Origin of the sequence: Enterobacter sp. CC120223-11 (assembly GCF_900215375.1) — a bacterium.
In the GTDB taxonomy this organism is placed as follows: Bacteria; Pseudomonadota; Gammaproteobacteria; order Enterobacterales; family Enterobacteriaceae; genus Scandinavium.
Genome location: NZ_OBEF01000022.1, coordinates 1 through 56,779, shown reverse-complemented (window position 1 = coordinate 56,779; position 56,779 = coordinate 1). Strand labels below are relative to the sequence as shown.

Here is a 56,779-nt window from a genome sequence, read left to right as displayed (position 1 = left end):
CGGCGCGTATTCAGCCACCGCTTCGCTAACCTTCTGACAATGAAGAAAGAGTTTGCCGCCTCAGGATAATAGCCGCACGGTAGACTTCAGCGCTTTTATTCAGCCGCTTAAAATTATTTACTTCTGATATATAAAAATAGTGTTTAATTGTTATGGGTAATATATTTCAATTAATATTGATTAGCGTGATGACTGCACATTGTGGGTGGAAAAAGAACGTTCGCTATAATACAATTGTTTTCGCAGTATCATTTTTTAGCCAGCGGAAAGGAATTTAAATCATATATGTCTAATATGTTACACAAACTTAATAATATTCGCACACTGCGCGCGATGGCGCGAGAATTCTCCATTGACGTTCTTGAAGAGATGCTGGAAAAATTCAGGATCGTGACTGAAGAAAAACGCAGTGAAGAAGAGAGCCTGCGTGAAGGCATGGCTGAGAAGCAAAATAAAATCAACAGCCTGCTTGAGCTGATGAAAGCCGAAGGGATCTCTCCGGATGAGCTGCTGGGTGATTCGGCTGCATCTGCAAACGCAGCGAAAAAACGCGCAGCGCGCCCGGCAAAATATCGCTTCACCGATCTCAACGGTGAGCAAAAGTCCTGGACCGGCCAGGGCAGAATGCCAAAACCGATTGCTCAGGCTATTGCTGACGGTAAAACGCTCGACGATTTTCTGATTTAATGCATGAGGCGGTGAGGTTTCCCTCACCGTTTTTTCAGCACACGCCAAAATCACCTTCTTCATGATAAGGCGCAACATCTACCGCTTTCAGGGTATATTTTTGCCCTTGTTCATCACTCGCGGCTACGGTCACTATTTGATCGCCGTTAACGTCGATAATTTTCATTTTCGGGCCGCCCATAACCGGCTGCACCAGATCGCCTACGGAATACATGTTGCTCTCCTTTATTGAGGTCTGTCGCTATACCTTAGCGCACATTGCCGCAAAAGGTAAAAGAGGGTAAACGCGATGGGCGAAAATGGCGCTACGGGTAACAATGGCTACGCTTTAGAGATATTTCTCTTTTTATTTAATTGCATGGAGTTTGTATGGGTTTCTGGCGTGTTGTTTTTACCATTCTGATCCCACCGCTTGGCGTACTGCTGGGTAAAGGGTTCGGCTGGGCGTTTATCATCAATATTGTACTGACGCTGCTCGGCTATATTCCGGGGCTGATCCACGCATTTTGGGTGCAAACCAAAGACTGATAACAGAGAAAAGGGATCGCACTGGCGATCCCTTTTTTGTTAATACCCGACCTTAAATACCTGTCCGCTTTGTACCCCTTCCGCGCTGCGACGATAGGCCAGCGCCGCCCGTGCGGCTGGAACGCTTTCAAACCCTGGGAAAAACGGGCCGTAGGCTGCTTCTGATTCCGTGAGCATCGTCGGGCTGACCAGGTTGATTCTAATCCCACGCGGCAGTTCGCACGCCGCCGCTTTCACAAAACCGGCCAGCGCGGTATTCACGGCTGTCGCGTTCACTCCCTGCGCAATCGGCTCATCGGCAATAATGCCGCTGGTTAAGGTGATGGAGCCGCCGTCGTTGAGGATATGCTGGCCCTTTAACGCCAGGCGCACCTGACCGAGCAGTTTGTCCTGCAGGCCAACGGCAAAGTTTTCCGCAGTCATTTCTGCCAGCGGGCCAAAGAAGACGTTGCCCGTTGTGGCGATAATCGCATCGACTTTCCCGGTGCGGGCAAAGAGCGCGTCCACGCTGGCTTCATCGGTCAAATCCACCTGTAAATCGCCGTTATGACGACCCACGCGAATCAGTTCATGTCGGGCATCTTTTTCCAGTTCGGCCACTACCGCACGGCCCAGGGTACCGCTGGCACCCACGATCACAATTTTCATAGCAGGATCCTCATTTTGGTCTGAAGGCTATTCTTTACTAAATTATTTGTGCGATAAACTGGCCTTCGGTTCGAACATTATTAATCTGTGGTTAGCAATATGGATAAACTTCGCAGTATGGAGATTTTCGTGGCGGTGGCCGACAGCGGGAGTTTTACCGCGGCGTCGGCACGGCTGGAGATTTCTGCGGTGATGGTAGGGAAGTACATCAGCCAGCTGGAAAGCGCGCTGAACGTTCGCCTGCTGGATCGAACAACCCGCCGCCAGAGCCTGACCGACGCCGGACGCGTGTACGTGGAAGAGTGTCGCCGTGTGCTGGAGCAGGTGACGGCGGCTGAAGCCTCCGTCGAACGGCTGCGGGTGGCACCTTCTGGCACGCTGCGCATCAGCGCACCCACTTCCTTTGGCGCCTGCGTGGTGGCCCCGGCGCTGGCGACTTTTTTACAACGCTACCCGGACGTGCGGGCAGAACTCGATCTCAGCAACCGGGTGGTGAGCCTGGTGGAAGAGGGGTTCGACCTCGCCGTACGGATTGGTGATTTACGAGACGGTGACCTGGTGGCGAAACCGCTCTGTCAGTACAGGATGGTGATTTGTGCCTCGCCGGACTACCTCGCCCGCGCAGGCGTGCCGAAAACGCCGGAGGATTTGGCGGCGCATCGCTGCCTGTCGCACATGGTCTGGACTGCCCGCAACGAGTGGCATTTGGCGGGGCATGAGACAGAAAGCCCCTGGCGGCGCGACCCGGTGCTGGCCTGTAACGACGGTCTGGGGCTGAAAATGGCTGCGATTGCCGGAGCGGGGCTGCTGCTCCAGCCCGAAATTTTGCTCACCGATGAACTGCGTGACGGTCGTTTGATTCGGGTGCTGGATAACTGGCTCCCCGCGCCTCGCCCGGTCCATTTGCTGTATCGTCAGGATTTGCGGCCGCTGCCAAAGCTGAGCCACTTTATTGCTCATCTTCAGGAAGCTTGCCTGTAATATTACGTTGAGGGAAATCAGGACGGCCAGCGAAGCGTGAGGCCCCACTGGCAGAGGTTTACGCCCGAATGTCGGCGTATTCCGGGGTGGTATCAAACTCATGTTTGGCGAACGGGCAGAGCGGGATGATTTTGCGGTTTTCGCGGCGCATACGCTCCACCACTTTCGCTACCAGCTGCTTGCCAACGCCCTGGCCCTTGAGACTTTCGTCGACATCGGTGTGCTCGATGATAGTCAGATGCTCGCCGGTGGGCACGAAGACCACCTCGGCGACCCGGTTACCTTCGGCGTCATTAACGTAAAAACTGGTGTTACCTTCCAGAATTTCCATGGTTCCCTCGGCTTATTTAAGACGGTATTTCAGCGCCCCGCTCGGGCAGGTGTCGATCACGCGCTGGACGGTTTCTGTATCCACGTTGTCCGGCATGATCCAGGGTTTGCGCTTGAGGTTAAACAGCGCGCTGCTGCCCCGCACGCAGTTGCCAGAGTGCTGGCAAAGCCCGGTATTAAAATAGACGTCGATTTTTTCACCGCTGTAAAGGCGGTATCCCGCATCAAGTAATTCTTTATCCACGACAATGCCTCTGAATTTTTATAGTGACTGCAGAGGTAAGCATAGACCTGCGTCCGGGATGCGGAAAGGACGCAGATCAAGGCGTGGCTCAGACCAGCTTCATCAGCACGCTGAACGGGTTAAGGTTGCGCAGGAACTGCCAGACTTCGTGAAGGTCTATAACGCCCGCAAGCCCAAGCAGCGCAAGGGTAATGAGCACCGTGGCGGCGGTAATGACAATCATCAGGCGCACAATATTGCGCTGCATTTTTTCCTGCTGCCGGGCGCGACGTTCTTCTTTTTCAAACTCAACGATGGTCGCCACGGACTTTGGCTGAACGTAATAGAGGATACCTTCCTGGGCGAGGTCACCCGTGATGACCAGGGATTTCAGCAGCAGGCGCACCTTGCGGCGGAACTCTTCGTTGCGGATGTGCTTGTACCACAGCCTGCCGTACAGCATGTCGATCACTTCATCTATTGAGATGCCCGCATTCAGCCGCGAAGGGCGCTGCTGCACATACTCGTTCACCAGCAGGTTGAGCAGGGCGATACGGTCGCGGCTTTTGAGCTCCTTGCTGGCAAAGAAGGAGGAGACCAGCCTGCCTTTGCCACGAGCAATCAGCGTTTTGAGATAGGCCAGACGCGTAAAGCGGTTGAAGCTGAATGCGAGAATGCCGGAGAACGGGATCTGCCCGAAGCTGCGGTGATGAATGATTTCCGCCTGCATCTCATCAATTTCTGCCACCGTCATACGGCGTTCATCAACCCAGACTTTTTCGTCGTAGTCCCAGCGGGCAAGCGTCGCCGTACGGTGCTGATAGTTTCTTAGCTGATAGCGATTGCGATCGACATCAACCAGGTGCACTGAATAGTAGTTATAAGGATCACCGGCGCGGGCATCTTTTGCGACCAAAAGCGGCAGGTTTTTTTTCCAGTGCTTCTGGCGCAGAGCGGCTAATTTACTGTCTTGCATTGTGATTTCACCCGCACGGGGAAGAATTAATAAAAGAGTGTGGATTTTAGACAGCCGCGGCGCAAGCAACAAGACCGCGATTTGTTTAATTTTATTCTGTCGGGTGAGGAGATAGCGTTGAATAAGTTTTATGCGGTAAAGTGAGCCACCTTTGACGGCAGGCGGGTAAGGAAGCAGCCATGACAGCACGCATCGATTACCAGATTGAAAAATATCAGTTTACCGAAATCAATGAATCGCCAAGGCTCGCGCAGCAGTGGGCCGAAGTGTTGGACGAATGTCGGCAGGAAAAGGCCGGAAGCGAAGCGCGCCTTCGCCTGGCGCTGCTGAATGTGGACTACGTGACCAGCTTCGAACTGCCTTTTCGCTTGCAGCTTATCCGTGCGCCTCAACTGATCGACCGCCTGCGCGGGGAACTGCAGCTCAGCCGCAAAGCCGTGACCATTAGCGACAACCGCTACGGCTGCGTTTACAGCCTGAAAACGGATCTCAGCCAGATCCCCGATGAATTCCGCTACCGCTTCTCGAACCGCATTCGCCGCGTGACCTCAGGCGAGGCGACGAATACGCCGTATCAGGAGATCGCCAAACAGGTGAAAGCCCCGCGCCAGCGCCTGAAGCTAGCGCTGGAAAATGGCCTGCACGTGACAGCCCTTGATGGCCTGTTCTGGTTTGGCATGCAGCGCATTGCAGCGGACGTTTCCACCCTGAGAAAGTCCGGCATGAAGATTGCCACCGCCGAGGTGGATGCGTTTGATACGATCACCCATACCACGCGCCGGGTGCCGGTTTATCGGCGAGTGGAGTAAGTCATGGCGATGAGCATTAATCTACTTTGTTATGGCCTGCTTGTGCTCACCGTGGGAGCAAGTCTGTACGTGCAGCCTTCCGTCTTGGCCGCGCTGCTTGCCCTCAATATCCTCACTTTTCTTATCTACGGCGCAGACAAGCAGGCCGCCCGCCGGGAGTGGCGCCGCGTCCCGGAAATCACGCTGCTGATATTTGGCCTTATCGGCGGTTGGGTTGGCGCCCTGTTCGCCCAACAGCTGTTTCGCCATAAGACCCAGAAACAGCCGTTTAAAACCTGGTTTATGCTGAGCGTGGTGGTGAATGTGATTTTGGTGGTTGGGGTTGGGTACTGGCAAACCGCGTAATACACCGTTTCACTGTTATATGCGCCTCTAGTTTGATGGTTGGGGCGCTTTAATTTGTGCGATTTTTACGTTATTACGATAACACTTATTAATAGCGTGGAATGCGTGAGCTTTGTCTGCTTATTTATTATTTGAGAAGTTTCCTCAAGAATTATTCGTGAAAAAATTCAGGTTAAGGGTTATGAAGGAACTCTGTCTAATTGAAGAGATCTGTCATGATCCGAGATATGAACGATATAGATAAAGGTGGTTTGCGACGACTAACGCTCGGTGAGATTAATTTAGCTCGTACACTTTTTGCTTTTTCAATTCGCTACGGTGAAGTCTGGATCCATCGAGGAAGTTACCTGCCATTTAATTTGCAAAAAAATGATACCGCTATGACACCAAACGGTGAAATGTACTTTCAGGAAGGGGTATATCAGCCTGATTTCTCGCAACCTTCAAAGGGGCTGAAGCGCATTGATGGGCAGCATCTTTTCTTACATGAAATGATGCACGTCTGGCAGCGGCAGCATGGAATGTGGGTAAAGACACGTGGGATATTTTCATGGGCGGTTGATTACTCTTATGACCTGGACAAACCAGGTCTTTCTGAGTACGGGATGGAGCAGCAGGCAAGTATAGTTAGCGATTACTGGTTACTAAAATCATACGGATTTTATGGGCATAGTAATCTTTATAATCTGCGCAATTATGATCCTGGTGAACCAGGAGAACAGCTCATAGCGCGCTATGAAAAAGTGATGGGGAGTTTTCCTGGATGAAACGAATATTACTCATTTTTACGCTGACATTATTAACTGGCTGCCCGGGCGAAAACGGTGGGGTTGGTTCTTGGCGAAGTTACGCGATTATTAATGACTCTCTTTGCTTTTCTGTCGATGAAAAAGACACGTTGAGTCGCTACAGTGTGCATTCAATGCAGGGCGATAACTATAAAACCATTGCTGAAAAGGATTATGCTGTTCTGCATTATCCAGACAGCTGTGTCAGAGTGACTCTGACAAAGGGATATGTGTATGAAACTTCATACACGCTAAATGGGAAAAACTACCGTTATAATTTTTTCATTGATAACAACGACGAACTATTCAGCAATTCTGGAGGTGATTAATGTCATTACCTGCTCCTGCGCAGTCCGCAGAGCCAGTCGGAATACGCGTTTAATCACCAGGACGGTTCTGATGTTATTAGTGAAACATGTAATTATTTTTCAATGCCAAAATATTCATCAGGAAGCCAATATTTTTTTCTACATAAAAATATCTTAGGGAGTTCTCTAGATTGAAACGCTTTTTATTTATTAACTTTTTTGGCTTATTCCTTCAGGGATGCGGAGTGGGAGACCGGCTACCGCCGATTAAGCCAATTATAGTTGATCCTGATTTTATATGCTTTGCGACAGGTAAGAATGATGTGGTAAGCAGCTATATAATTTCTTCGACCATGAACGACAAATATAAGGTGTCATCGGTAAAAGAGCGAGTGGCTCTGCGTTATCCTGAAACATGTATAAAAATAACGCTGCCACGGGGTTATGTTTACAGCACCATGTATACGCTTAACAACAATTTCTATCGATACGCTTTCTTTATTGATAACAATGGGCACATATTCAGTGCTTACTGAGGTGATTAATGTCATTACCCGCTTATATGTACATCTATGATGAAAATGGGCAGCAGATTAAGGGGAGCTGTAAGGCTTTGGGGCGAGAGGGCGCAATTGAAATTATGAACAGCAGCTTCAGCATGCACCAGATCACTTGCTCAAGCACCGGCAAGTTAATGGGCGCTCGTCAGCATAACGGTTTCAAGCTGTACAAAGAGATTGATAAAACATCGCCCTTTTTCGCTGTGGCCCTGTGTCAGAGTCGTCGACTGCAAAAGGCTGTTATCCACTATTACGATATTGATGAGGCGGGAATCGAGTACGAGGTTTACCGTGTAACGCTCACCAGTATTGTCATCATGAGCCTGGACGCCGCTCATGCGTATATGCCTGGTTCGCATACGCCCGGAATGATGGAGAATATCGCTATCAGCTACGCCGGGATAGAGTGGTTTTATATTGCAGGGAATATCAAATACGACGACGACTGGAGCAGGCCGGTTGGCTACAACCGTCAGCCGGAACAGCAGCGGCAATAGAGTAAGTGAAGTGGCACACATACAGACCCGGGGCATTTAGCCCCGGTTTTAAATGGTCATGTACTCTGGCTGAGCGCCTGTCTCGGTAAACGACCATCAGGATCACCACTGTACCGCGTCGGCCAGATCACCGACGGATGCAGGCCAAGCGCATTAGCAATCATCCATTCCCCTTTCGGCCACGGGCGAGTTAGAGCATTTGCCAACGTGGAAGATGCCAGCCCCGCTTCTCGAGAAAGTCTTGCCATGCTCGTCCCGCGTTTGTGCAGCGCGGCGATGATGTCAGCTTTGTGCCAGTCTTCAGGTTTAATCATTATTGCTCCTTGTTTAACAGTGATTAATCACGCAACTCCTGAATATTGCTCTTTTATTGCTCGCATTTCAAGTATTGCTTGAATCTGTAAAGGGAGTCATGAAGATGGAGTCATTTCTCAGGAGGATAATCCCAGTACCTCAACAGGAACTGGATGCTGCCGTGATTGGTAAAAGACTGAAGATTGCAAGAGTGAGCGCAGATTTGAAACAGGCAGAACTTGGCGTTCGTGCGGGCCTCGATGAAGAATCCGCAAGCGCCCGCATTAGCTCATATGAGAAGGAAGTCCATTCTCCGGACTTCAAACTGGTCTGCAAGATCGCTGCGGTGCTTGATGTGCCAGAAGCGTACTTCTATGCAGTGGATGACGAACTGGCAGAGCTGATTTTGCAGTATCACCGTTATAAGAAGAAAAATCCTGGGAGTACTTTGATTATTAATCCTTAGGCAAGGTGTCTGCCTGGAGTGATGGCCTCGCACCTGTTTCGTAACTGAAGTTCAAAACGAGCTCCTGACTGCTATCGAATTTCGGTCAGACAGGGCTTCCCGATCCGACAGCCGCGCAAAATATTCGTCTGAACAATACCTGATTTTCAAGCGTCGTCAGGCGCAGTAGTTCCGCAAAAAATCTGCGTAAAAATCCCCGAAAAAACCTACAATTTCGCAAAAAATAGCCATGCATGCCTACGCTGCATGGCTTTGCATGCAAAATCCTGAATTTTTCGACCTCTGCCACCCCAGTACTGGCGCGGCCTTGAGTTGTCTGTGCAGCTGCATTAAAACCGACCCCAAATGCGGGCAGGCGTGGCGGGGATAGCATTGCGCGCCGATAGTGTTAAATCATTTTAATTTGTTGGTGCTAACAATAGATAACATGAGGCATCAGTTTGGGCCTCAGAAGCTTACACTGTTGCATTGAGTGTTCATAAGAAGGAGAGGCCGGAGTGGCTCAATGTTGAGTGAGATCAGGTTAACGAGAATGAACAATACTTGTTCATTTACTCTTCTTAAATTGCTATTCTAATTGCATGAAATTGTTGTAACTTTAAATTACCAGGCTTGAAATGGAGTTCCAAATGATTGCATCACTACTCACCAATGAATACGTAAGTGCCTTTGGATATATAGTTGGGGTGGTCTCTGGGTGCATAGCAATATACCAGACTATGCAAGTGACCAAGAAAAATAATGAGATACAACAGCTTAATGTTACGATAGGTGATCTCAATTCGCAGATTACAAATATCACAACCAATAGGAACAATATTAATCAAGGGGCGCGCTCCCAATATTTCCAAGATAATAATGGGCCTGTTAGTATTGACAATCGGGGGTAGTTATGGGCTCTGGTGTTAATTTTAATGATAATACTGGCCCTGTACATATAACTAACCAGCCACGAGTATTAAGAGCCAGTGTTATTGGAAAATTGATAGAAATTATTTCCAATCCAGTTGGTGGCGGGCAAAGTTTAAACAGAAGTGCATCAAATATTGACGTTAAAATCTCGTTCAATGATCTTAAAAGAAACAGATGGGTAGCTGAACTTTACAAAGAAGATGCTTTACTAGTTGATGAGTCCATTAAAACACTTGATAGTATAATTTTAAATGGTAGTGCCAAACTGAAAAGACAATTTAGAGGCTATTATAGCGCGGCGTTGGGGCTATATGGGCTCTATGAAAAACCATTTAATATTGAAGTTGTTAGGAAAAACTCAGATAATATTATAGATGATGTTATCAGAGCTGCTCAAGAAACGGTTAGTTCGTGCTCTAATTTAGATTCCGAGTTTTTACAAGAAGACATTGATAATGGCATTCGTATGATTGTGAGCTATTCAATTATCGAGTGCATAGTGCTGGAGAATCCAAATGATTACAATTGATTCGGATCCAAAAGCAAACCCTGTATATATTGGAAGTGTGGTACTTAGGCTTTTCCAAAGCAATGACTCAATGGTGATTGAAATTTCTCGACTGTATGATTTAGTAAATGCTGTCTTTGAATTATCGTTTGATCTTTTTCTTTACTCATTAGATTGGCTTTTCATAATCGGCGCAATTGAGTTAGATGGAAATGGTGGAGTAGTATATGCGGCTCAATAAACTTATTGTTTTAAAAAACAATGCTATTGTTCGGGAAGTGATGTTTAAAGACGGTTTAAACCTAATTGTAAATAAAAGAACATCAGGTAAAGATAGTGGCAATAGTGTAGGTAAATCCACGTTATCACGCGTTTTAGATTACTTGTTTATGTCTTCAGGTAATGATATCTATCATGATGCTGAATTTGGAAAGGATATACCTGAAATAGTATCATTAATCAATGGTAATATAATAAGGTTCACATTGGATTTTAATACGGTAGAAAATAAAAAAGCAAATGTTTCCCGAACAATATCTACTGATGAGAAAAGTTCAAAGTATTATTTAAGCGATATTGAGGTTGATAAGAAACAATATTATGAATTCATAGCTCAAGCAGTATTTGGGTTGGCTACAGATAAGCCATCTCTAAGAAATGTGTCGCATAAATTCATTAGAAACACGAATGAAAAAATGCAGAAAACTCTTAACTTTTTACATACTAATACAACTTCTGATGTCTACGATTTATTATACTTGTTTTTGTTTGGATTCAATGGGTTGCCGTTGATAAAGAAGAAGGGCGAATTTAATAAAGATATAAAAAAACAAAAAGCATATCTTGCCGCATACAGAAATCCTAACAGAGAGACAGTTTTATCAAAAATGATCAAGCCTCTAAAAAAGGAAATTGCAGAGGCAGAGAAAAATATTAAAAATTTTGATTTTAAAGATAGCCATGATGAAAGCCTAAAAAAGCTATCGGAAATACAACGGGTTATCAGTGACTATTCTTTGACTTATGCCTCTTTAAATATGCGAGTTAGGAATATTGAAGAATCAATCTTGTCTCTAAAAAATAATATCACGCAACTCGTAGAAGACGATTTAATAGGAATCTATAACTCAGCTGGTCTTTATTTCAAAGGCGAGCTTAAAAGATCTTATGAAGAAATGGTATTATTCCATAATGATGTAATTAAAAATAAAATTAATTTTTTAGAGTCGGAGTTGTTAAAGAAAAAAGAAGAGGTTGATGCTGCAAATGAAAAAATTAATGATTTTCATGAGCAAGAGTCATCTTTATTTAAAACAATCAAAGAGCCTGAAACGTTAAAATCTATAAATCAACTATTTAACAAACTAACTGAGTTACGTGAAAATCTGGCTAGCATAGAGACTAATCTCACGCGAATTAACGATACTAATGCCTTAATAAAATCGCTTGAAGATAGTAGGGATAAGTTACTTGAAGAGATCGAGTTGGCTGTTCAGGGTCTAGAGAGGAATATCGAGATTTTTAACGAGTTTTTTGGTGACCTTACAAAGGAAATTTATGGCGAGAGATATATCTTTGATCTTTCTTTCGATATTGATAAAGGAAAATGCAATTTTGATATTTCATGTGTCACGCCAAATAGTAACGGGGGTAAGAAGAAAGGCGAGATAACTGCATTTGATTTAGCATATATTAAATTTGTTGATAAAGTTAAATTGAAGAGACCAACTTTTGTAATTCATGATAGCATTGAAGATGTAGATGTGAATCAAATTAGAGATATATTTTTTGAAGCAAACAATATAAATGGTCAATATATTGTGTCAATCTTAAGTGATAAATTTTCAGAAGATGTTGATTTGAAAATGATGAAGGATAACTCGATCCTTGAGTTATCTTCGACAAACAAATTCTTTAAAGTATAGTTATTAAAGGTTTGTTAGATAAACAAACCTTCCCCACCATGCCATTAGCTCTAATATTTTACTCAGGTACGTTGAGCGGTTATAAGCTCTTCGTACTTTAGTTTTATCACTATGTGCTAGAGCGGCTTCGATAACATCAGCATTAAAGCCTCATTCATTTAAAGCTGTGCTTGCGTTAGAGCGCAGTCCATGTGCAACAAGCCTGCCTCCGTGACCAATCCGTTTTAAAGCAGCATTGACCGTCTAACTATCATCGATTGCTTCGGATCATTCCTGCTCGAAAAAATATGTTCATGTTGAGCACTGATTGGCTTCATGACTTCAAGAATTTCTAATTCCTGAGGAGGTAGAGGGACTATGTGCTCGCGCTTAGCCTTCATCCGGTCAGCTGGAATCGACCAGAGTTTTGCTTCGAGATCGATCTCTGTCCACCTAGTAGCGGAGGCCTCAGAGGGGCGGACAAGAGGCGGATTATCTCGGACAACGACAGGCACAAAAAAGCCCGCAGGGCAAACGCCGTGCGGGCTCTTAGGACTTCATCGGATGACTCTGGTAATCACCGATGGAGAATTTTGGTGGAGCTGGCGGGAGTTGAACCCGCGTCCGAAATTCCTACATCCTCGGTACTACATGCTTAGTCAGTCTTTACATTCGCCTGGCACCTGCGGATTGACACGCCACTACCAGACTAGCCTGATTAGTTTTAACGCTTCAACCCCAGGCAGGGCTTCCACGCGATCTCTTTTGGGTTTGACCTCTCTTTGATCCCCGTCTTAAGAGCGGAAGCTAGGGAGAGAGGGCTCAGAGCAGGTTATTAAGCTGCTAAAGCGTAGTTTTCGTCGTTTGCGACTATTTTTTTGCGGCTTTTAACGAGGCAAACCGCCCCTCGGCATGCACCTTGGGTTTCGCGAATCCCGTCGAATCCAGAATCAGCCCCAATGTGTTCCGGCCAGTATAACAGACCTGGCCGGGCAAATACCACCGCTGAAAGCAGCAGAAACGCTCACTTAACGCTCACGCAGTGCCTCTTTCGCACGGTTAAACGGTTTGATCAGATAGTCCATGATCGTTTTTTCACCGGTTTTGATGTCGACGCTGGCGACCATCCCCGGCGAGATGTTGAATTTATGTCCGCGCTTGTTCACAAGGAAGTCCTGATGCGTGCGGATAAACACCCGGTAATAGACGATTTCAGGCTTCGCTTTGTCCTGAATGGTGTCCGGCGAGATAGTTTCCACTTCCCCCTCAAGGCCGCCGTAAATCGCGTAGTCATAGGCGGTGATTTTCACCAGCGCCCGCTGGCCAGGGTGGATAAAAGCGATGTCACGCGGCGAGAGGCGCGCCTCAATCAGCAGATGATCGTCGAGGGGCACAATCTCCATCATTTCGCCGTTCGGGGGGATCACGCCGCCGATGGTGGTGACCTGAATGTTTTTGACGATGCCGCGCATCGGCGAGCGCACGGTCATGCGGGTGACGGAGTCCTCACGGCCTTTAATGATTGCCGAGAGCATGTCCACCTCGGCGTTAGCCTTCGAAAGTTCTTCGCGGGCCTGCACGTAATACTGCGAACGCAAATCGGTGATTTTCAGGCCGAGGTCGCTTTTTTCCCTTTGCAGACGCAGCACCTCCACGTGGCTCGCCGCACCGCTTTTTTGCAGCCTTTGGGTGATGGCGAGCTCTGTGTTGACGGAGTTCAGCGCATCCTGAATGTCGGCCTGCGAGTCGGTGAGCTGCGCGCGGCGGGACTTATACAGCCTCGTTTCGGAGGCAATCAGATCCGGCCATGCCTTGAGCGAGTCGGGAAACTTAAGCGGCAAATCGTTTACTTCGGCATTCAGCCGCACGCTGGAGGCCAGCGATGCGCGGTACTTGGCGGCGCTTTCCCCGACGTTGGATTCCGAACGGGTCGGATCGAGGCGCGCCACAACTTGCCCGGCCTCCACTTTGTCGCCCTCGTGTACGGTGAGTTCTGTGAGGATCCCGCCGTCGAGGGACTGCAAAACCTGCTCTCGGGAGCTTGGGATAACTTTCCCGGTGCCGTTGGAGACTTCATCCAATGTGCCAAACCATGCCCACACACCCAGCAGTAAAAAGAGGGCGGTGGAGAGCAGGACGATTTTACTGGCGCCGGAAAATTCGTTCTCCCGGCGAATGTCCAAATCGTCGATGGCGATATCATGCTGACTGGTTTTCATTGTTCCACCCCCGTCCGTTCGCCACGTTTTGCCCCGGGGCGCGGTTGCCGTTCATCGCCTGCGCTTTTGGGGCGTCCATTACCAGTTGTCCTTCCTTCAGCACCACCACGCGTTCGACCAGTTCCAGCACCGGCACACGGTGGGTCGCCACAATCAGCGTGCGGTTGCCAAGCCAGTTGCCCAGACGCTGAATAAATTCCCGCTCAGTGTGCTCATCGAGCGAAGCGCTCGGCTCGTCCAGCAGGACGATGTTCGGCGAACGCAACAGCATGCGCGCCAGCAGAATGGCCTGACGCTGCCCGCCGGAAAGGCCGTTGCCCCCTTCCATAATCGGATGATCCAGGCCTTTCGGCAGACGCTTCACAAAGCTGTCGGCCCCGCAAATCTCCAGCACTTCAAAGATGGCTTCATCATTGGCGTGAGGCGCGCCGAGCGTGAGGTTCTCGCGCAGGGTGCCGAAAAAGAGCCGCGCGTTCTGGCTGAGAAAACCGATGTTGCGGCGCAGGTCGGCCATGTCGATTTGCCCGATGCTGAGGTTATCGAGGCGCAAATCACCGTTAACCAACTCCACACCGCCTGCCAGCGCCTGGAGCATGGTGGATTTGCCCGCGCCGTTACGTCCGAGCAGCGCCACGCGTTCGCCGGGCAGAATTTCAAGGCGTGAGATGCGCAGCGGCACGCGCTGGTCTTCCGCGTGATAGCGGAAATGCGCGTTCTCAAAAACATAGTGGCCGTGGAAAATCTCCTGATGGACCAGCGTCTCATCGCGCTGGGTTTCCGTTGGCAACTGCATGATGCTGTCGAGGCCCGTTTTGGCGGCTTTCACCTGCTGCCAGCGGGCGAGCACGCCGCACAGCCCGGCCATTGGCGCAATCATGCGGGAGGCCAGCATGGAGGCGGCAACCACAGAACCGGTCGTCAAATCACCTTCGATGACTAATGGCGCACCGAAGAGGATCACCGCGGCGTACACCAGGCTCTGCACCGACATTCCCCAGCCAATCAGCCCCTGGGTGACTTTACGTGTGCGCAGGCCAGACTCGCCGGTTATGCGAATGTAGCTGTTCCACTGTTGCAGGAAGCGGTTCTCCGCCTGCATCAGCTTGATGTCCTCCAGCCCCTGCACGCTCTCAACCAGCACGGCGTTGCGCAGGGTCGATTCGTGCGCGGCCTGGTTTGCCAGCACCGCGAGTTTTTTCTGCAACAGCAGGCCCGGCAGTACCATCATGATCGCCGCCACCGGGGCAATCCATGAAAGCTGCGGCGCGATGATCCCCAGCACGATAACGAAAAGGAAGAAGAAGGGCAGATCGACCAGCGTCGAGAGCGTGGACGAGGTGATCATCTCGCGAACCTGTTCCAGTTCGCGCAGTTGTGAAATAAAGCTGCCGGTGGAGCGGGGCACGGCGCTGTTGCGCAGGCGCAGCGCGTGGCTGAACACCCGGTCGGAAATGCGCATGTCGGCGCGTTTGCCGAGCACGTCCATGATGTGCGTTCGCGCCTCGCGCAGCAGAAAGCCGAAGATCACCGAGAGCAGCACGCCCGTTGCCAGCACGTACAGCGTCGGGTAGGACTGCGCCGGGATCACACGGTCGTAAACCTGCATCGAAAAGACGATCCCGGCCAGCGACAGCACGTTCACCAGAAAAGCCGCAAACATCACCGGGATGTAGGGTTTCAGATCCTGAATCACCAGTTCCTTCAGCCAGTCCGGGCGGAAGCGGGACACATAAGTGTCGACCCGGCTGTCCTTCAGCGCCGAAAGCGGGCGCAGGGCGGCGACGTATTTCACCGATGACAGCAGCTCGCTGGCCATCACCCGGTTGCTCTCGCTGTCACCGTCAATCATAAACACGTCGACCGCATCGTCGCCGTTGAAGTGCTCAATCACCGCCAGCTGCCCGTCGTCCAGCTCAGCCACCACCGGCAGCCGCCACTGGCTGAAGGCATGTTCGGTGAGGGTGAGCAGATGGAACGACAGCCCGGCCTGGCGCGCAAGCTGTGTCAGGGCGGGCGTGCGGGTTTTGCCCTTAAACCACGGGGCGTTCGCCTGAATGGCGCCTGGCGAACAGGCTACGCGGTAGTGGGCGGCAATGTGTCCAATGGCCAGCGCCCAGTTGCTCAGGGCGTGGTCGCTTATCAATTCTTCAACAGGCGGGGCGGCACGGGTCATGGCTGGATCTCCACGGACTGAATGCTGCGATTATTTAAGCCAAAAGCCTGGCGTAACGTGCCGGTGTTGTAGAGGCAGTCAAGCTGCAGCTGATGGAGTTGGCTCTGCGTCGAGAGTTCTGAGAAGCGCGCCTGGTAGACTTCCTGTTCGGCGTTTAACACATCGAGAAGCGGGCGTGAGCCCAGGTCGAGATACTGCTGTTGATAGAGTTCGCGGGTGCGTTCGCTGAGCTGCTGCTGGCGACGCAGAATTTGCAGGGAGGTCGCCAGGTTCATCGACTGGCTGCGGGCCTCCAGCAGCTTCTGGCGCACGTCCAGCCGGGTGCGCTGAATGGTCGACTGAGCCGACTCCACCGCGTGGCTCGCGGCATCACGCCGTGCGGTCAGCCCACCGCCCTGGTAAATCGGCATTTCGACTTTCAGGAACGTCGAGTACTGGGTTTTGTCCAGCACCTCGTGGCTCGGGTATTTGTCGTTGAGATAGTGCTGCACCGACGGCTCCAGCGAAATCGTCGGCGTCATCTGTGCGTTGGCGTAATCAAGATTCGCCTGCGCAGCGTTGGCCTGCGCCCAGGCGGCCAGCACCGCGGGCACCAGCCGGTCGTCCGGTTTGGCGACCATGCAGCTTTGCTCGAGCTTCGGCGGAAATTCAGGGCTGACACCGTTGAGAGAGTTCCAGCCGAGCATCGTCATCAGCGTGGCCTGAGCGCTGTCGAGGCTTGCCTGATACTGCGCCAGCTGTGAACGCGCCGATTCGATGCGAGCGTCAGTCTGTACCACATCTGACTGCGAACTGGCCCCTTCATCGTTGCGTTGCTGCGTGAGTTTGCCGATGCCCTCGAGGGCGCTGAGCTGCTCGCTGGCGGCCTCCACCATTTCCTGCCAGGACTGCACCTGCACCATGGCGACGGCGGTATCGCGCGCCACGGTATCAATGCTCACCAGCACGTTGGCCTGCTCCTGCGAAGCGCCTGCCGTTTCGGCTTTCACCTGGCTTGCCACTTTGCCGAAGTCATACAGCATCTGTGATACCGACAACACCAGCGAAGGGCTGTAGCCGTGGTCGGTGTAGGTGTTGCTGTAGCCGTTGTTCATACCCGCCGTCACCTGCGGGTAGTATTTCGATTTAGCGACGTTGATCTGTTCGTTTTGCGACGCCAGTTTGCCAATCGCTTCGCGAATGGCCGGGTGCCAGTTCACCGCGCGACTGACGGCATTGTTCAGCGTCAGCACGCCGGGTGCGGCGTTGCTTAAGGGAAGTTCGGCGGCTGAGCCATCGAGCGACGGCAGGGCGTGCTCGTTAGCGAGTCCTTCAGAACTGATAAATTGTGGCTCATCTGCGGCATACACCTGAATGGAACAGAGGTGGAATGCCAGCAATAATGCGACAGGCGCTCTTCTTCCCATATTGTATCCCTTTCAAAAATCACAACGTTTTTCTGCTTTGCCCCGGACACCGTAGCGCCCGGGGCTGTTATGGCCTAACCAGTAATAATGTGGTTCTGCTGCACCAGCTCCTCATAGGTGGTGTGGACGTTATTGAGGGTGATAAGAGTCGTTGGCGTGAAGGTGCCTCCGGTTCCATCGCGGTCAATGGAGATAACCGTATCGTTGCCGTTGGTGGCAACCTTCACAAAGTTTTGCAGCGTCGAGGCCTGGTGATCCCAGCCGGTCAGCAGCTCGCGCAGGTCGATCTTGTCCCCCTGAGCCAGGTTGAAGTTGGTCCAGTTATCGTTGTTGTTGCCCCCCGTCGCATCGTTTGCCAGCAGGTGATAAATCAGCGTGTCGCCGTAGGCCGACCCGGTGATCACATCGTGCTGGTTGGTACTTGCGATTTGCGGGTTCATGTTGATGGTCAGGGTGGCGGTGTCCGTGTGCCCGTTCTGATCGTTGAGCGTGTAGGTGAAGGTCTCCTTGCTGGTCATCGAGGCGACGGTGACGCCCGCTTTCAGCACGTAGTTGTACGAGCCGTCGAGGTTCATGGTCAGGGTGCCGTAATGCCCCTGAATGGTGGCGGTGCTGGTGCTGCTGGTCGGGTTGAGCGTCGCCGTGCTGCCGCCGTAGCCGTTCACCGTCAGGGTGGTGTGCACCGTGGAGAGCTGATCCAGCGCACCGGCGGCGTCCGTTCCGTCAAAGATATTGCCGTGAACGTTGGTGCTGTTGGTGTCGAAGGTATCCAGGTGGTACGTCGTCCCTGTGAGCGTCGGCGTGATGGTGATGGCTCCCAGGCCCAGCGCCCCGATGCTGCCGTTCACCGTCAGCGTGTAGGTGCCCGCCAGCAGCTCTTTGCCGGTTAAGGCGAAGTCGATGCCGGTGCCTAACAGCAGTGCACCGGTGAAGTTACCGCTGGCGATGGAGGTGCCGCCGAGCGTCAGTGACCAGGTGACGTTCAGGCCACCGAGCGCCAGCAGAGAGGCCACATCAAAGTGCAGCACCGCGCCTTTCAGCACGCTGTTCGGATCCACCACAAAGGTGCCGCTGCCGCTTTTCGAGGTACCGCTGAGCAGGGCGGCATTCCATGTGACTCCGCCAACGGTCGTGGACGGCAGGGCGACACTGTCCTGAACGGTGGCGACGGTCATCACCGCACTGGTGTCATCAATGGCATTCAGCGCCTGCGGCGTTGGCGTGATGTTCAGTGAAGCGCTGTCCGTGTCGCCGTTCGGTGCCCGGACGGTATAGACGAAGCTGTCCGGCGTGCTGATGCTGTCGGCCCCCACGCCACTTTTCAGGGTGTAGGTGTAGTTGCCCTTCGCATCAATGGTCAGCGTGCCGTACAGCCCGTTGACGGTGGTGGTGCCGGTGGCGGAAATCGCCACGCCGTTCACTTCAGTGATGGTTGCCGTCGCTGGCACCACGTCGTTGGTCAGCACGTTGCCAGTGGTGCTGGCGGTGAGGCTGTCCACGGCGTAGGTGTGGTCCTGCAAAATGTTCAGCGTGTAACCGGTCAGCGCGGTAATGCCGCTGGCGGTGTTGAGCAGGAACACGTAATCACCGCCCGGCAGGGTCAGCGTCAGCTGGCTGGAAGAGCCTCCCAGCAGCGGCGCGTTCAGCCAGCCTTTTTGCACTTTGTACTGCTCGTACTGCTGCGTCACGTTGTTGAAGCGGTAGATGTAGAGGTCAAAGGTCGAGGCCAGCGCCACGCCGCCGACGGAGGATTGCAGGGTCACCGTGCGGGTGCTGCCGTTCTCTACGTCAAAGCGGATCGGGTTGCTCATGTTCGCAAGCACGTCGAGGCTTAGCACGTTGCCCAGACCCACGCCAACCACAGTGAAGCCCGACTGCGACGACGCTCCGTTGTTGATGGAGGTGACGTCGGTGTCAAACACCAGCGTCGCGCTGTTGTCTGTCGCCACTACGCTGCTGACGGCTGGCTGTGGACCGAGATTGACCACCAGCTGCGCCGAGTCGCTCACGCCATTGTGGGTAATGGTGTAGGTGAAGCTCTCTTTGTGGCCGAGCACCGCCGCTGAGGTGTTAGTCAGCGTATAGGTGTAGCTGCCGTCCTGGTTGATATGCAGCGTGCCGTACAGCCCGACAACATCCGCGCCGCCTGCACCCACGGTCACCACCTGGCCGCTGGCGCTGGTCACCTGGGTTATTACCGTGCCGGTTGGCGCATTGTCCTGACCGCCGCCCGCATCCTGATCGGTGATGACGTTGCCGATGTGGGTGGTCGGGCCGCTGACCGTCCCGGCCGTGGTTTTCTGCACGTCCACTTCAAGGCTGGTGTAAGACCCGGTCGCCAGCAGGCTGCTGTTGTACGTCACCACCCGATACTGCCCGCCGCTGAGTCCGGTCAGGCTCAGCGACACGCCGCTGGCCCCGAGGGTCAGCAGATTGGCAAACGCCGGGTTCGACGAGTCGACAAAGGTCTGCCACGAGCCGCTGGCGGTGTCGTATTTCTGCACCAGGATCTCCTGGGTGGAGAGCAGCGACAGCACGATCCCGGTGGCGGCGGCGGCAATGGTGACATCACCCGACCCACCGTCGGCGATGGTGAACTGCACCTGGGCCGTGTCGTTGCCGAGCACCGACGCCACATTCCCCACCGCACCGACCAACAGCACGCCGTAATCCGTGAGGTGCTCGGTGCTGGTGGTGGCGGTGGAAGTCAGCGCCAGGCTGGTGACGTTGTCGTTCGCGGACAACGGCAGAGTAGGTGCGGTGACAGAACCTTGCCCGGAAGTGTTACCCGCGACGTCCGTGGCGGTGGCTGTCAACAGTCCTCCCTCAATCTGACGTACCGGCAGAGTCAGGGACCAGTTGCCGTCGCTGCCTGCGGTCGTCGTCAGCGTGCCCGCACCGCCCGGCAGGGTGATGGTGACTGTACTGTTGGCTTCGGCGACACCGGTCAGGGTGCTGCCATCCGCGCTGATGCTGATCGACGGGGCTGATGGTGCCGTGGTGTCGATGTTCACGCTGAATGAGGACGACGGGCTGCCCGTGCCGTTGGTGTTGGTGGCGGTCGCGGTAAAGGCGTGAGTGCCCTCGGTCATGTTGCCGGATGGCGTGAAGGTCCAGATGCCAGCGGCGTTAGCGGTGGTGGTGCCCAGTACCGCACCGTTGTTGTAAATCGTGACAGTGGCGTTGGCCTGCGCGGTCCCGCTCAGGGTTGGTGTGGCGTCGTTGGTGAGCTGGCCGTTGGTCAGATTGCCGGTGTACAGGCCCTGATTATCCAGCACGCTGGTGATGGCTGGCGCATCCGGCACGCGGGTGTCCGGGGCGGTAAAGCCGACGGAAACCCCGACGTTGCCCGCTCTGTCCTGAGCGAAGGCCAGCAGCGCCTGCCCGGTGGTTTGCGCCGGGGAAACGGTGACGGTAAAGGCGCCAGTGCCGTCCGCCGTGGCGGTACCGAGCACGGTGCCGGTACTGCTGGTGATGGTCACGGTGCTGTTTGCTTCCGCCGTACCGGTGACGCGGGTCCCGGTGCCGTTCACCGCAAGGCCGGTGATGATGCCAGGCGCAACCGTATCGACGATGATTGCCGCAGCCGTTGAGGTGGCGCTCAGGTTGCCAGCGGCATCCGTGGAGGTCACCGTAAAGCTGTGGTTCCCCTGCGTCAGGGCAACGGTTGGCGTCCATGTCCAGTTGCCTGCGCCGTTAGCGGTGACGGTGGCGACCAGAGTGCTGCCGTCGTAGATCCGCACGGTGCTGTTGGCTTCTGCCGTGCCGTTCAGGGCAGGCAGGCTGTCGTTGGTGAACTGGCCGTTGCCGACGGCGCCCACGATGCCTGGAATGTCATCCATGATTGAGGTGATAACCGGCGTCACCGGCAGCGTGGCATCCACGACTACGGTGAAGCCAGCTGTCGGGGCACTGACGTTGCCTGCGGCATCGGTCGAGGTGACGGTCAGCGTGTGGGATCCGTCCCCCAGAGCAGTTGATGGCGTAAAGCTCCAGGCCCCACCAACGGCGACAACGGTGGTGCCCAGCAAGGTTGATCCATCGTAGACGCTGACGGTGCTGCCCGCTTCAGCGGTGCCGGTGAGCGTTGGCAGATTGTCATTGGTCAACTGGCCGTTAGTCAGCACTCCGAGCGCTCCGCCAGCCACATCATCGGTGACGGAAATAAGCACCGGCGCATTCGGCGTGGCCGTATCGACGGTGATGGCAAACGGCAGGGACGAGCCGCTGATGTTGCCTGCGGCATCGACGGATTTTGCTGTCAGCGAGTGCGGGCCATCGGAGAGCGTTGAGGTGGTGACAATCCAGGTGCCCACGGCATCCGCAACCGCGGTGCCCACCAGAGTGGTGCCGTCATAAATGCGTATCGTTGCACCTACTTCCGCCGTACCGGTCAGCGTCGGGGTGTTGTCGTTGGTGCTGCCACCGACCACAATCGGCCCGATTCCAGGCGCGACGTCATCGCTGAGCGAGGTGATAACCGGTGCCAGCGGCGCCAGGGAGTCAACCACGAAACTGAAGCTGTTGGACGCTCCGCTCAGATTGCCAGCCGCATCCGTTGCCGTGGCGGTGATAACGTGATTCCCCTGAAGCAGATCGGCGGTTGGCGTGTAACTCCACGCCCCGCTGGCGTTGGCGGTGATCGTCGTCAGCAAAGTGCCATTGTCATAAATTTTGACGATGGCATTGGCTTCGCTGGTGCCGCTAATGGCCGGGCGCAGATCGTCGGTGACCGCGCCGTTGCCCAGGTTCCCCGTTATCGCGCCCTGATCGTCATAGACGGTAGAGATAACTGGCGCAGTCGGGGCGGCGGTATCGACGGTAAAGGTGCGAACGTCCGAAGCCGTGCCGGTATTGCCCGCCGCATCGGTGGCGGTGGCGGTAATGGTCCAGGTGGCTGGCGTCAGCGCGGTGGTCGGCGTGAAGCTCCAGACACCCAGAGCATTCGCCGTCGTGGTGCCGAGCACCGTCGAACCGTTGTAGATTGTGATGGTCGCGCCGCCTTCGGATGTGCCGCTGATGGTCGGGTGCGTTTCGTTAGTCACGCCTCCGTCAGCAACCACGCCGATGACCGGCGCAGTATTGTCGGCGACGGAAGTGATAACAGGGGCTGCGGGTGGCAGGGCGTCCACGTTAACGGTGAAGCCGCCGGAGATGCCGCTGGTGTTGCCCGCCGGATCCTTCTGGCCAATCGTGAGGACATGCGGGCCGTTAGCTAACGCCGAAGTGGTGACACTCCAGTTGCCTGCGCCATCCACCACGGCACTGCCGACCGCCGTGCCGTCGGAGTAGACGGTGACGGTGGCACCCACTTCACCGCGTCCGTTGAGCGTCGGTGTGGTGTCGTTGGTGAGCTGCCCATTGACCAGATTGCCGACGTTGCCCGGCTGATCGTCGACCACCGACGTCAGCGTTGGCACTAGCGGCGCAACGGTGTCGATAACGATCGGATAGCCGACTGAAGGCTGGCTGGTGTTGCCAGCTGGATCGGTGGCGGTCACGGTCAAAGTGTGGCTGCCGTTGGCAAGCGTGGTGCCGACAGGGAAATTAAAGGTCCAGCTGCCGGAACCCCCCACCGTTGTCGTGCCGAGCAGGGTTGTGCCGTCATAAACGCTGATGGTGCTGCCAATTTCCCCTGTGCCGGTCAGCAGCGGCTGAGTGTCGTTGGTAGACAGGCCTGGGTTGATAACCACGTTCGGGATCACGTTGTCGTTGGTGACTGCGGTGATGGTCGGGAGGCCCGGTGCGACGGCATCAATATTAAGGGTGTAAGAGCCAGAGAACCCGCTGGTGTTACCCGCAACATCCGTGGCGGTGACGGTGAAATCATGTGAAATGCTGGCGAGATCGCCCGACGGCGTGAAGCTCCAGATGCCGCTGCCGTCGGCTACGGTCGTCCCGATCTTAACGCCATTGTCGTACACGGTGATGGTGGCGTTCCCTTCAGCAAGCCCGTTAAGCGTGGGTCGCGTGTCGTTGGTCAACTGGCCGCTGCCGACGATCCCCGTGTTGCCCGGAACGTCGTCAATGGCGTTGAGAATGATCGGCAGCGACGGGGCGCTAAAATCGACGGTGATGGCCGTCGGGGCCGAGAGCCCGCCGGTGCCGGTGGCGTTGGTGGCGGACACCGTAAAGTTGTGCAGGCCTTCGCCCAACGCGCCGGTTATTGGGAAGCTCCAGTTGCCACCCCCGTCTGCGACCACCGTACCTGCCAGCAGACCGTCAACGAAGACATTGACCGTCACGCCCGCGTCGGCTTTGCCGCTCAGGGTTGGCGTGGTGTCATCGGTTCTGCCGCCTGCTGATACCGCCCCGGTTATCGTGCCTACATCGTCAAATATCAGGGTGATAGACGGTACGTCCGGCAGGCCAGAGTTGTTGGCTGTGAAATCTGTTTCAGGGCTTTCGTTGCCCGCACGGTCAACGGCGGTGGCCGTCAGATCCTGAGCCCCCGTCTGGGCCGGGGAAAGGATTGCCGTGTAGTTGCCCAGCGCATCTGCGGTGCCGCGACCAATTTCCACATCGCTGGCATTTTTGATGATAACGGTAGCAAAGGGCTCGGTGATGCCAGTGACCGTGGTTCCGTCCGGCCCGACCACGTCAACTGATGGTGCGGCTGGTGGCTGGGTATCGACGGTGATCGTAATCGGTGCTCCTGGCAGCGTCACATTGCCAAGCCCGTCTGCAGCGGTAAAAGTGAAGTTATGCGGCGTTTCCGACAGCGTCGGGGTGGTATATGACCAGACTCCCCCGCTGACGGTCGCGGTGCCAATCGGCGAGCCGTTGTCAAGGATGGTGATTGTGGTGCCGTTTTTCCCTGTGCCAGAGATATCCAGCGTCGTGTCGTTGGTGAACATTCCGCTGGTCAGATTGCCGGTCACGGGGGCGACGTTATCCGTAATGGCCGTGACGACCGGGATGGTCAGCACGCTGGAGTCTATGGTCAGCGTGAAGCTTGTGGAGCTGCCGCTGACGTTTCCGGCCTTGTCGGTGGCCGTGGCGGTGAAGGTGTAGGTCCCGTCGAGCAGCGTATTGGTCAGCGGCAACGTCCAGTTGCCGAGGCCATCGGCTACCGCGGTGCCCAGCACCGTGCCGCCGTAGCTGATGGTGACGGTGCTGTTGGCTTCCGCCGTGCCGTGCAGCTGTGGCGTATTGTCATCGGTGGTGCCGTTATTCAGGACGTTGGTTTGTATGCCGCCGACGTTATCTTCCGCGTAGCTGATAACCGGTGCGCCAGGCAGCGATGTATCAATGGTGATGGTCACCGTTGGCGAGTGCGGGCTGGTATTCCCGGCAGTGTCGGTTTCCGTGGTGGTGATAACGTAAGTTGTGCCATTGGTTAGCGGCGTGGATGGCGTATAGCTCCAGGTGCCGCCCTGGCCGACCGTTGCGATGCCGATGGGGGTCGCGCCATTATAAATCGTGATGGTACTGCCCACCTCGCCGGTTCCGCTGAAGGTTGGGGTGGTGTCGTTTGTGGCCCCGCCGTTTAGCACGTTGCCGACCACCGGCAGCTGATTGTCTGTGACCAGCGGTGCATCCGGGGTAAGCGGAGCCGCGATGTCGATAATCACCGAGAACCCGCTGGAGACAGGACCTGTGTTACCCGCCTGGTCGGTAGCCGTGGCGGTGATCACGTGCAGGCCAGGGATCAGCGGAACGATCGGGGTGTAGTTCCACTGCCCGCTAGCGTTGGTATTCACGGTCGCTAAGAAGACGCCGTTGTTGTAAAGCGTGACCGTTGAATTCGCCTCTGCGTTGCCGCTGAACATCGGGTCGATGTCGTTGGTGGTGCTGCCGTTTGCCAGGACGTCTGCCCCTGCGGTGGCAGAGATAATGGCCGGTGCGCCCGGCGCGGTGGCATCAACCTTCAGCGTGAAGTCCACGTTCGTGCTGACGTTCCCGGCGTTATCGGAGGCGTTGGCGCTCAGCAGATGACTGCCGTCGCCGAGCGGCACGGGCGGGGTAAATGTCCAATGACCACTGCCGTCCACCGTGGCGGTGCCTATCTCTTTGCCGTTGTCGTAGAAGGTGATGACCGAGCCAATATCTCCGCGGCCGCTCAGGTGCGGTAACGTCTCATTGGTTAGCTGACCCGGAGCGAGAGGCACGTTGCCTGCGGTAGTGACGTCATCAATGACCGGCAGGTTCGGCGGCGTGGTGTCGAGGGTGAATGTCCAGGCGCTAGAGGTGGCCGAGGTGTTGCCAAAATCATCGCTGGCGTTCACGGTCAGCGAATGGTCCAGCCCGGTGAGCGCGGGGTTGAAGGTGTAGCTCCAGGTCCCGGAAGCGCCGACGGTAATATCCGTGACGTGCGCGCCGTTATCGAACAGGTGCAAGATGGAGCCTGGCTGCGCGGTGCCGCTGACGGTTGGCGTGCTGTCGTTGGTTAATCCGCCTTTGGCGATAGCACCGAGCAGACCCGGCGCATCGTCATTGACCAGGGTGATCGCCGGGAGCTGAGGTGCCACGGTATCGACAACAATATTCCACGGCGCAGAGCTGCTGACGTTGCCTGCGGCGTCCGTGGAGGTGACGATAAACTGATGGGTGCCTTCCGACAGCGCGCTGGATGGGGTAAACGTCCACTGGCCCGTGCCGTTGATGGTGGCGGTTCCCAGCAGGTTGCCGTTTTCATACACCTTCACGGTGGAGCCAATTTCCGCCGTACCAGAGAGCGTCGGCAGGGCGTCGTTGGTGGTGTGTCCGTCAAGCACGGAACCGACGATCCCGATGACGTCGTCCACCACGTCCAGAATCAGTGGCTCATCCGGCGCGGTGATGTCCGGCGCAGTGGCAAAGCCCGGCAGGCTGGTATTGTTGGCAAGATCGGTCGCGGTGGCGGAAAGGATCCCGCCGTTATCCTGGGCCGGGGTCAGGGTGATGGTGAATAACCCGTCGGTTGCCCCGGCTTTTCCGGTGCCAATGATATTGCCGAGAGGATCTTTTACCGTAATGGTGCTGCCCGCTTCTGCGTGCCCGGTCAACACGGTGCCGGTGGCGTTAACCAGCAGATTGTCCGGCGCGTCTGGCGGGGTGATATCAGGGGCGACCACGCTGGCGGCAGGCCCGGTGTTGTGTGCGGCATCCGTGGCGGTAGCCAGCAGGCCCTGGCCGTTAAGCTGTGGACTGTTCAGGATGGCGACAAAGTTTCCTGCGCTGTTCGTTACGCCTGTACCCAGCACATTGCCGTTACCATCCTTGATGGTGACGGTGCTGAATGGCTCGGCCTGGCCGCTGACGCTCAGACCATCAGGTGCCACGGTGAGCCCGGTCGGCGCGCCCGGAGGGGTGGTGTCCGGGGCAATCACGTTGTCACTAACACCGACGTTGGCGGCTTTGTCAGTCACGCTCACGGTGAGCGTTTCACCGTTTTTCTGCGGCGTGCTGAGGGTGATGGAGAATTTCCCGTTCTGATCGGCGGTGCCGGTGCCAAGCTGTGTGCCGTGGCTGTCTTTTACAACCACAGTGCTGCCTGCTTCGGTGGTGCCGGTCAGCGTCTGACCCTGATTGACCACGGCCAGATCGTCGAGCACGGGTGGAGTGGTATCCACGTCAACGGTGAACGAGGCAGAAGGGGCGCTCTCTCCTGCGATGTTAGAGGCGGTGGCGGTGAATACATGATCGCCATCGAGAAGAGGGGGCACTGGCGTAAAGCTCCAGTCGCCATTACCGTCGGCAATCACCAGCGGCAGTAAAGGTGTGCCATTGTCGCTGATGGTAATCACCGCTCCCGGTTCCGCCGTCCCGGTAAGGGTTGGCGTGTTATCGTTGGTGTTGCCGCCGTTCGCGACAGTGCCCTGAACAGGGTCAACGTTGTCATTGATAGTGACAATCACCGGCTGGCTCGGGAAGCCGGAGTCGGAGGCATCGAAATCTGTAGGCTGCCCAACGTTGCCCGCCGCATCCTGAATACGGGCCTCCAGCTGTTCGCCGTGGGTTTTGGCCGGGTTCAGGGTGACGGTGAAATCGCCGTTGCTGCCGACGACAGTTGTGCCTAACAGGACATTGTTACTGTCATAAATGGATACCGTGCTTCCCGCTTCTGCCGTCCCGGTGACGGTTGCGCCGTTCGGCGAAACCGTGGAAATGTGCGCCGGGTCCGGTGGCGTCACGTCTACAGTAAAGGTCGGTACGGTTGTGATACCACTGACGTTGCCTGCTTTGTCCGTCTGGGTGATGGTAATAGTGTGCGAGGTTTCAGACAGAGGCTGGGATGGCGTAAAGCTCCAGTTGCCGCTGCTGTCCACCGTGGTGGTGCCAAGCAGCGTCTGACCGTCGTAGATCTTAACGATATCGCCCACTTCCCCTTTACCGGTGAAGGTCGGCTTCGCGTCGTCGGTGACAGATCCCGCGTGCAGTGAGCCTGTAATGGAACCCACGTCGTCTGTTACGGCGGTGAGCTGTGGTGCGTCCGGCGCCACGGTGTCCACCGTCAGGGTGAAGTGCGATGACTCAATGCTGTGGCCCTTGATGTTATAGGCAATCGCGGTGAACGAGTGAGTCCCTTCGGACAGCGCCGGGCTGATGTTAAAGCTCCAGGTGCCATTGGCGCCGACGACTGCGGTGCCAATCTGATGCCCATTCTCAAAAATATGGACCGTGCTGCCCGCGCTGCCGGTCCCTTTCAGCGTCGGCGTGTTGTCATTGGTCTGCTGATTGTTACCGAAGCTGGTGGGCACGGAACCGTGATCGTTCACGGCACTGAGGATGGCCGGGGTTTCCGGCAGGTCGACATTCGGTGCCGTTACGTCCGCGGAAGGGCCGGTGTTGCCCGCTTTGTCTGTGGCATTCACGCTCAGATGCTCACCGCTGAGCTGCGGTGTGTTGAGGGTGATACTGAAGCTGCCGTCGCTGCCTGCAGTGCCTTTGCCAATGACGTTACCATTGGCATCTTTCACCTCAACGGTGCTGCCCGGCTCGGCTTTACCGGTTAATGTTTTGCCGTCCTGTGAGACGGCAAGGTTTGTTGGGGCCGCAGGCGGCGTGGTATCGGTGTTCCCGTTGCCATTGGTTCCATTGCCATTTCCGTTATTGCCATTCCCGTTGCCGTTGTTCCCATTTCCATTGCCGTTGCCGTTGCCGTTGCCGTTGCCGTTTCCGTTATCACCGTCACCGGAACTCTTGTCTGAACCTCCGCCGCCGCCACCACCACCGCCAGCGGCAATGCCGATACCTGCGGCAACGGCGACACCGCCGAGAACCCATGGCCAGATAGCGCCCCCGTCAGAGTGGCCTTCCGCCACCATAAAGGCGTCGAGGTTATCGATTTGCTGGAAATGGAAATTACCGGCGGTGTCTTGGACCCACCACAGCGCGCCATTGCTGTCTTCAAGCACCAGCTGGTTAGCACCCTGTGGGTTTTCAACGTAAAAATTCCGGATAGTGACGGTTTCACCGGAGTGCAGCTGGATAACCATGTCCTGGCCGGAGCGGGTAATAGAGGCGATATCCGAGCGCTCAAGCTGAAGCTTCACAACGGACGGTGCAGTGAGGGTGACTTCAGAAGCGGTCACATTGCTGGTGACGCCAGTCAGTTCGGAAATGACGGAAACAGAACGCATGGTTATCACTCCATTCGAAGAAAGTGGTGTTACCGTTTCTGCGGGCAAGATTTCAACGCCGCACGATAAAACGTATTCCTGCAGTTAATGCCTTAAATGGGTTGACCCTTATCTTAAATTTTTTGCGAGCAAATCCGTTGCCAGTGAAAGCAGTCAATAAATAATGTGAGTAACAGATTGACGAATGAATTATTCTGAGACGAAAACCCCTGTTTTTTATCGGCTTAATTTTACTGCGTGCTGATCATGATATAGACAGGAACGAAAGAATGCGCAAATTAAGCAGAGGTTAACTGCTATTTAGTCAAAGTGAATGTTTAGTACCCACTGTGGGTAGTTATCGGACCTGTCTTGCGAGACTATCCAGGACGGCATTAACGCGGTTCTATTTTAATTGGTTGATATTTATTGGTTAAATTGAAGAGGGTGTAAACTGCTCTTGGTTGGTACAAAGTGAGAATGATTACCATCGCTAATGTTTCAACTGGATGGGGGCGTGATAAATATCTCGTTTTTATTTTAAATATTGCGTTTTTATGCGATCCCAGTCCCTTTACGGTTGCATATCGAATAATAAGGAAAAATAAACCCGTCAGATATTACATGATATATCACGATACATATTAAAGCGCGCCTGTGGCTGAATCGTTATTAGCAGTGAACCAGGGAGAGATTATTAAACGAAGAGGGGGAAGACATTTTTTCAGAATAAATTCCGACCTGCTGTGAATACAGGTCGGGAGAGTGATGGCCTGACGGCGTTAGCGTCCGGCGTTTTTCATGATGCGGGCTTTGTCGCGCGCCCACTCCTGATTTTTCAGGTCGGTGCGCTTGTCATGCATTTTCTTACCTTTCGCCACGCCAATCTTCACCTTGCACCAGGCGTTCTTCCAGTAGAGGGAGAGGGCCAGCACGGTGTAACCGTCGCGGTTGATTTGACCATACAGCGTATCCAGCTCGCGCTGATTCAGCAGCAGCTTGCGGGTACGGGTTGGATCGCAGACGTAGTGGCTTGAGGCAACGGCCAGCGGCGTAAAGTTTGCGCCGAAGAGGAAGGCTTCGCCATCGCGCAGGATGACGTAGCTGTCGCCAATGTTGGCTTTACCGGCGCGCAGGGATTTTACCTCCCAGCCTTGCAGGGCCAGACCCGCTTCATACTCATCTTCGATAAAATATTCGTGACGGGCGCGTTTATTCAGCGCGATAGTGGCTGATCCAGGTTTGTTCGCTTTTTTCTTAGTCATGGTGTCCTGAAGTCATTTTTTCTGTACGTGGCCTCAATCTTCCCGCGAGGCGTAATGGGCTATCTTAGCACGAGTTGTGGCGCAGCGTTTTTTTTAGCAGGGGATAAATGATATTATTTGCGCCAGAACAGTGAGTGGAAATTGCCATGCCTCAGATTAGTCGTACTGCACTTGTACCCTACAGTGCACAACAGATGTATCAGCTCGTGAACGATGTCAACGCCTACCCGGACTTCTTACCCGGTTGCACCGGTAGTCGCGTGCTGGAAGCGGGTCCATCGCAAATGACCGCGGCGGTAGACGTCTCCAAAGCGGGGATCAGCAAAACCTTCACAACCCGCAACACCCTGACCAGCAATCAGAGCATCCTGATGCATCTGGTGGATGGCCCGTTCAAGAAGCTGATCGGCGGCTGGAAGTTCATTCCACTGAGCCAGGACGCCTGCAAAATCGAGTTTCATCTCGACTTTGAGTTCACTAACAAGCTGATTGAGATGGCGTTCGGCCGAATCTTTAAAGAGCTGGCTTCAAACATGGTGCACGCGTTCACCCTGCGCGCCAAAGAGGTTTACAGTGTCGGCTGATATCTCCGTGGAAGTGGTTTACGCGCTGCCTGAAAAACAGTACCTGCAAAAAGTATCGCTGGCAGAAGGTGCCACCGTTGAACAGGCGATTGCGGCCAGCGGTATCATGAAGTTGCGCCCGGAGATTGATCTCTCCAGCAATAAGGTGGGCATCTGGAGTCGGGCGGTAAAACTGCATGATGAAGTGCATAATGGCGATCGGGTTGAGATTTATCGCCCGTTGATTGCTGACCCGAAAGCGCTGCGCCGCCAGCGCGCGGAGAAAGCCGAAAAATAAAAAAGCGCTCACTGAGCGCTTTTTTTTCGTCTGCCGGGCTTAGTTGGTCAGCGCCGGTTTGTTGTCGATGTTGGTCAGCACACCGCTGCTGTTAAAGGTCAGGGTCAGCGTCTGCTGAGTGACCTTCTCGTGACCTGGTTCCTGACGGAACACGTAGAACCAGGTGTTGGTGCCGAACGGATCGGACATCATCGGGGTGCCCAGAGCGTAAGCAACCTGCTGTTGTGTCATGCCGACACGAATTTTTGCGACGTCGTTTGGTGCCAGATAGTTACCCTGGTTGATATCAGGACGGTAAACCACTCGCTCCAGAGTGGAACAGCCTGCGGTCAACATCAGAAGAACCGCTGCGGCAGCAGTCAGCATTTTACAGCGCATAGTGATTTCATTCCTTTTCGGGCCCGAGCAGTTCACGGCTCAATTGTAATTTGTCGATGATAATAGACCTTTCATCACAATAAAACCTTGTCGTCCGGTCTGTTGGCGTTTTTTTGTTGTGAACTCAGACTCTGGGTTTGCGAAAAAGTTTACGCAGCCAGCAACTCTTTGGCATTCGCCAGCGTATTGCGGGTGACTTCGCTGCCGCCCAACAGACGTGCCAGCTCCTGCAGGCGCGCGCGTTTATCGAGCGGTTGCATATGTGTTTCGGTCATTTCGCCGTCGGTTTCCTTGCTGACGAAGAAATGATGATGTCCACATCCCGCCACCTGTGGCAGGTGAGTAACGCACATAACCTGAGTGGACTCACCCAACTGGCGCAGCAGCTTGCCGACGACGGCGGCCGTCGGGCCGCTGATACCGACATCCACCTCATCGAAAATCAGCGCCGGGGTTTCCATTTTCCGGGCGGTGATCACCTGAATGGAGAGCGCAATACGGGAGAGTTCGCCACCGGAAGCGACTTTCGCAATCGGCTGTAAAGGCTGGCCGGGGTTGGTGGTGACGCGGAACTCAATGCGATCGGCACCTTCTGCGGTCAGGTGTTTCTCCTCAAAGGCGACGTCGATAGTGAACTGCCCGTGAGGCATGGAGAGCGAATGCATACTTTCGGTAATCAACCCGGCAAGTTCCGCGGCGCTGGCAAGGCGCAGGGTGTGCAGGGCTTCGGCAGTTTCCAGCGCCTGCTGATGATGTTTTTTCACCGCAAGGCTCAGCGTTTCTTGTGAGTCGGCCTGATCGTCTAACTGCTGCTGTTCGTCGAGCAGTGCCTGATAAAAGACAGGAAGCTCTTCCGGCGTGACGCTGTGCTTACGCGCAAGGGTAATCTGGCGCGAGATGCGCTGTTCCAGCTCAAACAGGCGATTAGGATCGAGATCCAGCCTGTCGCAATAGTGACGCAGCTCGTCGCTGGCTTCGCTAAGCTGAATGGCGGCTTCTTCCAGCATCTCCAGGACGCCAGAGAGCTTGCTGTCCATGCTCACCAGTTCGGTGACCAACTGACGCGTGCTGTAGAGTTGGCTTTGCAGGTTGTCATTTTCGCCGTCTGCCAGCAGCGTCAGCGCGTGCTGGCTGGTGCTGATCAGCTGACCGCTGTTGGCGAGACGCTTGTACTCTTCATCTATCTGTTCAAATTCACCCGCCAGCGGCTGGAACTCATTGAGCTCTTTCAACTGATACTGGAGCAGTTCGGCACGTGCCGCACGCTCATGGCTTTGCTGCTGGTGCTGGGCCAGATCGCGGCAGCTCTGGTGCCACTGGCGGTAGTTATCGGCCATACGCTGAGTGAGTTCAGATTCGCCCGCATAGCCGTCGAGCAGCGCTTTTTGATGCTCAGGCTTTATCAGCTGCTGGTGCGCGTGCTGGCCGTGGATTTGGATCAGCAGCTGACCCAGTTCACGCAATTGAGAGAGAGGAACGGCGGTGCCATTGATAAAACCACGTGAGCGCCCGTCGCTGCTGATGACGCGGCGAAGTAAACACTCACGCCCGTCTTCCAGCTGATTGGCTTCCAGCCAGCGCAGGGCGGCAGGGGTATCTTTCAGGGCAAAACGGGCGCAGAGATCGGCACGGTCTGCGCCGCGCCGTACCATATCACCTTCTGCACGCCCGCCCAGGCACAGCCCGAGCGCATCAATTGCAATGGATTTCCCGGCCCCGGTTTCCCCGGTGATGGCGGTCATGCCGTGGTGAAAATCGATTTCGAGTTCACGTACGATTGCAAAGTTACTGATGGTCAGTTGTGCCAGCATTGTTGTCTTCCTGTATAAAAAACCATAACTGTGTTTTCATACAGTATAAACTGGTTTTTTATACAGTAAAGAGGCGAGGGCAAAATCAGAACAATTTTTTTGACCAGCCGAGCTTTGAACTCAAGGTGTTGAAATAGTTGTAGTCTTTCGGGTGAATCAGGTTGAGGTGATAGTCGCAGCGGCGGATCAGCACGTCTTCGCCTTCCTGAATTGGCAGCGCAATCTGGCTGTCGCAGCTGATTTCGAGGTCGGTTCGCGGATGGGCAAAGCGCAGGCGAATGGTGCTGCTGCTGTTGATGACCAGCGGGCGAGCGGAGAGCGTGTGCGGGAACATGGGCACCAGCGTAATCGCATCCAGAGAAGGGGTCAGAATGGGGCCGCCCGCGGAGAGAGAATAGGCAGTGGAACCCGTTGGGGTGGAGATAATCAGCCCATCGGAACGCTGGGAGAAGGCAAAAACTTCGTCGATATAAACTTCAAATTCAATCATGTGCGCCACTTTGCCAGGATGCAGCACGACTTCATTGATTGCCGTGCTGATGCGCTTCTGGCAATCCTTCTGGCACACCTGCGCCTCCAGCAAAAAGCGTTTCTCGGTGATGTAGTGGCCTTCGAGTACGTCGGCTAACTGCTGATGGGCGTTGTCCGGGTCGAGATCGGTCAGGAAGCCCAGGTTGCCGCGGTTGATGCCGATGACTTTTATATCGTAGCGGGCAAGCGTACGCGCGGCACCCAGCATATTGCCGTCGCCGCCAACCACCACGGCCAGGTCGGCCTGTTGCCCAATTTCCGCCAGCGTGCCGGTTGCCACGTTTTTTAATTTCAGCTCATGCGCAATCTGTTGTTCCACAATGACTTCATAGCCTTTGCCTGACAGCCAGCGGTACAGCATTTCATGTGTGGTGAGCGCGGTAGGGTGACGGGGATGGCCGACAATACCGATACACTTGAAATGATTGTTCATTTTCTGGAGGTCCTTGTGGCAAATGAATGATGACAATGTGCCTGCTTCCCTTGAATCCCGCAGCACGATCCCCATAATAAGCGAAGTCAGCGAGATGAATACGAAAAAACGCGGAGAAATTCATGAGTAGTAAAGAACAGAAAACGCCTGAGGGGCAAGCCCCGGAAGAAATTATCAAGGACCAGCACGATGAGGTAGAGGCCGTGGAGCCTGAAACTTCGGCTGAGCAGGTGGATCCGCGCGATGAAACCATTGCGAATCTGGAAGCTCAACTCGTCGAAGCGCAGACCCGTGAGCGCGACGGCGTGATGCGTGTGAAGGCCGAGATGGAAAACCTGCGTCGTCGTACCGAGCAGGACGTCGAGAAGGCACATAAATTCGCCCTTGAGAAGTTCGTCAACGATCTGCTGCCGGTCATCGACAGCCTGGATCGCGCGCTGGAAGTGGCGGATAAAGCCAATCCGGACATGGCGCCAATGGTCGAAGGGATTGAACTGACCCTGAAATCCATGCTCGACGTGGTACGTAAGTACGGTGTGGAAGTGGTCGGTGACACTAACGTGCCGATGGACCCGAACGTGCATCAGGCCATTGCGATGGTCGAATCTGAAGATGTTGCGGCGGGTAACGTGCTGATGGTGATGCAGAAGGGCTACACCCTGAACGGCCGTACCATTCGCGCGGCGATGGTTTCTGTCGCAAAAGCGAAAGCCTAATCAGGCATAAAAAAGCCGGGCGCTGGCGGAAGCCTTGCCCGGCTGCATTTCTCTGTTAAGCGTTTACTCCGCCACGCTCTCCCGCAGCGATTTCACCGGCACCACCTTCACCTGCTTAATCATGTTGTCCTGTACGTCGAGAATATCGATGTCGTACTGGCTGATGCGTACGCGTGTCCCGATAGCAGGGATCTCTTCCAGCGCTTCCAGAATCACCCCGTTCATGGTGCGGGCATCATCTTCCGGCAGACGCCAGTTGAAGGCTTTGTTCAGTTCGCGCACGTTAGCGGTGCCTTCGATAATCACCGAGCCGTCATTCTGTGGCGTGACTTCTTCCGCCAGCGATGGCGACATCGAGGTGGTAAAGTCGCCAACGATCTCTTCCAGAATATCTTCAACCGTTACCAGCCCCTGAATATCGCCGTACTCGTCCACCACCAGGCCCACTTTCTTTTTGTTACGCTGGAATTTGACTAGTTGGGTGCTGAGCGGCGTGCCTTCCGGGACGTAGTAGATTTCATCCGCCGCGCGCAGCATCACTTCTTTGGTGAACTCTTTTTTCTCAGTCATCAGGCGGTAGGCTTCACGCACACGCAGCATGCTGATGGTGTCATCCAGCGAGTCGCGGTAAAGCACGATGCGCCCGTGCGGAGAGTGAGTCAGCTGGCGGACGATGGATTTCCAGTCGTCGTTGATGTCGATGCCGACGATTTCGTTGCGCGGCACCATGATGTCGTTGACGCTGACTTTTTCCAGATCCAGCACCGACAGCAGCATGTCCTGATTGCGGCGGGAAATTTGCGAGCGCGATTCGTTCACGATGGTGCGCAGTTCGTCTTTGCTGAGCGCGCCGGTGATGGAGGTTTCCGTTTTGATGCCCATCATGCGCATCAAGATGCGGGTGATGGTGTTGAGCAGCCACACCAGCGGCATCATCAGAATTTGCAGCGGTGCCAGCAGGAAGCTGCTCGGATAAGCCACTTTTTCCGGGTACAGCGCGGCGATGGTTTTTGGCAGCACTTCGGCGAAGACCAGCACCACGAAGGTCAGAATACCGGTGGCAATCGCCACGCCCGCATCGCCGTAGAGGCGCATGCCAACAATGGTGCCGAGCGCCGAGGCGAGAATATTGACGAGGTTATTGCCGATCAGCACCAGGCTAATCAGGCGATCCGGCTTGCGCAGCAGCTTTTCGACGCGCTTTGCGGCGCTGTTGCCCTGTTTCGCCATGTGGCGCAGGCGGTAGCGGTTGAGCGTCATCATCCCGGTTTCTGAGCCGGAGAAGTAGGCGGAGATAATCACCATGACGACAAGCGTGATGATAAGCGTCGTGGTTGAGATATGTTCCAACGGAAATTCCTTTAAGTCTTAGCTGGCAAACTGCTGGAGGACGCGGCTGCCAAAATAGGCCAGCGTCAGAAGTCCTGCGCCCGCCACGTTAAACCAGACCACGCGGCGTCCGCGCCAGCCTTCATGATAGTGACCCCACAACAACACGATATAGACAAACCACGCAATAATAGAAAGGACGGCTTTATCGATATTTTCGACGCTGAACAGGTTGTGCAGATAGAACAGGCCGGTGCAGAGGGTCAGGGTCAGGAGGACGACGCCCACCTGGGTGATGTGAAACATTTTCCGCTCAATGCTCATCAGCGGCGGCATTTCGTTGCTGAAAGCGAGTTTCTTGTTCTTGAGCTGATAGTCAATCCACGCCAGCTGCAGGGCGTAAAGCGCCGCGATAATCAGCGTTGCGTAAGCAAACAGCGACAGACCAATGTGCACCATCATGCCCGGCGTCGTTTCCAGGTGAGTGATGAACTCGTTGGGCATAAAAGTGGCGAAGGCCAGGTTAATTAAAGCGAAGGCATACACAATCGGCAGCAGCAGCCAGCCCCGGTTGCGCGAAGCCACAATCGTCATCACCGTACAGATCATCAGGCTGACCAGCGAACCGACGTTCAGCAGGCTCAGATTTTGGCCTGCATCTCCGCCGGGCAGAATGCGGGATTCCAGCGCAAAAGCATGGCAAATCAAGGCGATAACTGCTGACAACATCGCCATGCGCCGCCAGCCGCTGTTTTTTTGCAGCAGGCCAGGAATGATCAGCGCGAGGCTGATGGAGTAGGCAACAAGCGCGAGCAGGGCAAAAACAGGCATAGATGATGTCGACATTGGCGTGTGATGAAAGAGGAGCAGTATAGCGTTACGTGACTCAGGCTCCAACCGTTGCATCACAACTCGGGCGCTGTCGTGTTATACTGCGGCAAAATTCTGTGTGTGAGTCGCTGTGGCGACCAGACGTTTCCACCCCAGGCGAGAGACAATGTTTGATAATTTAACCGATCGTTTGTCGCAGACGCTGCGAAACATCAGCGGACGCGGACGCCTTACTGAAGACAACATCAAAGATACCTTGCGCGAAGTGCGCATGGCGTTGCTCGAAGCCGACGTGGCGCTGCCTGTCGTGCGCGAGTTCATAAATCGCGTCAAAGAGAGCGCGGTTGGCCAGGATGTAAACAAAAGCCTGACCCCGGGTCAGGAGTTCGTCAAAATCGTGCGTAACGAGCTGGTTTCGGCGATGGGCGAAGAGAACCAGGTGCTCAACCTGGCCGCTCAGCCGCCTGCGGTCGTGCTGATGGCGGGCCTGCAGGGTGCCGGTAAAACCACAAGCGTGGGTAAACTCGGTAAGTTCCTGCGTGAGAAGCATAAGAAGAAAGTGCTGGTGGTTTCTGCCGACGTTTATCGCCCGGCGGCGATTAAACAGCTGGAAACCCTGGCGCAGCAGGTTGGCGTCGATTTCTTCCCGTCCGACGTGGCGCAGAAACCTGTCGATATCGTTAACGCCGCGCTGAAAGAAGCGAAGCTGAAATTCTACGACGTGCTGCTGGTGGATACCGCCGGTCGTCTGCACGTTGACGAAGCGATGATGGACGAAATCAAACAGGTTCACGCCGCGATCAATCCGGTAGAAACCCTGTTTGTGGTCGATGCCATGACCGGTCAGGATGCCGCGAACACGGCGAAGGCGTTTAATGAAGCGCTGCCGCTGACCGGCGTGGTGCTGACCAAAGTGGACGGCGACGCCCGCGGCGGTGCGGCGCTATCAATTCGTCACATTACCGGTAAGCCAATCAAGTTCCTCGGCGTCGGTGAGAAAACCGAAGCGCTGGAGCCTTTCCACCCGGATCGTATTGCCTCCCGTATCCTCGGCATGGGCGACGTGCTGTCGCTTATTGAAGATATAGAAAGCAAGGTAGACCGCGCGCAGGCGGAAAAGCTCGCCAATAAACTGAAGAAGGGTGACGGTTTTGACCTGACCGACTTCCTCGAGCAGCTGCGTCAGATGAAAAACATGGGCGGTATGGCAAGCCTGATGGGCAAGCTGCCGGGCATGGGCCAGATCCCGGACAACGTAAAAGCGCAGATGGATGACAAAGTGCTGGTGCGAATGGAAGCGATCATTAACTCGATGACCTTCAAAGAGCGCGCGAACCCGGACATCATCAAAGGCTCCCGTAAGCGTCGTATCGCCGCAGGCTGCGGGATGCAGGTGCAGGACGTGAATCGTCTTCTGAAACAGTTCGACGACATGCAGCGCATGATGAAGAAAATGAAGAAGGGCGGGATGGCGAAGATGATGCGCGGCATGAAGGGCATGATGCCACCGGGCTTCCCTGGGCGCTAAATCGCTTTAGAGATTGCTTTTTGCGCCGAAATGAGTAAAATTTTCGGGCTTTTAATATAACACCGGGCTCCGTCCCTCGATGGGGCCCGGTGTTTTATTCACACAAGAGGATGTTATGGTAACTATTCGTTTAGCACGTCACGGCGCAAAAAAGCGTCCGTTCTACCAGGTTGTCGTTACTGATAGCCGTAATGCACGCAACGGTCGCTTCATCGAGAACGTTGGCTTCTTCAACCCACTGGCTTCCGGCGCAGAAGAAGAAACTCGCCTGAAACTGGAGCGTATCGCTCACTGGGTTGGCCAGGGCGCTACCGTTTCCGATCGCGTTGCAGCGCTGATCAAAGCCGCTAACAAAGCAGCTTAATCTGTCACGGTGGTCATGATGAGCAAGCAACTCGCCGCAAAAGCGCCTGCTGAACCGATTGTGGTCGGTAAAATGGGCTCTTGCTACGGTATTCGTGGTTGGCTCAGAGTGTTTTCCTCCACCGAAGACGCCGAAAGCATTTTTGACTATCAGCCCTGGTTTATCCAGAAGGCGGGTCAGTGGCAAGAAGTCGAGCTGGAAAGCTGGCGTCACCACAATCAGGATCTGGTCATCAAGCTGAAAGGCGTTGACGATCGGGATGCGGCAAATCTGCTGACCAATTGCGAAATTGTCGTGGATTCCTCGCAGCTGCCTGCGCTTGACGACGGTACCTACTACTGGAAAGACCTGATGGGCTGCCAGGTAGTGACCACTGAAGGCTACGAGCTCGGTAAAGTCATTGATATGATGGAAACCGGGTCGAATGACGTTCTCGTCATTAAGGCAAACCTGAAAGATGCATTTGGCATCAAGGAGCGGTTGGTTCCGTTCCTCGATGGACAGGTTATCAAGAAAGTCGATCTCACTACTCAAACCATTGAAGTAGATTGGGATCCTGGTTTTTAAAACCTCCGGATTACCGGTAAAAGACGACGTGATGGAGATGGGCTGTGTTTATTGGTGTAGTTAGCCTTTTTCCAGAGATGTTTCGCGCGATTACCGACTACGGGGTAACTGGCCGGGCAGTAAAAAATGGCCTGCTGAGCATTCAGAGCTGGAGTCCTCGTGATTTCGCTCATGACCGGCACCGTACCGTGGACGATCGTCCTTACGGCGGCGGACCGGGAATGCTAATGATGGTGCAGCCCTTGCGGGATGCCATTCATGCAGCAAAAGCCGCGGCAGGTGAAGGCGCGAAGGTGATTTATCTTTCACCTCAGGGACGCAAGCTTGATCAAGCGGGCGTCAGCGAACTGGCAACCAGTGAGAAGTTGATTCTGGTGTGCGGTCGCTACGAAGGTATCGATGAGCGTGTGATTCAGACCGAGATTGACGAAGAATGGTCTATCGGCGATTACGTTCTCAGCGGTGGTGAGTTACCGGCAATGACGCTGATTGACTCCGTCTCCCGGTTTATACCGGGTGTTCTGGGCCACGAAGCATCAGCAACGGAAGATTCTTTTGCTGACGGATTGCTGGACTGTCCACACTATACCCGCCCTGAAGTGTTGGAAGGGATGGATGTCCCGGCAGTGTTACTGTCAGGCAACCATGCCGAGATACGTCGCTGGCGTCTGAAGCAGTCGCTGGGCCGGACCTGGCTGAGAAGACCTGAACTTCTGGAAAACCTGGCTCTGACTGAAGAGCAAGCAAGGTTGCTGGCCGCGTTCCAACAGGAACACGCGCAACAGCAGCATAAACATGATGGTGAGGCGTGAGCCCCCAAATATCAGTTTACCCAGGATAAGAGATTAAATTATGAGCAACATTATTAAGCAAATTGAACAAGAGCAGATGAAGCAGGACGTACCTTCCTTCCGTCCGGGTGATACCGTGGAAGTGAAAGTATGGGTTGTTGAAGGTTCCAAAAAACGTCTGCAGGCATTTGAGGGCGTGGTTATCGCTATTCGTAACCGCGGTCTGCACTCTGCATTCACTGTTCGCAAAATTTCCAACGGCGAAGGCGTTGAGCGTGTCTTCCAGACTCACTCTCCAGTTGTTGACAGCATTGCTGTTAAACGCCGTGGTGCCGTTCGTAAAGCTAAACTGTACTACCTGCGTGAGCGTACTGGTAAGTCTGCTCGTATCAAAGAGCGTCTTGGCGCTTAAGCGACATCCGTGTTAAAAAGGGCTGGCCGCAAGGCTGGCCCTTTTTTATTGCCGTAACCTCTCCCAATCATTAACTCTTTCGCTGCAAATCATTTACACTGTCCCCGCTTCGGAGGACAGATGGCAGAGCAGACATTTCAACGCAATCACGGTAAACGCATCGCGGCTTGGCTCGCGCTGTTTGCTATTGCGCTGATTATCGTCGCGCCGCTGATTTCCGTTTCCCTGCAAAAAGACCCGATGAGCGCGATGCCGGGCATGATGCATCACGATATGTCGATGATGAGCGAGCATCATGCCGACCCGGGTGCGATGCCTGTTGACCATGCCGAGGCTTGCGGTTACTGCGTCCTGCTGGCGCACGTACCAGGGCTGATGCTCGCGCTGGTTGTCCTGATATGCGCTATGCTGCTTCGCATTGGTCATCGATCCCCGCGGCCCTGCGTTCAGGCCTGGCATTTCATCCCCTGGCTGACACCTCACCCGCGCGCCCCACCGCGCAGTTCTGCTTTTACCTGCTAATGACATAAAAACGGGCGTAATGCGCCACGCTTTCTGTTTGCTTTTTAAAAGGAAAAGTATGACAACCTGCACCCCACGCGCAGCATGGATTAACCTGCTGCGCCGCTTTCACTTTGCCATTGGTCTGTTTGTCGGGCCTTTTATTTTCGTCGCGGCGCTGACCGGCACGCTCTATGTTGCGACGCCGCAGCTGGAAAACCTTCTCTGGCATGATGCCCTGACCGCAGAGAGGTCAGGACAAACGCATTCCCTTGCCGAACAAATTCGCGCTGCGGAAAAGGCGCTTGGACAGCCATTAACTTTGTATGCCATGAGGCCTTCGCTGACGCCCGGTGAGACGACACGAGTTATGTTCAGCGATCCCACCCTTGGAGAATCGGAAAGCCGGGCCCTGTTTATCGATCCTGTGACGCTCGCGGTGAAAGGCGATATGACGGTCTACGGCACCAGCGGAATTTTGCCGCTGCGCCAGTGGATTGATTACGCCCATCGCTCACTGCTGCTTGGTAACGTCGGGCGGCTATACAGCGAACTGGCGGCATCATGGATGTGGCTGGCCGCCTGCGGCGGCATCGCGCTGTGGTTCCTTACGCGTCCGAAAAGACGCCTTAATAACCGCGTGCAAAACAACCGTCGCCTGCACGTGACGCTGGGCTGGATCTTGTTGGGCGGCATGCTGCTGTTTTCTGCGACAGGGCTCACCTGGTCACAATGGGCTGGCGGGAATGTCGATAAGCTTCGCGCAACCTTTAACTGGCTCACACCGCAGGTGAACACCCAGCTCAATGGGCAAGCCATGGCAATGGATCCGCATGCGGAGCATCACGGCCATCATGGCGGTATGGTGATGCCTGAGATGACGACAGATTTAGTGCTGTTTGACGACGTTCTGCATCTTGCGCAGCAGGCTGGCCTCCATGCCAGCAAGATAGAAATTCGCCCGCCGAAAAGCAGCGATAAAGCCTGGACGGTCACCGAAATCGACCGAAGCTGGCCAACGCAGGTGGATGCTGTGGCGATCGATCCTGAAAAGATGCAGGTAGTGGATCGTACAAACTTCGAAAACTTCCCGCTGATGGCGAAGCTGACGCGCTGGGGCGTGGATTTCCATATGGGGCTACTGTTTGGACTGATGAATCAGATCCTGCTGATCGCTTTCGGCGTGGCGCTGTGCGTGATGATCGTGGTGGGGTACAGACTCTGGTGGATCCGCCGTCCTTCACCTGCGGCTTATAATCCGATGATGACCCTGACGCAGAGCTGGTGTGATTTGCCGTCAGGCGGAAGGCTGGGGATGATTGGGTTGGCGGTTCTGTTCGGCGTCGCTATGCCGGTGATGGGAGTCAGCCTTTTGCTGTTTGTCGCAGTGGACGTGCTGCGCTGGCGGATGGCGAGCGCAGCTGGTGTGGCAGAATCTGTAGAGTAAGGGATCAGGGCTCGCTGATGACGACCGTCACGCGGCGGTTTTCAGCCCGGCCCTGTGACGTTTTATTGCTGGCGACAGGATATTTCTTCCCGAGCCCACGGGTAGTGAGGTTGGTGCGCGGAATATGCGCACCTTCCGCCCATGCATCCGCCACTCGGTCGGCTCGCTTGAGAGAAAGGGCTTCGTTATAGCTATCTTCGCCATAATTATCCGTGTGTCCGTCCAGGCGGGCATGCGTCAGCCCTGTCGCCGCAAGGCGTGAAGCCATGGTCTGGATCTGCTTTTGACTCTCGGATTTGAGCTGATAATCATTGGTGTCGAAAAGAATTTTGTCTGAAATCCCTAATGACCAGTCGCCTTCGCTTTCACTGAACCCCCAGTGCTTCATCTCCGTAATCTGTTCCGGTGAGAATTTTCCCTGCGGCGCCTGGCAGCCGCTCAAAAGAGAGGCTGCAAGAAGAAAGGGGGCGACAAAACGCTTAAGCATAGTGAAATCCTTATTCATGACGTCAGTGTTTTCGCACGCTGATTTTTCATCAGGTACATTTTTTTATCGGCCTGCTCCAGCAGGGTTTCCACGCTCTCATGCTCGCAGGTCAGAGCATAACCAATGCTCAAACTAAAAGGCGTTGCGTGGCCGTTGCGCATATTTATCTCCGGGATGAAGTGCTGCGCCAGCTCGCCACACAATCGCTGAACCTGCTGCTCATCGCGGATATTGCCCAGCAGAATGGCAAATTCATCGCCGCCCAGGCGGAAGGCGCGGTGCTGTTTGCCGCTGAATTCGACCAGACGCAGTGCAGTTTCAATCAGAACATAATCCCCGGCGGCATGGCCCCAGGTATCGTTGATGTATTTAAAGTCGTCTCCATCCATAAACAACAGAGCCGAGCCTGATTTGGCGATAGGATCCGCCATCAGCGCATTGATATGCGTACGGAACGCGGCGCGGTTGGGGAGGCCGGTCAGCGGATCGTGCATTGCGGTTTGCAGAAGCAGATCGTTTTTTGCTTGCAGAGAGTCCTGCCATTGTGCCATTTCATCCAGCAGGCTGTTGAAATCCTGCGCAAAGTGGTGAAACTCCTCGATTCGCTCATCCGGGACGCGGCGGGAGAAATTACGGTTGGTCCGCACGTCATGCGCTACATCGGCAATGTTTTGCAGCGCACTCACCACATCGGCATGAAGATGCCGTGAAATCGCCATTGCCGCCGCTGTGGCCAATAATATACAGGTTGTGAGGACGGCAAGTGACGTCCAGATAAAATGGCTTATCAGGCTGTCGCGGGCAGTAAGCCGGATTTGCCCAATAACCTCACCGTTGTGTATGACCGGCTGGGTGGTTGCCCTGGGAAACAGCCAGTGGCTGACCATCAGGTTAAAACGTTCACTGCTGGCTTCGCTTTCATAGATCCAGCGGGCAAAAAGACGGCTGTTCTTATCGAACACGTCGGCCCGGGCAAATTGACCCTGCTTGCCCAGCGTTGCCAGCGTGTCCGTAGCCGCTGTTTCATCCCGGAAAACCAGTGCGGCTTCAATCGTGTGACTGAGCGTAGCACCGGTCAACTCCAGGTTTTTCTGAGCATATTGCTTCAGCGATATCACCGAAACGACGCACAGCATTAGCCATACCAGCGTCATCGTGATGACGATGCTGGTCATATTGATTCGCCGTAGAGTTCTTTTAAACGTTGGGCGCTGCGCGGTCTGACGATCCTTATTCATGTTTTTTATTCCGGGCAAGCATTAACACGTCAGGATTGACCCTGACGCCACTTCTTGAAAGCGCATCAAGATTGACGGAAAACGTGACTCTCTGGGGGTGAAACTGCAGGCAAAAAGCGCTGCCTGTCGCACAGTCCGGGTTTTGCTCGGCAAGCGTAAGCATCGGGCGTGGTGCCAGCCGCTGAATGATTTCCTGCTGACGTTCGGGCGGTTCAAGCCCAAAATAAAGTGCGTCACAACGGGCCGTTAACGCTTCCTGCTCATTTTGTACCGCAACCGGTAAATAAGGGAGCGCGTCTGTATCGCCTTTTTGCAGGGCAGAAACATAAGCTGAACTGGAGAAAATACAGAGCGTTGGCTTGCCATTGAGAGCGGGCCAGCGCGTGTAGCTGATGATGCCGGAAACCATTTCGCGGACAGCGTTATCCTGCCCCGCAGGCGCAGCAAATACCGGCGTTTCGGGGGAAAGAAATAAAAGTGCCAGCATCAGCTGACAGAAAAGGTATTGCCACCGGGCGCTCACGAAAGTTTGCCACGCATCCAGATTTAAAACATTCATATTAGTTATATAAAGACTAACATTATTCATACAACCAGTCATTAGCACCCGTAATGAATTCCTTTCCCGTTGGCTGATGACACGGCTTTATTATTTCCAGGCTAATGAAAGTGCCAACTAATTTAACCTGTTGGACTGGACGCCTTCATTCATTCCTTTTTGCCAGGCTTCCCGCAGGGCGGTGGCATCAGGTCTGGCATCGCAGCCTTCAGGGAAGAGTTTGCCGGAGACCCCCCAGCCATAGAGCAGGCGCGTCTGGCAGATGTCCTGCAGGCCGACGGCATAGCCTTTCAGATAGGTATGGCGATCGACTTTCGCATCGTTCAGGTCGCTCGCCAGCTGCTCCTCGCTGCGCGCGGTGATGCCGCTTCGTCCGTCATCGATACCTTCGCCGTACCAGTCGGTGGCGCTTTTCGGCATATCGGCGTAAGGATCAAGCGTGCATCCGCTCAACAACATCATTAACAGTGCACACAGAATGGGTTTCATCAGCACCTCCTGAGTCAGTGCTTTCAGCATAGCGTAGCCATTGTTTATCGCGAGTGGAATAATATGTTTACAGTAAATGGCAAAATAAATGCGTAAAAATGGCATGTGTAAATTATAATTTACGGATTATGGATTGAAATCTTTACCGTGTGTGATAATGTAGGCACATCCTCAGTTGAGGAACCCAATTATCGCAAACGAGCTATACAGGATCGCCATCATGCAAAAAGACGCGCTGAACAACGTACATATCGCCGACGAACACGTTCTGATCACCCCTGAAGTGCTGAAGGCGGAATTCCCGCTGACTGCTGCCCAGGAGGCTCAGATTGCTGAATCCCGTCAGACTATTTCTAATATCATTGCCGGTCGCGATCCGCGCCTGCTGGTGGTATGCGGACCGTGCTCCATTCACGATCCGGAAGCGGCGATTGAATATGCTCATCGTTTTAAAGCCCTTGCCGCAGAGGTCAGCGATAGCCTCTACCTGGTGATGCGCGTCTATTTTGAAAAACCACGTACCACCGTGGGCTGGAAAGGTCTGATTAACGATCCGCACATGGATGGTTCGTTTGATGTTGAAGGCGGTCTGAAAATTGCGCGTCGCCTGCTGGTGGAACTGGTGAACATGGGCCTGCCGCTGGCGACCGAAGCGCTGGATCCGAACAGCCCGCAATACCTCGGCGATCTGTTCAGCTGGTCTGCAATCGGCGCACGTACCACCGAATCTCAGACGCACCGCGAAATGGCTTCTGGTCTTTCCATGCCGGTTGGTTTTAAAAACGGCACCGACGGCAGCCTGGCAACGGCCATCAACGCCATGCGTGCCGCCGCCATGCCTCACCGTTTCGTGGGTATCAACCAGGCCGGCCAGGTTTGTCTGCTGCAGACGCAAGGCAACCCGGATGGGCACGTGATCCTCCGCGGCGGCAAAGCGCCAAACTACAGCCCGGCGGACGTGGCGCAGTGCGAAAAAGAGATGGAACAGGCGGGACTGAAACCCGCGCTGATGGTAGATTGCAGTCATGGTAACTCCAACAAAGACTACCGCCGTCAGCCAGCGGTGGCGGAATCCGTGGTTGCGCAGATTAAAGACGGCAACCGCTCCATTATCGGCCTGATGATCGAAAGTAATATTCATGAAGGCAATCAGTCTTCCGAACAGCCACGCTGCGACATGAAGTACGGCGTATCGGTGACGGATGCCTGCATCGGCTGGGAGACGACGGATGCACTGCTGCGTGAACTTGATAAAGATCTGCGTGGCCAGCTGGCGGCTCGTCTGGCGTAAGAGGAATTTATGGTTGCTGAACTGACCGCGCTACGCGATCAAATCGATGAAGTTGATAAGGCGCTGCTGGATCTGCTGGCGCGCCGCCTGGAGCTGGTAGCCGAAGTCGGCGAGGTGAAAAGCAAATACGGCCTGCCGATTTATGTCCCTGAGCGTGAGGCGTCCATGCTGGCGTCTCGTCGCGAAGAGGCTGCGGCGCTTGGCGTGCCGCCGGATCTGATTGAAGATGTCCTGCGTCGCGTTATGCGCGAGTCCTACTCCAGCGAAAACGACAAAGGCTTTAAAACGCTCTATCCGCAGCTGCGCCCGGTGGTGATCGTCGGCGGTGGCGGTCAGATGGGGCGTCTGTTTGAGAAGATGCTCACGCTGTCAGGCTATCAGGTGCGGATCCTCGAGAAAGAAGACTGGGCGCGCGCAGAAGAGTTGGTGGCGGACGCTGGCATGGTTATCGTCAGCGTGCCGATCCACACGACGGCTCAAATCATTGAGAAACTGCCGGCGTTGCCGGATGACTGCATTCTGGTTGATTTGGCTTCGGTGAAGGCGGTGCCATTGCAGGCGATGCTGGCGGCGCACAATGGTCCTGTGTTGGGGCTGCACCCGATGTTCGGCCCGGACAGCGGCAGTCTTGCCAAGCAGGTTGTGGTCTACTGCGACGGTCGTCAGCCGGAAGCCTATCAGTGGTTCCTGGAGCAGATTCAGGTCTGGGGTGCGCGTTTGCATCGCATTAGCGCCGTAGAGCACGATCAGAACATGGCGTTTATCCAGGCGCTGCGCCACTTCGCGACTTTCGCCTATGGCCTGCACCTGGCAGAAGAGAACGTTCAGCTGGAACAGCTGCTGGCACTCTCTTCGCCGATTTACCGCCTGGAACTGGCGATGGTAGGCCGTCTGTTTGCTCAGGATCCGCAGCTTTACGCCGACATTATTATGTCGTCCCAGAGCAACATTCAGCTGATAAAGCGCTACTACAAACGCTTCGGCGAGGCCATTGGCCTGCTGGAGCAGGGCGATAAGCAGGCCTTTATCGACAGCTTCCGCAAAGTGGAGCACTGGTTTGGTGATTACGCCCAGCGCTTCCAGAGCGAAAGCCGGACGCTGCTCCGGCAGGCAAACGACAGCCGACAGTAAAAAATCTGTTTATACTCAAAAGCCAGAGGGGAAACCCGCTGGCTTTTTTTTCACAGGGAAACCACCATGCCGCAGCCAGAAGTGTTGTTCGATTACGCCGGCCACCTGCCGGAATGTCCGACCTGGAGCGAAGCTGAACAGGCGCTCTACTGGGCCGATATCCTCGAGTGTGAAATTCATCGCTACGATCTCAACACAGGCGATCATCAGGTGTTGCAGTTTCCGGAGGAGGTTGGCTGTTTTTCACTGCGGGAAAAGGGCGGATTTATCGTTGCGCTTCGCAGCGCTATCTGGCTCAGCGACAGGCACGGTTTGCTGGTACGTAAAATTTGCGACAACCCGAGCAATCCACAGCTGGCAAGATTTAACGACGGCGGTACCGATCGCGACGGACGTTTTTATGCGGGAACATTCTGGGGGCCGGGAGATTATAACGGGGCACTTTTAGTGCGCGTGGATAGCCATCTCAAACCGAAAGTGATTCAGTGCGATATTCACGGAGCCAACGGCCTGGCGTTCAGTGCAGATAAAAAGTGGATGTACACGTCGGATACGCCGAACGGGGTCATTTATCGTACGCCTCTGGATGCGCAGGGCGAACCCGGCAAGCGTGAGGTGTTCCGCCAGTTTAATTCAGGACAAGGCATTCCTGATGGCGCGGCGGTTGACGAGGAAGGCTGCTACTGGAGCGCAATGTTTGACGGCTGGCGCGTCGCGAGATTCTCACCCGAGGGTGAACAGCTGGCTGAGTACCGTTTGCCGGTGCGCTGTCCGACGATGGTCTGCTTCGGTGGGCCAGAGATGAAAACGCTGTTTATCACCACGACCCGGGAAAATATGAGCGCTGAAGAAGTGCGGAAATATCCTCTGTCCGGGGCCATCTTCACCCTGCCCGTGGATGTGGCAGGGATGAAGAAATTACCGTTTATCGAGGCTTAAGCCGGATCGACAGGCACCACGTTCTCACTTGGGTAGCAGCCCAATACTTTCATGGAGCGGGTGATCTCACCCAGCTCCTTCAGCGCCTTCTGCATCGCATCTGATTCCAGGTTCGCCTGAATATCCAGATAGAACATCTCTTCCCACGGATTGCCGTAGATCGGGCGCGATTCGAGCTTAGTCATGATCAGATTATGATTACGTAATACCAAAAGCGCCTCTACCAGAGCACCGGCCTGTTGCCCGGTTGCCATCAGCAGCGTGGTTTTCGCCGGAACCTGATCGGAGACGTTGATGGCTTTGCGGGCCAGCACGACAAAGCGGGTGATGTTCTGCGTCTGGTTAGCCAGGTTGCGCTCCAGCACCTGTAAGCCATACAAACCGCCGCCTGCTTCACTACCGAGTGCCGCCACGTGTGGCGAGTTTGCTTCCGCGACTTTCTCCATTGCGGCAGATGTGCTCTCGGTGTACTCAATTTTCCAGTGCGGGTAACGGTTCAGGAACTGGCTGCACTGCTGGAACGGCTGCGGGTGGCTGTAGACGGTTTCAATCTTATTAAGATCGGTAGAGCCAGAAACCAGCACGCAGTGATCGATAGGGATCGTCATTTCGCCAACGATAGAAAGGCTGGTGTGCTGCAGGAGATCGTAGACGTCGTTGATGGCGCCGGAACTGGTGTTTTCGATAGGGACGACGGCGTAGTCGGCCTGTCCGGTTTCCACCTGATTAAAGATGTCGGCGAATTTAGCACAGCCGCTTTCGATAAACTGCTCGAAGTGGCGGGCGGCATACTGACGCGCGGCGAGATGTGAATAGGAACCCTTCGGCCCCAGGAAAGCCACTCGCGCAGAGTGTGGGTTAATTTTATTCAGATGCTGCTGGAGCAGCGTTTGCTGCGTCAGGACGGAGTCTTCAATAATCAGCTGGAACAGGCGGGTGATGTAGTGTGCATCCAGATGGTGCGTTTTGCCGAGGGTAATCAGGCGTTCAAGCAGGTCGCGCTCGCGATCGATATCGCGTACCGGGCGATGTGACAGCAGCTTAGCTTTGCCCACTTCCACCGCCAGCCCACGACGCTCGGCCAGCAGAGAGAGCAGCTTTTCATCCAGCGCGCTTATCTTATCGCGCAGAGCCAGTAACGGGTTTTCCGCAGTCATAATGTCGCCTTTCTTGTTATCAATAAAAAAGGCCCCCCGGTGTGGGAGGCCTCATTGTTCGTCTTCGCATTCTTTATCACACGACGAAACGCCTCCCGTTCAGGGGAAGGTAAAGAAGCTAAAAAAGAATGCGAAGAAGAACGGCACGGTTTTCATCAGGTTTTCCTTAGAGGCAGACAGTTAAATTAACCGTACTGTTTTCATGCTGTCAACCGTAAAAACGCACAGGCACAAAAAACGCGCCCGGAGGCGCGTTGGATTAACACAGTTGTTAAGGATTACTCTTGTTCAACGAAGTTGACGTCTTTCACCGATGCGTTGGCGCGACGTGCTTCCCCTTTGTGTTGCACTTTATTGAGCTGCCTTTCCAGCTTGTTGATCAATTCGTTAATGGCGGTGTACATATCTTCATGACGCGCGCTGGCAACCAGATGGCCGTTTGGTGTGTTCATGGTTGCGTCGGCAACAAAACCCTGTGGCTCCTTAGACAGAATGATGTGCGGGTTAATCAGTTGGGTTTGCCATTTTTCAAGTTTGGTGAGACGGTCTGTGACGTGCTGGCGGATGGCCGGAGTAATGTCCATTTGTTTACTGGTAATGTTCATTGTCATAAATTTTACCTCTTGTCTTTCCCGTCTTGGTGAATCCAGCATACCGTTCTTAATGTCAAAATGTGTGATTTGAATCACGTTATTTTGTCACTTTTTGTCAGTCAGTGTATTTTGTGAGGCAGGACAGGAACAGGGGATTTAATACTTGAGGAATGGGCAAAAGCGGGCCATAGTTGATGGGATGATCTGGCGCTAAACCGCTTCAGCATTACCGCGAATTAAAAACAAAAACGGCAGCCACCTGGGCTGCCGTTTTTCATGAAAAGAGGCTGTCAGCTGCTGGTCTTGCTGCTGTTAGCGGCGATGATTTTCGCCACTTTGTCGGCCTGCGCGGTCATCTGCATTTCGCGGTAAGCTTTTTCCATCTTCGGCAGCGCATCGCGGGTGGCTTGCGTGTCCGGGAAGTCGCGGAGCATGCCTTCCACGCGGTTCACCACGGCAACCCATGCGCCGCGATCGGTGTAGTAATCCACAACGGACAGCTCATATTTCGCCAGGCGGTCTTTCAGGAACACCATGCGCTTGTAGGCGTCAGAAGCGTACTGGCTCTGCGGATAGCCACGCACCAGTTTAGAGAAGTCGTTGAAAGCATCGCGAGCGTGCTGCGGATCGCGGTCTGAACGGTCAACCCCGAAGAAGCCCTGCAGGGCGCTATCATCCAGAGCCATGTTGGTCAGGCCACGCATATAGATGACGTAGTCAATGTTCGGGTGAGTCGGGTTGAGGCGCATAAAGCGGTCGATCGCAGCCTGAGCCAGCGGCAGATCGGCATTCTTGTAGTAGGCATAAATCAGGTCGAGCTGAACCTGCTGAGAATACGGGCCAAACGGATAGCGGTTATCGAGCGCTTCCAGTTGCGTTATCGCCTGTTTCCAGTTACCGTCCTGCAACTTTTGTTGAGCAGTCGCGTAGATTTCATTTGGCGGGTTATCAGGCACCTCTTCCTTTGAACCGGAGCAACCCGCCAAAGCCAGGCTCAGTGTGGCAAGGGCCACCAGGTATTTCATGCGCGTCATGACGTTTTGACTTTCCTCAGAATGTTTATGCGGGAGATTATCATTCCTGCTCCCGATTAAGACCAGCTACAATAGCACACTATATTATACGGCGAAGCCGTAAAACCCAACGTTAAACGAAGAAGCTGTCTATGGCACAACTAGTACAACTCACCGCAACGGTATCCGAAAAACAACTCGGTCAACGCTTAGATCAGGCTTTGGCCGAAATGTTCCCGGATTATTCACGTTCGCGCATAAAAGAATGGATCCTGGATAAGCGAGTGCAGGTGAACGGCGTCATTTGTGACAAGCCGAAAGAGAAAGTGTTAGGGGGAGAAAAGGTCTCCATCGACGCTGAAATCGAAGAGGAAGCCCGCTTCGAGCCGCAGGATATCCCGCTGACGATCGTTTATGAAGATGACGACATTATCGTTATCAACAAGCCGCGTGACCTGGTGGTGCATCCGGGCGCGGGTAACCCTGACGGCACGATTCTGAATGCATTGCTGCACTACTATCCGCCAATTGTGGATGTGCCACGTGCGGGCATTGTTCACCGTCTGGATAAAGACACGACGGGCCTGATGGTGGTCGCGAAGACCGTACCGGCTCAGACTCGTCTGGTGGAAGCGCTGCAGCTGCGTGAAATTACCCGTGAATATGAAGCAGTGGCGATTGGCCATATGACTTCGGGCGGCACGGTAGAAGAACCAATCAGCCGTCACCCGACCAAGCGCACCCACATGTCCGTTCACCCGATGGGTAAACCGGCGGTGACGCACTATCGCATCATGGAACATTTCCGTATTCACACGCGTTTGCGTTTACGTCTGGAAACCGGGCGCACACATCAAATCCGCGTGCATATGGCGCACATCACTCACCCGCTGGTGGGCGATCAGCTGTACGGTGGCCGTCCGCGTCCGCCGAAAGGCGCATCAGAAGCGTTTATTACTGAACTTCGTAAGTTCGATCGTCAGGCGCTGCACGCGACGATGCTTCGTCTTTATCACCCGATTACCGGTATTCAGATGGAATGGCACGCGCCGATCCCACAGGATATGGTCGATTTGATCGATGCCATGCGCGCTGATTTCGAAGAACATAAGGATGATGTTGCCTGGCTATGACCAAAATTATCGTACCTCAGTGGCCGATGCCTGAAGGCGTTGGTGCGTGCAGTTCCACGCGAGTGGGCGGCGTCAGTTTACCGCCCTATGACGCACTCAATCTTGGTGCCCACTGTGGCGATAATCCGCAGCACGTTGAAGAGAATCGCAATCGCTTTTATGAAGCGGCGGCGTTTCCTTCACGCCCGGTCTGGCTTGAGCAGGTTCACGGCAATGCGGTATTAACGCTGACCGGGGGCGAATACGCGTCTAAAAAAGCCGATGCGTCCTACAGCAACAAACCGGGTTTGGTGTGTGCGGTGATGACTGCCGACTGTTTACCGGTGCTGTTTTGCAATAAAGCGGGTACGGAAGTGGCCGCAGCCCACGCGGGCTGGCGTGGGTTATGTGATGGCGTTCTGGAACAAACCATTGCGCACTTTAAAGATCAGCCAGAAAACATTCTGGCCTGGCTCGGTCCGGCGATTGGTCCGCAGGCCTTTGAAGTTGGTCCGGAAGTCCGTGAGGCTTTCATGGCTAAGGATGCGAAAGCCGACAACGCTTTCCGTCCTGTTGGCGAGAAATATTTCGCCCATATTTATCAGTTAGCGCGTCAGCGTCTGGCAAACGTCGGTGTGACTCAGGTGTTCGGCGGTGAACGCTGTACGCTAAGTGAAAAGGATGATTTTTTCTCTTATCGACGCGATCGGACGACCGGTCGTATGGCAAGTTTCATTTGGCTGATATAACCTAACGAATCAAGACGATCCAGAAGGCTGACTTATTTTTCACATAGTCCAGGTCTCTAACCTTGAATAATTGAGGGATGACCTCATTTAATCTCCAGTAGCAAAATTGACCTGTTATGGGAGGAGTTATGCGTCTGGATCGTCTTACCAATAAATTCCAGCTTGCTCTCGCCGATGCCCAGTCTCTCGCACTGGGGCACGACAACCAATTCATCGAACCACTTCACTTAATGAGCGCACTTCTGAATCAGGAAGGTGGTTCGGTTCGTCCGTTATTAACCTCTGCTGGCGTTAACGCCGGGCAGCTGCGCACGGCCATCGATCAGGCATTGAGCCGTTTGCCACAGGTGGAAGGCACCGGTGGTGACGTTCAGCCGTCTCAGGATCTGGTGCGTGTGCTGAACCTTTGCGACAAGCTGGCGCAAAAAGGCAATGACAACTTTATATCGTCAGAACTGTTCGTTCTGGCAGCCCTTGAATCACGTGGCACGCTGACCGACCTGTTGAAAACCGCCGGAGCAACAACCGCCAATGTGACTCAGGCGATTGAACAAATGCGCGGAGGTGAAAGCGTGAACGATCAGGGTGCCGAAGACCAGCGTCAGGCATTAAAGAAATACACACTCGATCTGACTGAGCGGGCCGAACAGGGCAAGCTCGATCCGGTCATCGGTCGTGACGAAGAGATTCGTCGCACCATCCAGGTATTGCAGCGTCGTACCAAAAATAACCCGGTACTGATTGGTGAACCCGGCGTCGGTAAAACGGCCATCGTTGAAGGGCTGGCGCAGCGTATTGTGAACGGCGAAGTGCCTGAAGGCCTGAAAGGTCGTCGTGTACTGGCGCTGGACATGGGCGCGCTGGTGGCGGGGGCGAAATACCGCGGAGAGTTCGAGGAGCGTCTGAAAGGCGTCCTGAACGATCTCTCTAAGCAGGAAGGCAACGTCATCCTGTTTATCGACGAACTGCACACCATGGTGGGTGCCGGTAAAGCCGATGGCGCAATGGATGCCGGCAACATGCTCAAACCGGCGCTCGCACGTGGTGAGCTTCACTGCGTAGGCGCGACCACGCTGGATGAGTATCGTCAGTATATAGAGAAAGATGCAGCGCTTGAGCGCCGGTTCCAGAAAGTGTTCGTGGCGGAACCTTCGGTGGAAGATACCATCGCGATTCTGCGCGGCCTGAAAGAGCGCTATGAGCTGCATCACCATGTGCAGATCACCGATCCAGCCATCGTGGCCGCAGCAACTTTATCACATCGTTATATTGCAGACCGACAGCTGCCGGACAAGGCCATCGACCTTATTGATGAGGCCGCTTCCAGCATCCGTATGCAGATTGACTCGAAGCCGGAAGAACTTGACCGACTGGACCGGCGCATCATTCAGCTCAAGCTGGAACAGCAGGCGCTGAAGAAAGAGTCAGATGAAGCGAGCCTGAAGCGTCTGGATATGCTTAACGAAGAGCTGGACGATAAAGAGCGTCAATATTCCGAGCTGGAAGAAGAGTGGAAGGCCGAGAAAGCGTCACTCTCCGGAACGCAAACCATAAAATCGGAGCTTGAGCAGGCGAAAATCGCCATCGAGCAGGCTCGCCGCGTGGGCGACTTGGCGCGGATGTCTGAGCTGCAATACGGCAAAATTCCTGAACTGGAAAAACAGCTGGCAATGGCGACGCAGTCCGAAGGCAAAACCATGCGCCTGCTGAAAAATCGCGTGACTGACGTAGAAATTGCCGATGTGCTGGCGCGCTGGACGGGTATTCCGGTGGCAAGAATGCTGGAAGGTGAGCGTGAAAAATTGCTGCGTATGGAGCAGCAGTTGCACAGCCGCGTGATCGGGCAAAACGAGGCAGTTGAAGCGGTCTCTAACGCCATTCGCCGTAGCCGGGCCGGTTTGTCGGATCCGAATCGCCCTATCGGTTCGTTCCTCTTCCTTGGGCCAACCGGTGTCGGGAAAACCGAACTCTGTAAAGCGCTGGCTAACTTTATGTTCGACAGTGATGATGCGATGGTGCGTATCGACATGTCCGAGTTTATGGAGAAACACTCCGTCTCGCGCCTCGTCGGCGCGCCTCCTGGATACGTCGGTTATGAAGAAGGCGGCTATCTGACGGAGGCCGTTCGTCGTCGCCCTTACTCGGTCATCCTGCTGGATGAAGTTGAGAAAGCGCATCCGGATGTGTTCAACATTCTGCTGCAGGTGCTGGACGATGGTCGTCTGACGGACGGGCAGGGCAGAACGGTCGACTTCCGCAATACGGTCGTCATTATGACCTCGAACCTGGGTTCCGATTTGATTCAGGAACGCTTCGGCGAGTTAGATTACGGGCACATGAAAGATCTGGTGCTGGGCGTGGTCAGCCACAGCTTCCGTCCAGAATTTATTAACCGCATTGATGAAGTGGTGGTGTTCCATCCACTGGGTGAGAAACACATCGCTTCAATTGCGAAGATTCAGCTGCAGCGTTTGTATCAGCGTCTCGAAGAGCGCGGTTACGATGTGCATATAGAAGAGGATGCGCTGAAGCTGCTTAGCGCCAACGGCTACGATCCTGTGTACGGGGCTCGTCCGCTGAAACGTGCTATTCAGCAGCAGATTGAAAACCCGCTGGCGCAGCAGATCCTTTCCGGAGAGCTGATTCCAGGGAAAACAATTCGCTTAATGGTCAAAGACGACCACATTGTGGCCGTGCAGTAAGTCACAAAAGAACAAAAACGGGCCCTTTGGGGCTCGTTTTTGGTTAAGGAATGAGCAAGAATCACTCTTTAGATAGTGATTTGTATGAATAGTGAGCGGTTGAAAGGTTTTTTTGAATTTAGACTTGCCGTCTCAGAATAACTCCCTATAATGCGCCTCCACTGACACGGAACAACGGCAAACAAGCCGCCGGCTCAGCAGGGTTTCTCCGGAAATTCTGACAGAGAAAAGCGAAAATAAACGCTTGACTCTGAATGAGGAAAACGTATTATACGGGACCTCGAAACGGCGAGCGAAAGCCACGTTTCACTGCTCTTTAACAATTTATCAGACAATCTGTGTGGGCACTCAAAGTGACATGGATTCTTAACGTCGCAAGACGAAAAATGAATACCAAGTCTCTGAGTGAACATACGTAATTCATTACGAAGTTTAATTCACGAGCATCA

54 protein-coding genes, 1 other RNA gene, 1 pseudogene and 1 other annotated feature (1 of these 57 cut by a window edge) are annotated in these 56,779 nt (G+C 54.4%); of the genes and pseudogenes, 31 read left to right on the top strand and 25 right to left on the bottom strand.

The features are described from left to right. Together CRO87_RS22625 and stpA are read left to right on the top strand one after the other, a co-directional pair. On the top strand, positions 1-37 hold the final stretch of the coding sequence (locus tag CRO87_RS22625; protein WP_141398721.1) for a hypothetical protein. Its footprint begins 344 nt before the window's first position; the window shows 37 of its 381 coding nt (coding positions 345-381); its start codon lies off the left edge, out of view; its stop codon occupies positions 35-37. A gap of 248 nt (positions 38-285) precedes the next feature. After that, a complete protein-coding gene (gene stpA, locus CRO87_RS20140) occupies positions 286-687 on the top strand; it encodes a DNA-binding protein StpA (protein WP_097164698.1) in 402 nt (133 codons plus the stop codon). Positions 688-721: 34 nt separating this feature from the next. Here the strand turns inward: stpA and CRO87_RS20135 are convergent, their stop codons facing one another. Further along, positions 722-901 (bottom strand): hypothetical protein, encoded by a 180-nt coding sequence (locus CRO87_RS20135; protein ID WP_097164697.1) that lies wholly within the window; start codon positions 899-901, stop codon positions 722-724. A gap of 155 nt (positions 902-1,056) precedes the next feature. Here CRO87_RS20135 and CRO87_RS20130 point away from each other — a divergent pair, with 155 nt between their 5' ends. After that, on the top strand, positions 1,057-1,215 hold the full coding sequence (locus CRO87_RS20130; protein WP_097164696.1) for a YqaE/Pmp3 family membrane protein: 159 nt from the start codon (positions 1,057-1,059) through the stop codon (positions 1,213-1,215). A 39-nt stretch (positions 1,216-1,254) separates the two neighbouring features. On the opposite strand, the gene CRO87_RS20125 is transcribed toward CRO87_RS20130, so the two are convergent. Then, on the bottom strand, positions 1,255-1,863 hold the full coding sequence (locus CRO87_RS20125) for a short chain dehydrogenase (protein ID WP_097164695.1): 609 nt from the start codon (positions 1,861-1,863) through the stop codon (positions 1,255-1,257). A gap of 99 nt (positions 1,864-1,962) precedes the next feature. On the opposite strand from CRO87_RS20125, the gene CRO87_RS20120 reads away from it, so the two are divergent. Continuing rightward, the gene (locus CRO87_RS20120) at positions 1,963-2,844 is read left to right on the top strand and encodes a LysR family transcriptional regulator (protein ID WP_097164694.1); all 882 of its coding nucleotides are present in this window, start codon (positions 1,963-1,965) and stop codon (positions 2,842-2,844) included. Between the two features lie 58 nt (positions 2,845-2,902). On the opposite strand, the gene CRO87_RS20115 is transcribed toward CRO87_RS20120, so the two are convergent. The 3 genes from CRO87_RS20115 to CRO87_RS20105 all read right to left on the bottom strand — a co-directional run bounded on the left by CRO87_RS20115 (position 2,903) and on the right by CRO87_RS20105 (position 4,373). After that, entirely contained in the window at positions 2,903-3,175 is a 273-nt protein-coding gene (locus CRO87_RS20115; protein WP_097164693.1) for a GNAT family N-acetyltransferase, read from the bottom strand. A gap of 12 nt (positions 3,176-3,187) precedes the next feature. After that, a complete protein-coding gene (locus CRO87_RS20110) occupies positions 3,188-3,418 on the bottom strand; it encodes a (4Fe-4S)-binding protein (protein WP_097164692.1) in 231 nt (76 codons plus the stop codon). A gap of 88 nt (positions 3,419-3,506) precedes the next feature. Next, on the bottom strand, positions 3,507-4,373 hold the full coding sequence (locus CRO87_RS20105; RefSeq protein ID WP_255252525.1) for a hypothetical protein: 867 nt from the start codon (positions 4,371-4,373) through the stop codon (positions 3,507-3,509). A gap of 179 nt (positions 4,374-4,552) precedes the next feature. Between CRO87_RS20105 and CRO87_RS20100 the strand changes: the two genes are divergently transcribed. From CRO87_RS20100 to CRO87_RS20080, 6 genes are all read left to right on the top strand, one after another. Then, positions 4,553-5,182 (top strand): DNA-binding protein, encoded by a 630-nt coding sequence (locus CRO87_RS20100; protein ID WP_097164691.1) that lies wholly within the window; start codon positions 4,553-4,555, stop codon positions 5,180-5,182. A 9-nt stretch (positions 5,183-5,191) separates the two neighbouring features. Continuing rightward, entirely contained in the window at positions 5,192-5,527 is a 336-nt protein-coding gene (locus CRO87_RS20095; RefSeq protein WP_097164726.1) for a DUF1294 domain-containing protein, read from the top strand. Positions 5,528-5,742: 215 nt separating this feature from the next. Continuing rightward, positions 5,743-6,294, top strand: coding sequence for a type IV secretion protein Rhs (locus tag CRO87_RS20090; protein WP_097164690.1), 552 nt, complete (start codon positions 5,743-5,745; stop codon positions 6,292-6,294). Next, a complete protein-coding gene (locus tag CRO87_RS20085; RefSeq protein WP_097164689.1) occupies positions 6,291-6,644 on the top strand; it encodes a putative T6SS immunity periplasmic lipoprotein in 354 nt (117 codons plus the stop codon). The genes CRO87_RS20090 and CRO87_RS20085 overlap by 4 nt, the downstream gene beginning before the upstream one ends. 170 nt (positions 6,645-6,814) lie before the next feature. Continuing rightward, the gene (locus CRO87_RS22980) at positions 6,815-7,159 is read left to right on the top strand and encodes a putative T6SS immunity periplasmic lipoprotein (protein ID WP_369680102.1); all 345 of its coding nucleotides are present in this window, start codon (positions 6,815-6,817) and stop codon (positions 7,157-7,159) included. 8 nt (positions 7,160-7,167) lie between these two features. Then, the gene (locus tag CRO87_RS20080; protein WP_097164688.1) at positions 7,168-7,680 is read left to right on the top strand and encodes a type VI secretion system tube protein TssD; all 513 of its coding nucleotides are present in this window, start codon (positions 7,168-7,170) and stop codon (positions 7,678-7,680) included. Positions 7,681-7,736: 56 nt separating this feature from the next. Here the strand turns inward: CRO87_RS20080 and CRO87_RS20075 are convergent, their stop codons facing one another. Further along, positions 7,737-7,994, bottom strand: a complete 258-nt coding sequence (locus CRO87_RS20075; protein WP_097164687.1) for a helix-turn-helix transcriptional regulator — start codon at positions 7,992-7,994, stop codon at positions 7,737-7,739. A 104-nt stretch (positions 7,995-8,098) separates the two neighbouring features. Here CRO87_RS20075 and CRO87_RS20070 point away from each other — a divergent pair, with 104 nt between their 5' ends. The 5 genes from CRO87_RS20070 to CRO87_RS20050 all read left to right on the top strand — a co-directional run bounded on the left by CRO87_RS20070 (position 8,099) and on the right by CRO87_RS20050 (position 11,785). Continuing rightward, positions 8,099-8,440, top strand: coding sequence for a helix-turn-helix domain-containing protein (locus tag CRO87_RS20070; protein ID WP_097164725.1), 342 nt, complete (start codon positions 8,099-8,101; stop codon positions 8,438-8,440). Positions 8,441-8,504: 64 nt separating this feature from the next. Beyond that, complete coding sequence (locus tag CRO87_RS22620) at positions 8,505-8,609, top strand: phage polarity suppression protein (RefSeq protein WP_141398722.1); 105 nt, start codon at positions 8,505-8,507, stop codon at positions 8,607-8,609. A 723-nt stretch (positions 8,610-9,332) separates the two neighbouring features. Beyond that, positions 9,333-9,881 carry a hypothetical protein gene (locus CRO87_RS20060; protein WP_097164686.1) on the top strand — a complete coding sequence of 183 codons (549 nt, stop codon included), beginning with the start codon at positions 9,333-9,335 and terminating at the stop codon, positions 9,879-9,881. Next, positions 9,868-10,101, top strand: coding sequence for an ABC-three component system middle component 6 (locus CRO87_RS20055; protein ID WP_031523069.1), 234 nt, complete (start codon positions 9,868-9,870; stop codon positions 10,099-10,101). The genes CRO87_RS20060 and CRO87_RS20055 overlap by 14 nt, the downstream gene beginning before the upstream one ends. Further along, positions 10,088-11,785: a DUF2326 domain-containing protein gene (locus CRO87_RS20050; protein ID WP_097164685.1), complete on the top strand. Its 1,698-nt coding sequence runs from the start codon at positions 10,088-10,090 to the stop codon at positions 11,783-11,785. The genes CRO87_RS20055 and CRO87_RS20050 overlap by 14 nt, the downstream gene beginning before the upstream one ends. 3 nt (positions 11,786-11,788) lie before the next feature. Here CRO87_RS20050 and CRO87_RS20045 read toward each other — a convergent pair. From CRO87_RS20045 to smpB, 7 genes and pseudogenes are all read right to left on the bottom strand, one after another. After that, positions 11,789-12,249 (bottom strand): annotated as a pseudogene (locus tag CRO87_RS20045) (tyrosine-type recombinase/integrase); the annotation flags it as partial. A gap of 109 nt (positions 12,250-12,358) precedes the next feature. Next, positions 12,359-12,722: a transfer-messenger RNA gene (gene ssrA, locus CRO87_RS20040) on the bottom strand. Between the two features lie 70 nt (positions 12,723-12,792). Continuing rightward, complete coding sequence (locus tag CRO87_RS20035; protein WP_097164723.1) at positions 12,793-13,956, bottom strand: HlyD family type I secretion periplasmic adaptor subunit; 1,164 nt, start codon at positions 13,954-13,956, stop codon at positions 12,793-12,795. Positions 13,957-13,963: 7 nt separating this feature from the next. Further along, a complete protein-coding gene (locus CRO87_RS20030; RefSeq protein ID WP_097164684.1) occupies positions 13,964-16,156 on the bottom strand; it encodes a type I secretion system permease/ATPase in 2,193 nt (730 codons plus the stop codon). Beyond that, positions 16,153-17,562, bottom strand: coding sequence for a TolC family outer membrane protein (locus CRO87_RS20025; RefSeq protein WP_097164683.1), 1,410 nt, complete (start codon positions 17,560-17,562; stop codon positions 16,153-16,155). The genes CRO87_RS20030 and CRO87_RS20025 overlap by 4 nt, the downstream gene beginning before the upstream one ends. Positions 17,563-17,636: 74 nt before the next feature. Then, positions 17,637-29,126: a BapA/Bap/LapF family large adhesin gene (locus tag CRO87_RS20020; protein ID WP_097164682.1), complete on the bottom strand. Its 11,490-nt coding sequence runs from the start codon at positions 29,124-29,126 to the stop codon at positions 17,637-17,639. Positions 29,127-29,887: 761 nt separating this feature from the next. Then, positions 29,888-30,370 carry an SsrA-binding protein SmpB gene (gene smpB / locus CRO87_RS20015; RefSeq protein WP_097164681.1) on the bottom strand — a complete coding sequence of 161 codons (483 nt, stop codon included), beginning with the start codon at positions 30,368-30,370 and terminating at the stop codon, positions 29,888-29,890. A gap of 146 nt (positions 30,371-30,516) precedes the next feature. On the opposite strand from smpB, the gene CRO87_RS20010 reads away from it, so the two are divergent. Together CRO87_RS20010 and CRO87_RS20005 are read left to right on the top strand one after the other, a co-directional pair. Continuing rightward, complete coding sequence (locus CRO87_RS20010) at positions 30,517-30,954, top strand: type II toxin-antitoxin system RatA family toxin (RefSeq protein WP_097164722.1); 438 nt, start codon at positions 30,517-30,519, stop codon at positions 30,952-30,954. Then, positions 30,944-31,231 (top strand): RnfH family protein, encoded by a 288-nt coding sequence (locus CRO87_RS20005; protein ID WP_097164680.1) that lies wholly within the window; start codon positions 30,944-30,946, stop codon positions 31,229-31,231. Before CRO87_RS20010 ends, CRO87_RS20005 begins: the two co-directional genes overlap by 11 nt. A 39-nt stretch (positions 31,232-31,270) precedes the next feature. On the opposite strand, the gene bamE is transcribed toward CRO87_RS20005, so the two are convergent. The 3 genes from bamE to nadK all read right to left on the bottom strand — a co-directional run bounded on the left by bamE (position 31,271) and on the right by nadK (position 34,384). Beyond that, on the bottom strand, positions 31,271-31,609 hold the full coding sequence (gene bamE / locus CRO87_RS20000) for an outer membrane protein assembly factor BamE (protein ID WP_097164679.1): 339 nt from the start codon (positions 31,607-31,609) through the stop codon (positions 31,271-31,273). Between the two features lie 149 nt (positions 31,610-31,758). Then, positions 31,759-33,420, bottom strand: a complete 1,662-nt coding sequence (gene recN, locus CRO87_RS19995) for a DNA repair protein RecN (protein ID WP_097164678.1) — start codon at positions 33,418-33,420, stop codon at positions 31,759-31,761. Between the two features lie 85 nt (positions 33,421-33,505). Then, entirely contained in the window at positions 33,506-34,384 is an 879-nt protein-coding gene (gene nadK / locus CRO87_RS19990) for an NAD(+) kinase (RefSeq protein ID WP_097164677.1), read from the bottom strand. A gap of 122 nt (positions 34,385-34,506) precedes the next feature. Between nadK and grpE the strand changes: the two genes are divergently transcribed. Further along, on the top strand, positions 34,507-35,100 hold the full coding sequence (gene grpE, locus CRO87_RS19985) for a nucleotide exchange factor GrpE (RefSeq protein ID WP_141398719.1): 594 nt from the start codon (positions 34,507-34,509) through the stop codon (positions 35,098-35,100). Positions 35,101-35,163: 63 nt separating this feature from the next. Here the strand turns inward: grpE and CRO87_RS19980 are convergent, their stop codons facing one another. Continuing rightward, a complete protein-coding gene (locus tag CRO87_RS19980) occupies positions 35,164-36,450 on the bottom strand; it encodes an HlyC/CorC family transporter (RefSeq protein WP_141398718.1) in 1,287 nt (428 codons plus the stop codon). An 18-nt stretch (positions 36,451-36,468) separates the two neighbouring features. Beyond that, entirely contained in the window at positions 36,469-37,260 is a 792-nt protein-coding gene (locus tag CRO87_RS19975; RefSeq protein ID WP_097164675.1) for an inner membrane protein YpjD, read from the bottom strand. Positions 37,261-37,426: 166 nt separating this feature from the next. Here CRO87_RS19975 and ffh point away from each other — a divergent pair, with 166 nt between their 5' ends. From ffh to CRO87_RS19940, 7 genes are all read left to right on the top strand, one after another. Continuing rightward, positions 37,427-38,788, top strand: a complete 1,362-nt coding sequence (gene ffh / locus CRO87_RS19970) for a signal recognition particle protein (protein ID WP_097164674.1) — start codon at positions 37,427-37,429, stop codon at positions 38,786-38,788. Between the two features lie 115 nt (positions 38,789-38,903). Further along, on the top strand, positions 38,904-39,152 hold the full coding sequence (gene rpsP / locus CRO87_RS19965; protein WP_097164673.1) for a 30S ribosomal protein S16: 249 nt from the start codon (positions 38,904-38,906) through the stop codon (positions 39,150-39,152). An 18-nt stretch (positions 39,153-39,170) separates the two neighbouring features. Continuing rightward, positions 39,171-39,719, top strand: a complete 549-nt coding sequence (gene rimM / locus CRO87_RS19960) for a ribosome maturation factor RimM (RefSeq protein ID WP_097164672.1) — start codon at positions 39,171-39,173, stop codon at positions 39,717-39,719. Between the two features lie 44 nt (positions 39,720-39,763). Next, positions 39,764-40,531, top strand: a complete 768-nt coding sequence (gene trmD, locus CRO87_RS19955) for a tRNA (guanosine(37)-N1)-methyltransferase TrmD (RefSeq protein ID WP_097164671.1) — start codon at positions 39,764-39,766, stop codon at positions 40,529-40,531. Between the two features lie 40 nt (positions 40,532-40,571). Next, positions 40,572-40,922: a 50S ribosomal protein L19 gene (gene rplS, locus CRO87_RS19950; protein WP_097164670.1), complete on the top strand. Its 351-nt coding sequence runs from the start codon at positions 40,572-40,574 to the stop codon at positions 40,920-40,922. Between the two features lie 120 nt (positions 40,923-41,042). After that, positions 41,043-41,444, top strand: a complete 402-nt coding sequence (locus tag CRO87_RS19945; protein ID WP_097164669.1) for a DUF2946 domain-containing protein — start codon at positions 41,043-41,045, stop codon at positions 41,442-41,444. A gap of 58 nt (positions 41,445-41,502) precedes the next feature. Then, positions 41,503-42,870 carry a PepSY domain-containing protein gene (locus tag CRO87_RS19940; RefSeq protein ID WP_097164668.1) on the top strand — a complete coding sequence of 456 codons (1,368 nt, stop codon included), beginning with the start codon at positions 41,503-41,505 and terminating at the stop codon, positions 42,868-42,870. Between the two features lie 4 nt (positions 42,871-42,874). Here CRO87_RS19940 and CRO87_RS19935 read toward each other — a convergent pair whose 3' ends face one another. The 4 genes from CRO87_RS19935 to CRO87_RS19920 all read right to left on the bottom strand — a co-directional run bounded on the left by CRO87_RS19935 (position 42,875) and on the right by CRO87_RS19920 (position 45,643). Continuing rightward, positions 42,875-43,357, bottom strand: coding sequence for an OmpA family protein (locus CRO87_RS19935; RefSeq protein WP_097164667.1), 483 nt, complete (start codon positions 43,355-43,357; stop codon positions 42,875-42,877). 14 nt (positions 43,358-43,371) lie between these two features. Then, positions 43,372-44,595, bottom strand: coding sequence for a diguanylate cyclase DgcN (dgcN, locus tag CRO87_RS19930; RefSeq protein ID WP_097164666.1), 1,224 nt, complete (start codon positions 44,593-44,595; stop codon positions 43,372-43,374). Next, positions 44,588-45,082 carry a YfiR family protein gene (locus tag CRO87_RS19925; protein ID WP_097164720.1) on the bottom strand — a complete coding sequence of 165 codons (495 nt, stop codon included), beginning with the start codon at positions 45,080-45,082 and terminating at the stop codon, positions 44,588-44,590. Before CRO87_RS19925 ends, dgcN begins: the two co-directional genes overlap by 8 nt. A 189-nt stretch (positions 45,083-45,271) precedes the next feature. Further along, positions 45,272-45,643, bottom strand: coding sequence for a DUF2799 domain-containing protein (locus CRO87_RS19920; protein WP_097164719.1), 372 nt, complete (start codon positions 45,641-45,643; stop codon positions 45,272-45,274). A gap of 220 nt (positions 45,644-45,863) precedes the next feature. On the opposite strand from CRO87_RS19920, the gene aroF reads away from it, so the two are divergent. From aroF to CRO87_RS19905, 3 genes are all read left to right on the top strand, one after another. Then, entirely contained in the window at positions 45,864-46,934 is a 1,071-nt protein-coding gene (gene aroF / locus CRO87_RS19915) for a 3-deoxy-7-phosphoheptulonate synthase AroF (RefSeq protein ID WP_097164665.1), read from the top strand. Positions 46,935-46,943: 9 nt separating this feature from the next. Then, a complete protein-coding gene (tyrA, locus tag CRO87_RS19910; RefSeq protein WP_097164664.1) occupies positions 46,944-48,065 on the top strand; it encodes a bifunctional chorismate mutase/prephenate dehydrogenase in 1,122 nt (373 codons plus the stop codon). Between the two features lie 66 nt (positions 48,066-48,131). Then, positions 48,132-49,004 carry an SMP-30/gluconolactonase/LRE family protein gene (locus CRO87_RS19905; protein WP_097164663.1) on the top strand — a complete coding sequence of 291 codons (873 nt, stop codon included), beginning with the start codon at positions 48,132-48,134 and terminating at the stop codon, positions 49,002-49,004. Here CRO87_RS19905 and pheA read toward each other — a convergent pair. The 3 genes from pheA to bamD form a co-directional block, all read right to left on the bottom strand. Next, the gene (gene pheA / locus CRO87_RS19900) at positions 49,001-50,161 is read right to left on the bottom strand and encodes a bifunctional chorismate mutase/prephenate dehydratase (protein ID WP_097164662.1); all 1,161 of its coding nucleotides are present in this window, start codon (positions 50,159-50,161) and stop codon (positions 49,001-49,003) included. The genes CRO87_RS19905 and pheA overlap by 4 nt on opposite strands. A 22-nt stretch (positions 50,162-50,183) precedes the next feature. Beyond that, positions 50,184-50,318 (bottom strand) — a sequence feature (Phe leader region). A 121-nt stretch (positions 50,319-50,439) separates the two neighbouring features. After that, on the bottom strand, positions 50,440-50,772 hold the full coding sequence (gene raiA, locus CRO87_RS19895; RefSeq protein ID WP_097164661.1) for a ribosome-associated translation inhibitor RaiA: 333 nt from the start codon (positions 50,770-50,772) through the stop codon (positions 50,440-50,442). 272 nt (positions 50,773-51,044) lie between these two features. Next, entirely contained in the window at positions 51,045-51,788 is a 744-nt protein-coding gene (gene bamD, locus CRO87_RS19890; protein ID WP_097164660.1) for an outer membrane protein assembly factor BamD, read from the bottom strand. A gap of 131 nt (positions 51,789-51,919) precedes the next feature. Between bamD and rluD the strand changes: the two genes are divergently transcribed. From rluD to clpB, 3 genes are all read left to right on the top strand, one after another. After that, a complete protein-coding gene (gene rluD, locus CRO87_RS19885; RefSeq protein WP_097164659.1) occupies positions 51,920-52,900 on the top strand; it encodes a 23S rRNA pseudouridine(1911/1915/1917) synthase RluD in 981 nt (326 codons plus the stop codon). Then, on the top strand, positions 52,897-53,628 hold the full coding sequence (gene yfiH / locus CRO87_RS19880; protein WP_097164658.1) for a purine nucleoside phosphorylase YfiH: 732 nt from the start codon (positions 52,897-52,899) through the stop codon (positions 53,626-53,628). The genes rluD and yfiH overlap by 4 nt, the downstream gene beginning before the upstream one ends. A gap of 128 nt (positions 53,629-53,756) precedes the next feature. Next, entirely contained in the window at positions 53,757-56,330 is a 2,574-nt protein-coding gene (gene clpB, locus CRO87_RS19875; RefSeq protein ID WP_097164657.1) for an ATP-dependent chaperone ClpB, read from the top strand. Positions 56,331-56,779: the final 449 nt, after the last annotated feature.

Coding starts and splice junctions, on each gene's coding strand:
- stpA (WP_097164698.1), top strand. CDS start 286: ATGTCTAATATGTTACACAAACTTAATAATATTCGCACACTGCGCGCG.
- CRO87_RS20135 (WP_097164697.1), bottom strand. CDS start 901: ATGTATTCCGTAGGCGATCTGGTGCAGCCGGTTATGGGCGGCCCGAAA.
- CRO87_RS20130 (WP_097164696.1), top strand. CDS start 1,057: ATGGGTTTCTGGCGTGTTGTTTTTACCATTCTGATCCCACCGCTTGGC.
- CRO87_RS20125 (WP_097164695.1), bottom strand. CDS start 1,863: ATGAAAATTGTGATCGTGGGTGCCAGCGGTACCCTGGGCCGTGCGGTA.
- CRO87_RS20120 (WP_097164694.1), top strand. CDS start 1,963: ATGGATAAACTTCGCAGTATGGAGATTTTCGTGGCGGTGGCCGACAGC.
- CRO87_RS20115 (WP_097164693.1), bottom strand. CDS start 3,175: ATGGAAATTCTGGAAGGTAACACCAGTTTTTACGTTAATGACGCCGAA.
- CRO87_RS20105 (WP_255252525.1), bottom strand. CDS start 4,373: ATGCAAGACAGTAAATTAGCCGCTCTGCGCCAGAAGCACTGGAAAAAA.
- CRO87_RS20100 (WP_097164691.1), top strand. CDS start 4,553: ATGACAGCACGCATCGATTACCAGATTGAAAAATATCAGTTTACCGAA.
- CRO87_RS20095 (WP_097164726.1), top strand. CDS start 5,192: ATGAGCATTAATCTACTTTGTTATGGCCTGCTTGTGCTCACCGTGGGA.
- CRO87_RS20090 (WP_097164690.1), top strand. CDS start 5,743: ATGATCCGAGATATGAACGATATAGATAAAGGTGGTTTGCGACGACTA.
- CRO87_RS20085 (WP_097164689.1), top strand. CDS start 6,291: ATGAAACGAATATTACTCATTTTTACGCTGACATTATTAACTGGCTGC.
- CRO87_RS20080 (WP_097164688.1), top strand. CDS start 7,168: ATGTCATTACCCGCTTATATGTACATCTATGATGAAAATGGGCAGCAG.
- CRO87_RS20075 (WP_097164687.1), bottom strand. CDS start 7,994: ATGATTAAACCTGAAGACTGGCACAAAGCTGACATCATCGCCGCGCTG.
- CRO87_RS20070 (WP_097164725.1), top strand. CDS start 8,099: ATGGAGTCATTTCTCAGGAGGATAATCCCAGTACCTCAACAGGAACTG.
- CRO87_RS20060 (WP_097164686.1), top strand. CDS start 9,333: ATGGGCTCTGGTGTTAATTTTAATGATAATACTGGCCCTGTACATATA.
- CRO87_RS20055 (WP_031523069.1), top strand. CDS start 9,868: ATGATTACAATTGATTCGGATCCAAAAGCAAACCCTGTATATATTGGA.
- CRO87_RS20050 (WP_097164685.1), top strand. CDS start 10,088: ATGCGGCTCAATAAACTTATTGTTTTAAAAAACAATGCTATTGTTCGG.
- CRO87_RS20030 (WP_097164684.1), bottom strand. CDS start 16,156: ATGACCCGTGCCGCCCCGCCTGTTGAAGAATTGATAAGCGACCACGCC.
- CRO87_RS20025 (WP_097164683.1), bottom strand. CDS start 17,562: ATGGGAAGAAGAGCGCCTGTCGCATTATTGCTGGCATTCCACCTCTGT.
- CRO87_RS20020 (WP_097164682.1), bottom strand. CDS start 29,126: ATGCGTTCTGTTTCCGTCATTTCCGAACTGACTGGCGTCACCAGCAAT.
- smpB (WP_097164681.1), bottom strand. CDS start 30,370: ATGACTAAGAAAAAAGCGAACAAACCTGGATCAGCCACTATCGCGCTG.
- CRO87_RS20010 (WP_097164722.1), top strand. CDS start 30,517: ATGCCTCAGATTAGTCGTACTGCACTTGTACCCTACAGTGCACAACAG.
- bamE (WP_097164679.1), bottom strand. CDS start 31,609: ATGCGCTGTAAAATGCTGACTGCTGCCGCAGCGGTTCTTCTGATGTTG.
- recN (WP_097164678.1), bottom strand. CDS start 33,420: ATGCTGGCACAACTGACCATCAGTAACTTTGCAATCGTACGTGAACTC.
- nadK (WP_097164677.1), bottom strand. CDS start 34,384: ATGAACAATCATTTCAAGTGTATCGGTATTGTCGGCCATCCCCGTCAC.
- grpE (WP_141398719.1), top strand. CDS start 34,507: ATGAGTAGTAAAGAACAGAAAACGCCTGAGGGGCAAGCCCCGGAAGAA.
- CRO87_RS19975 (WP_097164675.1), bottom strand. CDS start 37,260: ATGCCTGTTTTTGCCCTGCTCGCGCTTGTTGCCTACTCCATCAGCCTC.
- ffh (WP_097164674.1), top strand. CDS start 37,427: ATGTTTGATAATTTAACCGATCGTTTGTCGCAGACGCTGCGAAACATC.
- rpsP (WP_097164673.1), top strand. CDS start 38,904: ATGGTAACTATTCGTTTAGCACGTCACGGCGCAAAAAAGCGTCCGTTC.
- rimM (WP_097164672.1), top strand. CDS start 39,171: ATGAGCAAGCAACTCGCCGCAAAAGCGCCTGCTGAACCGATTGTGGTC.
- rplS (WP_097164670.1), top strand. CDS start 40,572: ATGAGCAACATTATTAAGCAAATTGAACAAGAGCAGATGAAGCAGGAC.
- CRO87_RS19945 (WP_097164669.1), top strand. CDS start 41,043: ATGGCAGAGCAGACATTTCAACGCAATCACGGTAAACGCATCGCGGCT.
- CRO87_RS19940 (WP_097164668.1), top strand. CDS start 41,503: ATGACAACCTGCACCCCACGCGCAGCATGGATTAACCTGCTGCGCCGC.
- CRO87_RS19935 (WP_097164667.1), bottom strand. CDS start 43,357: ATGCTTAAGCGTTTTGTCGCCCCCTTTCTTCTTGCAGCCTCTCTTTTG.
- dgcN (WP_097164666.1), bottom strand. CDS start 44,595: ATGAATAAGGATCGTCAGACCGCGCAGCGCCCAACGTTTAAAAGAACT.
- CRO87_RS19925 (WP_097164720.1), bottom strand. CDS start 45,082: ATGCTGGCACTTTTATTTCTTTCCCCCGAAACGCCGGTATTTGCTGCG.
- CRO87_RS19920 (WP_097164719.1), bottom strand. CDS start 45,643: ATGAAACCCATTCTGTGTGCACTGTTAATGATGTTGTTGAGCGGATGC.
- aroF (WP_097164665.1), top strand. CDS start 45,864: ATGCAAAAAGACGCGCTGAACAACGTACATATCGCCGACGAACACGTT.
- tyrA (WP_097164664.1), top strand. CDS start 46,944: ATGGTTGCTGAACTGACCGCGCTACGCGATCAAATCGATGAAGTTGAT.
- CRO87_RS19905 (WP_097164663.1), top strand. CDS start 48,132: ATGCCGCAGCCAGAAGTGTTGTTCGATTACGCCGGCCACCTGCCGGAA.
- pheA (WP_097164662.1), bottom strand. CDS start 50,161: ATGACTGCGGAAAACCCGTTACTGGCTCTGCGCGATAAGATAAGCGCG.
- raiA (WP_097164661.1), bottom strand. CDS start 50,772: ATGACAATGAACATTACCAGTAAACAAATGGACATTACTCCGGCCATC.
- bamD (WP_097164660.1), bottom strand. CDS start 51,788: ATGACGCGCATGAAATACCTGGTGGCCCTTGCCACACTGAGCCTGGCT.
- rluD (WP_097164659.1), top strand. CDS start 51,920: ATGGCACAACTAGTACAACTCACCGCAACGGTATCCGAAAAACAACTC.
- yfiH (WP_097164658.1), top strand. CDS start 52,897: ATGACCAAAATTATCGTACCTCAGTGGCCGATGCCTGAAGGCGTTGGT.
- clpB (WP_097164657.1), top strand. CDS start 53,757: ATGCGTCTGGATCGTCTTACCAATAAATTCCAGCTTGCTCTCGCCGAT.